Genomic DNA, 55,216 nt, shown 5'->3' with positions numbered 1-55,216 from the left:
TCCGCGTACGCCCAGTGGCCCTCGGGACCGTGGGCGTACAGCGGGAAGGGCAGCTCGGGGAGGCGCAGCTCCGCGGTGGTCACTTGGTCTGCCGTCCGTTCTCCAGGCGGCCGTTGAAGCGGCGCGGCAGACCCAGCGGGTTGTCGTCGCGCAGCTCCGGTGGGAGCAGCGCCTCGGGCGTCGTCTGGTACGAGACCGGGCGCAGCCAACGCTCGATCGCGGTGCCGCCGACCGAGGTGGAGGTGGAGGTCGTCGCCGGGTACGGGCCGCCGTGGTGCTGGGCGGGGGCGACGGCGACGCCGGTCGGCCAGCCGTTGACCAGGACGCGGCCCGCGAGGGGCGTCAGCTCGGCGAGGATCTCGGTGCCGCGGCCCTCGCCGGCGGCCTCCTCGGCGGAGAGCTGGACGGTCGCGGTGAGGTTGCCGGGCAGCCGGTTGAGGACGGCGGTGATCTCGTCGGCGCTCTCGTAGCGGGCGACGACGGTGACCGGCCCGAAGCACTCCTCCAGGAGCAGGTCGTGCTCCGAGCCCTCGACGGCGAGCCTCGTCGCCGGGACGGTGAGGAAGCCGGGGCTGACGGTGTGCTCGCCGCCCGCGCCGGGCGTCACCGGCGCCTCGACGTCCGGGAGCTGCGCGCGCTCGGCGACGCCCGCGACGAAGTTGTCCCGCATCCGGTGGTCGAGGAGCACGCCCCCGGCGGTGTCGCTGACGGCGGCGGTGAGGGACTTGACGAGGCTGTCGCCCGCCTCGCCGCTCGGCGCGAACACCAGGCCCGGCTTGACGCAGAACTGGCCGACGCCGAGCGTCATGGAGCCCGCGAGCCCCGTACCGATCTGCTCGGGGCGCTCGGCGGCGGCCGCCTCGGTGATCACGACCGGGTTGAGGGAGCCCAGCTCGCCGTGGAACGGGATCGGCACCGGGCGCGCCGCCGCCGCGTCGAAGAGGGCGCGGCCGCCGCGTACGGAACCGGTGAACCCGGCGGCCGCGATCAGCGGGTGCTTGACCAGCTCGACGCCCGCGTCGAAGCCGTGCACGAGACCGAGGACGCCCTCGGGGATGTCGTGCCGTGCGGCGGCGCGGCGGAGGACGGAGGCGACCAGCTCGGAGGTGGCCGGGTGGTCCGGGTGCGCCTTGACGACGACGGGGCAGCCCGCGGCGAGCGCGCTCGCGGTGTCGCCGCCGGGCACGGAGAAGGCGAAGGGGAAGTTGGAGGCCGAGTAGACGGCGACGACGCCCAGCGGGATCTTGTAGCGGCGGAGGTCCGGGATGGGCGGGGTGGCGGTGTCGTCCGGGTGGTCGATGACGACGCCGAGGAAGGCGCCCTCGTCGACGATGTCCGCGAACGCGCGCAACTGGAAGCTCGTACGGGCCAGTTCACCGCCGAGCCGGACCGGGCCGAGCGCGGTCTCCGCGTCGGCGGCCTCGACCAGATGGTCCTTGGACTCGTCGAGCAGGTCGGCGGCGGTGCGCAGGAACGCGGAGCGCACGGCGCGGTCGGCGAGAGCGGAACGGGCGTCGTGGGCGGCGCGGACCGCCTCGTCCACCTCCTGGGCCGTGGCCTCGACCGCGACCTGCTCCCGCTGCTTCCCGGTTCGGGGGTCGACACTCCAGACTGGTGCTGCTGCCACGGCGAATCCTCCAGCTTTTCCCGCGGCTCGGCGGACGAGCCAGGGGAGTCGTTCGATATACTGAACGCTGTCTCTGTTGATGAACCCTACGGAGACTATTTCTCGTCGAACGAAGGGGTCAAGGGCGATGTCGGCAGACGAGACGGGGGCCGTCGCGAGTACCGCGACGGGGGCCGCGCAGGGTGGCGCGCAGGTCAAGTCGGCGGTGCGCACGGTCGAACTGCTCGAATACTTCGCCGGGCGCCCCGGCATGCACTCCCTGGCCGCCGTCCAGGAAGCCGTCGGCTACCCGAAGTCCAGCCTCTACATGCTGCTGCGCACGCTCGTCGAGCTGGGCTGGGTGGAGACCGACGCGACCGGCACGCGGTACGGGATCGGGGTGCGGGCGCTGCTCGTCGGCACCTCCTACATCGACGGCGACGAGGTCGTGGCCGCCGCCCGGCCCACGCTCGACCGGCTCTCCGACGACACCACCGAGACCATCCACCTCGCGCGCCTCGACGGCACCAACGTCGTCTACCTCGCCACCCGCCAGTCCCAGCACTACCTGCGGCCCTTCACGCGCGTCGGGCGCCGCCTGCCCGCGCACTCCACCTCGCTCGGCAAGGCGCTGCTCGCCACCTACAGCGACGAGCAGGTCCGCAAGATGCTCCCCGAGACGCTGCCCGCGCTGACCGAGCACACGATCACCGACCGCGAGAAGCTCATCGAGGAGCTGCACGCGGTGCGCGAGCAGGGCTTCGCGGTCGACCGCGAGGAGAACACGCTCGGCCTGCGCTGCTTCGGCGTCGCCATCCCCTACCGGACCCCGGCGCGGGACGCGATCTCCTGCTCGGTGCCGGTCGCGCGGCTCACCCCCGCGCACGAGCAGATGGTCAAGGACGCGCTGTTCGACGCGCGGGACCGGCTGACGCTGGCGACGCGCCGGCTCTGACGTCCGCTCCGCCGGGTCGATGAGAGCTTCCTGAGAAAACCGGCCTTTTCGGAACGATCCGCTCACGGCCGCTCGTCCTCTGTGTGGGATGAACAAGACGATCAGGCGCGCCTCCGTCTTCAGTCTGCTGCTCGTGCTCGCTCTGCTGGTCAGGGCGACATGGGTGCAGTTCTACGACGGCAAGGCCCTCGCGGACAACGACGACAACCGGCGGAAGACGATAGCGCGGTACGCGTACCCGCTCGGCGACATCATCGTGGGCGGAAAGGCGGTGACCGGTTCGGCGCCGACGGGCGGCGGGAGCGACCTCGGGTACAAGCGGACGTACCCGGGCGGCTCCCTGTACACGGCGGTCACCGGGTACACCTCGCAGGTGTACGGATCCACACAACTGGAGGCCCTGTACCAGGACGTGCTCGACGGCACGGCGACACGGCTGACGAACCCGCTCGACACGCTCACCGGCAAGCGCCCCGCCCCCGGTGACGTGATCACGACGATCGACCCGGCCGTGCAGAAGGCGGCGGCGAAGGCGCTCGGCTCCACCAAGGGCGCCGCCGTCGCGATCGACCCCAGGACCGGGCGGATCCTCGGCATGGTGTCGTCGCCGTCGTACGACGCGTCGACGATCAGCGGCTCCGGCGCGGCCGACGCGAAGGCGTGGAAGAAGCTGTCCGACGACAAGGACGTGCCGACCCTGAACCGGGCGCTGAAGCAGGCGCTGCCGCCGGGCTCGACGTTCAAGCTGGTCGTGGCCGCCGCCGCCCTGGAGAACGGCCTGTACGGGTCGGTGGACGAGCGCACGGACTCCCCCAACCCGTATCTCCTCCCCGGCACCAGGACCTACCTGCGGAACGAGAGCGCGAGCGCGCCCTGCGAGAACGCCTCCCTGCGCACGGCGCTCCAGTACTCCTGCAACAACGTCTTCGGCAAGATCGCCGTCGAGCTGGGGCAGGACAAGGTGCGGGCGATGGCCGAGAAGTTCGGCTTCGACGACAAGAAGCGGGACGTGCCGGTGCGGGCCGCCGAGAGCGTCTACCCGTCCGGCATGGACAAGGCGCAGACCGCGCTCTCCGGCATCGGCCAGTTCGACGTGACCGCCACGCCGCTCCAGATGGCGATGGTCTCCGCGACGCTCGCCAACGGCGGCCGACAGGCGTCCCCCCACATGGTCTCCGAGGTGACGAACGCGGACGGTGACGCGATCAGGACCTACCCGGACTCCGACACCACCCGGGTCGTCAGCGCCTCCACCGCGTCCCAGCTCCAGTCCGCGATGGAGACCGTGGTGACGAAGGGCACGGGCACGAACGCGCAGATCGCGGGCGCGACGGTCGGCGGCAAGACGGGCACGGCCCAGCACGGCGAGAACAACAGCAAGACGCCGTACGCCTGGTTCACCTCGTACGCCAAGGACAACACGACCGGCAAGCAGATCGCCGTGGCGGTGGTGGTGGAACAGTCGGACGCGGCCCGCTCCGAGGTAAGCGGCAACGGCCTGGCCGCACCGATCGCCAGGGCGATGATGTCGGCGGGGCTGAAGGGTTAGCCCCGGGCGCGGACCGGGCCTCCGAGGTGGCGCACGCGATGCGCCACCTCAGGGGCGCGGGGAGCTGCGCGCCCCGCCGCGACGGCGCCGCATCTGCCAGGCCACCACCGCCCAGCCCGCCAGCAGCGGTACCGCCGCACCGGCCAAGGCGCCCGTCACGAAGCCCGCCCCCGTGCTCGGCTCGCCGTCCCGCACGGCCAGGGCGATCGCCGCGGCGACCAGCGCCACGGTCGCCGTCGCCAGCGTCGCGTAGAAGCGGCGGCTGAAGAACGTGGTGCGGGTGGGGGTGGCCGGGGGCGGGGCCGCCATCCGGGCCGCCGGGCCCAGCGTCGCCGCCTTCGGCCGCTTGTACCAGCCGTACACGACCCACGTGCCGCACGGCTCCCAGCCCTCGACGGCCAGTTCGCGGTCCAGGGCGGCACGGCCCCGGGTCACCAGTTCGCGGCGGTACTCCCAGCGCTGGGGGTGTTCCGGGTCGCGGTGGCTGACGAAGCGGCCCAGGGCGTCGATGCGTTCCACCTCCCAGCCCTCGTCGCCGAAGCGGTCGAGGAGCGCCTCGTCGGCGTAGGTGTCGGCGGTCCAGCGCCAGGTCTCGACGTGCTCGTCGGGGGCGACGGCGTCCGCCGCCGCGCCCTCCGGCGCCAGTTGCCGCGCGAACTCCGCCACGGGGCCGAACTCGTCCTCGGGGTCGACCGGCCCGGACTCCGCCAGGTGCGCCGCCAGGTCGTCGACGGTCGCGGTGACATGGGCCGGGGGCAGGCCGTGGTCGCGGAGCAGGCGGCTCAGCTCGGCCAGGTAGTCGTCGGCCGTCATCGCACTCCGCCCTTCGCCAGCATCGCCCGTACCGACGCGTCGAACTCCCGCCACAATGCCCCCTGTTCGGCGAGCGTGGCCCGCCCCGCGTCCGTGAGTGTGTAGTACCGGCGGCCCGGCCCCTTCTCGGTGGCCCGGAACTCGGCCGCGACGAGACCGGCCTCCTCGAGCCGGTTGAGCACGGGGTAGAGCGTGCCGCCCTTGATCTGCCCGAACCCGGCGCCGTCCAGCCTCTTGCCGATCTCGTAGCCGTAGCTCTCGCCGTCGGTGAGGGCGGCGAGGACGAGCAGGTCGAGCACGCCCTTGAACCAGCTGGCGCGACGGTCGCCGCTCATGCGGTCCTGCCCTTCATGACGGCGCCCGGCAGGACGACCAGGTCGCGGAGCGACAGCAGCGCGTGCACGGCCACCGGCAGGAGCAGGCTCCCGGTGAGGAGGTACAGCGCGGTGCACAGGCCGCCGAAGAGGGCGAAGGCGCGGACACCGGAGCGGCCCTGGTAGAGCCCGGCGCCCGCGTACACCAGCACGGCGAGGGCGGCGGCCACGTACACGTGCAGACCGAGCGCGCCGACACCGAAGGCGATGAGGAGGCCCCGGTACAGGAGTTCGGAGCCGATCGCGTCCACGAGGGCGACGGCCACCGCGTACCCCCGCTCCCGCCGCGTGCGGGGCAGCATCGCCGAGACCGCGTCGAGGCCGCGGACATGCTTGCCGTCGCCGGCCGGCGCCCGCATCCGGCGCTTGCCCAGCGCGACGGCGGCGAGCAGCGCCCCGGTGAACCCGGTCGCCGCGACCGGCCCGTCCCCGGCGACGAGCCCGAGGTCGGCGGCCGTGAGCCCGGGCGACAGCGCGTACACCGCGCCGCACAGGGCCACGAGGACCGCCCAGAACCCCAGCGTCGCCCGGAAGTACCGCACCAGCGCCGCCGGTTCGCTGTCGCGGCGCCGCGCGAGCGAGGCGTACATGCGCCGCCCCACGAACGGCTCCCCGGCCGCGAGGTAGAGCGTGACGGCGGCGGCCGTCACGACGGACGCGGTGGTGAGGTGCGGCGAGATGTACGGAGCGGCGTTCATGACATAGACCGTATGACTACCTAGTCAGTTACGCAACCTAGCTCGGATACCGATCCCCCCGATCCGATCATGTCCGAAATCTCGCACGTCCTTCGAAGCGCTGTACGCAACGCTGGTACGCTCTCGCATCCCGTCGAGCCGTATCGAGCCGCACAGTGAGGGGAGGGATCCGTGTGAGCGCTGTCGTGGACGACGACAACTCCGCCGAGTTCCATGCCTTCTTCGAACGGCACCACGCTGAACTCGCCCGTCTCGCCCACCTCCTGACGGGTGAGGCGGACGCCGCCGACGACCTCGCGGCGGACGCGCTGCTCGCGCTCTGGCACCGCTGGGACCGGGTCAGGCAGGCGGAGCATCCGGTGGCGTACGCGCGGGGCGTCGTCGCCAATCTCGCCCGTACCCGGATCCGCAGCGCGGTCCGTGAGCGGCGGCGCGTGGCCCTGTTCTGGTCGGGCCGGCAGGAGCGCGCCGAGGACCCGGACGTGCCCGCCGTGGTCGACGTGCAGGGCGCGCTGCGCGAACTCCCCTTCCGCAAGCGGGCCTGCGTGGTGCTGCGGCACGCGTTCGACCTGTCGGAGAAGGACACCGCGCTCGCCCTCGGCATCTCGGTGGGTACGGTGAAGAGCCAGACGTCCAAGGGCATGGCCGAGCTGGAGAAGCGGCTCGGGTCCGGCGAGCGGGAGGACCCGGCCCCGCGCCGCGTGCGGGCCGTCGGGGCGACGGCGGAGGGGTGGCGGCGGTGAGCGAGGAAGTGCGGCGGCGGCTGCGCGAGTCCGCCGACGCGCACCACCCGGACCGGGAGCGGATGCTCGCCCGGATCGAGCGCGGCATGGCACGGCCGCACCCGGCGGCGGCCGGGCGGCGCCGTCCGGCGGCCGGATGGGTGCGGATCGCGGGCGCGGTGGCGGGGGTCGCGGGCGTCCTCGTCGTGGGCGCGTTCGCGGTGGGCCCCGCACTGCGCCAGGACGACGACGGCCCGCGCGGGACGGTGGCCGTGACGCCGATGCCGACGGCGACACCGACACCCACGCGCACGGCCGCGCCCCCGGCCCTGTGGTCGGAAGGGACCGTCGACCCCGGCTCGAACAGGTACTGGGCGCAGAGCGACATCACGTTCAAGGCGCGGCGGCAGCTCACCGCGCTCACGCTGGAGCTGCGGATCGCGCAGACCGGCGGGGTCGCCGACACCGGCAACTGGCGCTCGCTGCCCGCCGAGGACTTCACGGTGTCCGTCGGCGAGCGCGGCGGCTTCCTGGTGTACCGGTGGGTCCTGAAGAACGGCCGTACGGTGCCGGCCGGGCAGTACGTGTTCGCCGGGCAGTACAACCACGCCGATGGCGACCGGGACGCGGGCGGTGACTCGTACTCGGTGTGGGGCCGCACCGCGGACGGCGAGCAAGTGGCCGTGAGCGGGGACTTCGCATGACCTGAACGTCCGGGGACGAGGCGGCAACCTTTCCCCGCGGCCCGGCGACCAAGGGGCATGACCAAGACAGGCACCCTCTCCCCGCAGCGCCACCGGCGCCGCGTCACCCGGCGCCGGGCCACCCTCGGCGGGCTCCTCGCGCTGACCCTGACCGGCGCCGCCCTCGCCACCGCCGGCATGCTCGGCTCCGCCGGGGCCGCGACCGCCTGGCCGACCGCCACCGGCAAGCAGGCGGTGAGCAGCACCATCTCCGTCTCGGGCACCTACGACGGCTCCTACAAGCGGTTCTACGGCTCAGGCGACCTCGGAGGCGACGGCCAGGACGAGGGCCAGGACCCGATCTTCAATCTGAAGGACGGCGCCACCCTGAAGAACGTCATCATCGGCTCCCCCGCCGCCGACGGCGTGCACTGCGCGGGCACCTGCACGCTGCAGAACGTCTGGTGGGAGGATGTCGGCGAGGACGCCGCGACCTTCAAGGGCAAGTCCACGTCGTCCGTCTACACGGTGTACGGGGGCGGCGCGAGGAAGGCGTCGGACAAGGTGTTCCAGTTCAACGGCGCGGGCAAGCTCGTCGTCACCAAGTTCCAGGTGTCGGACTTCGGCAAGCTGGTCCGCTCGTGCGGCAACTGCTCGACGCAGTACAAGAACCGCAACATCACCGTCAACGACGTCGATGTGACCGCCCCGGGCAAGTCGATCGTCGGCATCAACTCCAACTACGGCGACACGGCCGCGCTGCGCAACGTCCGCATCCACGGCGACAGCGGCAGGAAGATCAAGCCGTGCGTCCGCTACAACGGCAACAGCACCGGCGCGGAGCCGACGGAGGCCGGCAGCGGGCCCGACGGCACGTACTGCAGGTACACGGCGTCGGACCTCACCTACGACTGATCCGCCGTACCGGCCGCGTCTCAGCCGACGAAGTACGTCGGGTTGGGGAACTTGTACGTCTTGTCCGCGTAGCCGCCGTCGAGGTCGGACTGCTGGTCGCCGAAGTCGCCGACGATGTCGTAGCCGAGCGACTCGATGTGCTTGCGGGTGCCCGACTTGTACTGCACGGTCGTGCACTTCCAGGCCCCGGCGGTGGCGCAGCCGCTGAGGTAGGCGGGCGGGTCGTCGGCGTTCTTCAGGTAGAGATGGCGCGCGTCGAAGTCCGTGTTGATCCCGACCTTCTTCAGGTTCGCGACGGCCGCGTCGCGCTGCGCCTCGGTGAGCCCGGAGTTGTAGAAGACCTCGACGCCCTTGCTCCGTGCGTACGTGATGAGGTCGGGGGTGCCGAAGACGGCGGGGCGGTCGGCCTCCGCCACGTAGGCCGCCCAGGTGGCGCCGTTGTAGACGTAGTTGGTGCGCACCTCGTAGTCGAGGCTGAGCAGCAGCGTGTCGTCGATGTCGAAGACGACCGCGGGCTTGGCGCGGTGGTGGCGGGCCTGCTCGGCCGCCTTGGCGATGTCCTTCTTGGCGCGCGCCTCGATGCGCGCCAGGTCGTCGGCGTAGGCGCTGTGGGGGTCGGCGCGCCAGGTGCCGTCGGCGTCCTGCGTGGCGCCGTAGTACGACTTGATGTCGCCGACGAGCTTGCCGATGTTGTAGGGCTCCGCCGTGACCTTGGCGGTGGGAGCGTCGGCGCCGGCCGTGCCGGTGCCGTAGAGGGCGCCGCCCGCGAGGGCGCACGCGGCGGCGATACCCGCGACTGTGATGGACTTCCGCATGGCCCGATGTCTACGCGCATCACACGGGGCGGCGCGAGAGGGGTTACTGGATCGATACACGTATCGGTCGATCCATTGCTCAGGGATGGCGGCGGCTTGACCCGGCCTTTGGGCGGCTCGTCCTACGCTCACTCAGTGCAGTCGCAGTTCGCCGTCGCCTCCTCCGCGCACGGGCAGTCGCCCGTATTGCTCACCGTGTTCGCCGTGGGCGGTGTCGTGGCGCTGTGGGCCGGTCTGAGCTGGGCGTTCGACATGCGCGGTCTGCCCGTGCGGCGCACGAACACCGCCGGGCAGCTCCGTCTGCTCGGTGCTCTCCTCGCTCTCGCCGGCCTTGTTCTCCTCGGCATCGTGTACGCACTGTGGCAACTGGGCTGACCTGTTTCACACGCGCGGACGCCAGTCCCCGAGGTATCTCGCCGGGGTGTGCCGGGCGGCTTCGGCGCGGGTGAGCCGCGGCCGGTTCTCCGGCACGGTGACGACCGCGCCCGGCCCGGAGTTGCGGTACTCGGCGAACCGCTGCTCCTGCCACGGATGGGCGTCGGACATGGCGGCGTAGGGCGCGACGGCGTCGATGCCGGGCCCCAGGTGCGTGTCGCGGACGACGAGCATCGGCCGGGCGGTGGTGTCGGAGCTGGGCACCCATGGCCGGGCCAGCTTGTAGTAGCCGTCGGGCGCCGCCGAGCTGATCCGGGACCGGGTGACCAGGTAGCCGAGCGGGTTGGCCGCGGCGGTGGACGGCGCGAGGACGAAGCCGTACGGGGCGCCCGCCAGATCGGTACGGGCGAGCGTGCGGAAGTGGCAGTCCTCGAAGACGGCGGTGGCGCGCCCGAAGACGAAGTCCACGTCGCCCTCGACGTAGCAGCCGTGGAAGTACTGCCGCGCGAACGTGGTGAGGGCGGGCGAGTCCGCGTACAGGGTGTCCTGGTGCCCGAGGAAGCGGCAGTCGAAGAAGGCGGAACGGTCGCCCGTGACCTTGAGCGCGACGGCCTGCGTCCCGGTGACGCCGGGATGGTCGGCGCGCAGCCAGTCGTTGGCGAAGGTGATCCCGCGCGCGGTGAACCCGTCGGGCCGCAAGGTGACGGTGGCGGACCCGCTGGTGCCGTACGTACCGGACCCGTCGGGCCTGGGCGTGCCCGCCGCGTTGCCGAACACGACGACCGTACGACGCGGATCGCGTGCGGCGCCGAGCCAGGTCATGCCGGTGGCGGTGGCGGGCACGGAGACGGTCTCGCGGTAGACACCGGGCGCGAGGACGAGGGTCCATCCGTCCCCGCTGACGGCGTCGACGGCGGCCTGAACGGTGGTGTGGTCACCACCGCCGCGCGGATCGATGTGGAGGGTACGGGGGGCGCCCCGCCGAGGGGGCGCCCCATAGGCCCCACCACTCCTGAGAGCGAGTCCGACACCGACACCTGCCGACACGAACGCCCGGCGGCTGAAGCCGAGTTGACGTTGCTGAGGAAACATGCGTGCACTCCAGGTATCCAGGGGCGCGGGGAACTGCGCGAGCAACCACGACGCTCCCGCACCCGGCGAACAACAGAACCTCAACGAAGCCGATCCGCCCCGGCCCCCCGACCGACAACCCGGGCCACGACCTCCGCCGGGTCCACCCGCATACGCAGGACCGGCGTCCACCCGGCCCCCGAGGCCAGCGGGGCCGACGGATTGGCCGCGTTGTAGGCGGCGATCAGATCGGTCTCCGTGCCGTTCACGACATTGCCCTCGGCGGTGAGCGGCGAGTCGCTCCACCGGTGCAGCACCGCCGAGGCCCCGACCCCGGGCGGCAGCGTGAACGCGTTCTTCTCGGCGTGGAGCCGCGACTTGAACCCGATGCCGAACGAGTAGCCGTAGTCGTCGCCCGCGACATAGGAGTTGTTGTACGCGTCGACCTGCCCGAACCGGACGCGCGGGGCGCGTTCGACGAGGTTCCTGAAGAGGTTGTGGTGCAGGGTGACCCGGAGCTTGCCCTCGTCGGTGGCGCCCGCGCTGTCGCTGTTGCCGATCATGAAGGTCTTGTCGTGGTCCTCGAAGACGTTCCAGGACGCGGTGACGTGGTCGGCGCCCCGGACGACGTCGAGCTCGCCGTCGTGCTGCTGGAAGAGGCGGCCGTAGTGGCTGGGCAGCGTGGAGTCGGGGTGGTCGCCGTCGGTGAACGTGTTGTGGTCGAGCCAGACGTGGGTGGCGTTGTGGACTACGGCGGCGTCGTACTCGGAGTTCCAGTTGCCGGTGGAACCGTCGGTCGGGTCCCACTGCGGGAAGCAGTCGAGCGGGGACTCCAGGGTGAGGCCGCGCACGATGACGTTGTCGACGCCGTTGATCTGGAGGCTGCCGCCGACGATACCCGCGCCGTGGCCGACGCCGATGATGGTGGTGTTGGCGGGAACGGCCGCCTTGATGGCCTTGGCCTGGGCAGCGGCGGACTGGTCGCGCAGGTACTCCTGGGTGCCGGGGGTCGCCTTCTCGCCCTCCAGGTCCGTGTCGTAGCCCCAGACGGCGGGGTCGTAGTCGGCGAGGTACCGGTCGAAGTCGTAGCCGGGGACGGCGAAGTCGGAGCAGTCCGCGCCGTCGGCGTCGAGCGTGCCCTTGACCTTGACGATGCGCGGGGCGGTGCCCTCGACGGCGAGGGCCGCCTTGAACTCGGCCCAGGTGGTGACGGTGAAGACGCGGTCACGGGTGGCGGCGGCGCCGCCCGTGGTGCCGGTCGTCGCGGCCGCCCAGCCGTCGCGGGCGGGCAGCGTCTGCCGCGCGAGGTCGCGGCCGTGGGCCTGGGCGGCGCCTGTGGTGGTGGCAGCGAGGAAGAGGGCGGTGCACCCGACGATCCCGGCTATGACGCGAGCATGACATATGACGGTGTTCACTGTGCGGCTCCTCGATTCGAAACTGCGAAGGGTACGGATGGGTGGGCCCGACGGCGGGGGTATGGCGGGGCTGCCCGGTGCGCCCCGCCGCCGGACCGGTCTCGTATGGGCGCGTGGCGGCCTACTTCGCCTGCGCCTTCCATTCGTCCTGCGCCTTGTTGAGCTGCTCGGCGAGGTGGTCGAGGAACTGCTTCGCGGACTGCTTGCCGAGCAGGACCTTCTGCAGGTCGTCCTCGTTGTCGGCCTTGGAGACGGTGTTCCAGTCGGGCAGGTAGTACGGCAGGTCCACGATCTTGGTGGAGCCGGAGGAGAGCGCCTCGGCGGCGAGCCGGGTCGGCTCCGACTTCCGCACCCAGGCGTCCTTGGCGGCGTCGGTGTTGGCCGGGATCTGCCTGGCCTGCTCGTTCCACTTGCTGTTCGAGGCGTGCGAGGCGGCGAACTCGATGAACTTCCAGGCGGCCTGCTTGTTCTTGCTCGCCTTGAACAGGCCCAGGCCGTCGACGGGGTTGGAGACCTGGACGCGCGTGCCGTCCTCCGCGGTCGGGCTCGGCAGGCCGCGGAACTTGTCGCCGAACGCCTTCACGTGGTCGCCGTAGGAGCCCAGGTTGTGGCTGAGCATGCCGATCTGGCCGCTGTCGAACTGGGCGACCATCTTGGTGAAGTCGTTGTTGACGTCGGCGGACGGCGTGGCCTTCTTGTAGAGGCCGACGTACTTCTCCAGCGCGGCCACGTTCTTCGGGTCGTTGACCGTGGTCCTGGTGTTGTCCGCGTCCCAGAACGACGTGATGCCGCTCTGCCCGTACATCGCGTCGAGGGCCTGCGCGATGGAGCCCTCGCCGCCGCGGATGGTGTAGCCGAATCTGTTCTTGCTCGTGTCGGTGAGCTTGGCGGCGGCCTCGTAGAACTTGCTCCACGTCGTCGGCGCGTCCAGGCCGGCCGCCTTGAACAGGTCGGTGCGGTAGTACAGGACGCCGTTGTTGGCCGAGGTGGGGACGGTGAACAGTGTGGAGTTCGAGCCGCCCGCGGACTTCACGGACCGCAGGAAGGCGTCGTTCAGCTTGCCGTTGAGGGAGCTGGTGGCGAGCCGGTCGTCGAGGGGTTCGAGGGCGTTCTGCGCGGCGATCCCGGCGAGCATGGCGGTGCCGACGCCGCCGACGTCGGGCAGGCCGCCGCCCTGGATCGCGGTGTCGTACTTGGACTGCACGTTCTCGGCGGGGATGCCGACGTACTTGACCTTGATGTCCGGGTTGGCCTTCTCGAAGTCCTTGATGATCTCCATCCAGACGTCGCGGCGCACCGCCGTGTTGTTGTCCCAGAAGGTGATCTCCCCCTTGCCGGAACCCTCGTCGCCCTTGTCGCCGCCCGCACCGCTGCCGTCGTCGCCGCAGGCGGTCGCGGTGAGCGCGAGGACGGTGGTCAGGGCGAGGGCGGTGCCGGTGCGGAGCGCGCCTTTGCGCATGCGGATGTTCATGGTCGGCTCATCTCTTCTGCTGGATCCAACGGGTTGTCGCGGGGGGTGATGCCGAAGTGCGTGAACAGGGCGGTGCCGGCCGGGCCCGTGCCGGGCGGTGCCGCCGCGAACAGGGCGAGGAGCGCGCCGACCCAGCGCCAGGGCGTCGCGGCGAAGACCTGCCCCGAGGGCCGGAACCCGGCGCCGTCGCCCGTGTCGAGGGCGAAGCGGCAGCGCGCCCCGTCGGTGATGTCGATCCGCAGCCGGGCCGTGCCGTGCGGCACGGGGCGCTCGCCGGCGGCGTCGCGTTCGGCGTCGGCGACGGTCTCGGCGAACCGGTGCACGGCGCGGGCGGTGCCGTCCTCGCCGCGCTCCAGGCCGATCCAGGGGTAGGCGTCACCGAGGACGACGAGACCGGCCCGTGCGCCGGGCGCGGTGCTGGTGAGGGAGAGGCCGACCTCGACGCGGGAGGGCCGGAGCGGCAGCCGCTGGGTGAGCAGGTGCGGGGTGCGGCGCAGGTCGCGCACCCCGTCCGCCGACCGGACGCAGGTCAGCCGCAGCCCGTCCCCGGCGTGCGAGACGGCCCAGCCGTCGCGGGGGTTGGCGGTCCACTGCCACTGCCGCCCGAACCGGCCGCCGGGGAAGTCGTCGTCGGTGGCGGGCGCGGCCACGGGCTGCGCGGGCAGATCGGGCTTGCGGTGTACGAGAACGGGGGCGCCGGGGGCGGCTTCGTCACCGAGCACGGGCCAGCCGTCGGCACCCCAGCGCATCGGTTGCAGATGCACGACACGCCCGTACGGGCCGCGCTGCTGGAAGTGCAGGAACCAGTCCTCGCCCGCGCCGGTCCGCACCCAGCCGCCCTGGTGGGGGCCGTTGATCGCGGTCGTCCCCTGTTCCAGGACGACGCGCTCCTCGTACGGGCCGAAGAAGGAGCGGGAGCGGAACGCGCCCTGCCAGCCGGTCTCCACGCCGCCTGCCGGAGCGAAGATCCAGTACCAGCCGTCGTGGCGGTAGACCTTCGGGCCCTCGATGGTGAACCAGCCGGGGAGCGCGTCCCCGTCGATGATCACCTGCCCCTCGTCGAGGAGTGCGCGGCCGTCGGGGCTCATGCGGTGGCCGGTGAGCCGGTTCTTGACGCCGGCCCGCGAGCGGGCGTAGGCGTGCACGAGGAACGCCTCACCGCTCTCCTCGTCCCAGAGCGGGCACGCGTCGATGAGCCCTTTGCCCGCCTTGAGGAGGTGGGGTGTCGTCCATGGGCCCCTGATTGACGGCGAGTTGATCTGGTGGATGCCGTGGTCGGGGTCGCCCCAGAAGATCCAGAAGCGGCCGTCGTGGTGGCGCAGGGACGGGGCCCAGACACCGCAGTCGTGGTGGGGCGTCGTGAACGCCTCGGCGGGTTCGAGCCGGTCCAGGGCGTGGCCGACGAGCGTCCAGTTGACGAGGTCACGGGAGTGCAGGAGCGGCAGGCCGGGGACGCGGCCGAAGCTGGAGGCGGTCAGGTAGAAGTCGTCGCCGACGCGGACGACGTCGGGGTCGGACCAGTCGGCCGCGAGGACCGGGTTGCGGTACGTGCCGTCGCCCAGGTCGCCGGTGCGGGCTGCCGCGCTCACGCGGTCACCGCCTTGCGGACGAGGGCGGCGGCGCGGGCCCGGTCGAGACGGCCGTCGGCGACGACCGTGACGACGCGGCGCACGGCGGTCTCCCCCGCCCCGATCCGCAGCCGCGCTCGCGAGGCCAGCGAGGAGCCGACGCCCGGGTACTCCCCCGTACGCACGAACCACGGGTCGCGGCGGGTCTCGGCGGTGGCCCCCGCGAAGACGAGGGTCCAGCCGTCGCCCGCCATGGCCAGCCAGTCGGCGGTACGGCCGTGCACGGCGGACTCGCCCTCGGCGGCGGCGGTGAGGACGGCGGGCGGGGCCGCCTCCTTGGGCGCGCGCCAGAAGAAGCCGCCGTACGCGGCGCCGGGGCGGCCGTTGGTGGCCGGGCTGCCGATGCTGATCTCCTCGGCGCCGGGGTTGGTGAGGGAGAAGGTGAGGTCCAGCGCCCAGGCGTCGGGGGCGAGCCGTGTCGTGGCGACCGTGCGGCGCTCGCGCAGGACGAGGCAGCCGCCCGCCGTCCACTCCAGGTCCTCGACGAAGCCGTCCGGGTCGCACAGCTTGAACTCGATGTGGCGTTGCTCGCCGTGGTTGTCCAGTTCGGTGGGGCCCTGGTCGCGGACGTAGGTGCGGCCGCCCCAGAAGTTGAACCCGGCGACGTCGGGCACGGCGACGCTCACGCCGAGGTGGTGGCGGTGGTCGGCGGGCGCGAACTCGGTGACGGGGACGCCGCCGAGGGTGGTGACCGGGTGCAGGCAGGGGCGCGGCGAAAGGCGGTGCCCGACGTCGGGGCGCGGGTCGTAGCGGGCGACGGGGCGGCCCGCGCAGCTCAGCGTCAGCGGGGCGGTGGCGAGTGGGCTCATGATGCTGCCTCCAGTCCTGACCGGGGCCCGGCCCATCGCGCGCCGAGCCCGGCGTAGCCGGTGAGGGAGTCCGCGCTGGCGGCGACGAGCGCGTCGATGCCGTGCACGACACGGCGGGGGGCGGCGCCCTCGCCCGCGCCGGGGAGCGTCGTCCAGGCGTCGGCGGGCAGGGCGCGCGGGTCCGGGGCGCGCCGGATCTCCTCGACGACGCGCATGAAGGCGCCGGTCGCTGCGGGCGGTACGAGGAGGTCGGCGCCGGACGTCAGATGGTCGAGGAGGTTCTCCAGGAGGTCCGTGCGGCCGAAGACGGTCTCCTCGGGGCCGTGCCCCGCGCGCTGGACGAGGACGCGGTCCTGCTTGTACCAGAAGGTGATCCGGCCCCGGCTGCCGTGCACGACGACGTACGGCTCCTCGGCGCGCTCGGCGCAGAGCGTGGCGGCGACGGTGACGCGCGCGCCGTCGCGCGGGGTGATCTCGACGAAGGAGGTGTCGTCGGCCTCGATGGCGTTGGCGCGGAAGAGTTCGGTGCGGACGGCGGCGAGGTCGTCGCCGCCGGTCGCGCCGGAGAGGGCGAGGGCGGTGGAGACGGCGTGGGCGAGGGGGTTGGTGAGGACGCCGTCGACGACGTCGATGTATCCGGCGCCGGGGCCCGTGCCGGTGGGGGCGGGGGCGGGGAGGCGGCGGCGACCGGCCCACGGGGCGCGCCGGAAGTACGCCTCGTCGCGGACCCAGGCCCCGGCGGCGCCGAAGCCGAGGGGTTCGCCGATGTGGCCGTCGCGCACGAGATCTCGTATATGAGACATCGCGTGCGAGCCGAGCGACTGGAACCCGATCTGGCAGGCGACCCCCGCCTCCTCCACGCCCCGCACCATCCGCTCGTATTCCGTATATGACGGGGCGGGCGGCTTCTCCAGGAGGAGGTGGACGCCCCGGCGCGCGGCGGTCAGCGCCAGGTCCGTGTGGGTCGGGATCGGGGTGCAGACGATGGCCACGCGGGCGCCGGTCGCGTCGAGGAGAGCGCCGAGGTCGTCGCCCTGCGCGACGCCGCCGCCCTTCCCGTCCGCCCCGAACCCCTCCAGCTCCGGTCCCTCCAGCGGCTTCAGTTCGCAGACCCCGGCGAGTGTGACCCGTCCGGCGTCGGTGAGGCGCCGCAGGTTGTTCAGGTGCCAGCGGCCGTGCCCGCGCGCGCCCGCGAGGACGACGGGGACCGGCTCAGCGATCCGCGCCCCGCTCATCCCTTCACCGCCCCGGCGCTGAACCCCGTGACCAGCCACTTCTGGATGAACGCGAAGACGATGACGACCGGCACCGCCGCGACGACACCGCCCGCCGCGAGCGCCCCCAGGTCCACCGAGTCGGCGCCCATCAGCGTCGCGAGCCCGACCGGGATCGTCTGCTTGTCCTGGTCCGAGAGGAACATCAGGGCGAACAGGAAGTGGTTCCAGCTGTGCACGAAGGCGAAGGAGCCGACCGCGATCAGGCCCGGCCGCAGCAGGGGAAGCACGACCGCGCAGAAGGCGCGGAAGCGTCCGCAGCCGTCGACCCAGGCCGCCTCCTCCAGGGAGTACGGCACGTTCTTGATGAACCCGCTGATCAGGATCATGGTCAGCGGCAGTTGGAAGACGGTCTCGGCGATGATGACGGAGCCGAGCGAGTTGATCATCTTCAGGTTGGCGAAGATCTGGAACAGCGGGACCAGCATCAGCGCGCCCGGGATGAACTGCGAGCACAGCAGCGCCAGCATGAAGCTCTGCTTGATCCGGAAGTTGAAGCGGGCGAGAGCGTAGCCGCCGGCCAGGGCGACCACCGTCGTCATCAGCATCGAGGCGACGCCGACGAGCAGGCTGTTCTGGAAGAAGATCCCGAAGGACCGCTCGTTCCAGACCTTGTCGAAGTGGTCGAAGGTCAGCGGCCACGGCACGAGCGAGGTGGACCCGGCGGGCCGGAACGCGAAGAGCAGCATCCAGTAGAACGGGACCAGCGTGAAGAGGAGGTAGACGCCGAGCGGCACATAGATCTGCCAGCGCGGCACGTCGTCGTAGGAGCGGCCCTTCCTCGGGGGTGCGGGGGCGATCCGGTGGCGGCCGCCGGACGTCGTGGCGGCGGGTGCGGTGACGGTGGTCGACTGGGCTTCCTTGACGTTCACTTCTCTCCGCCCCCGAACTTGCTCAGCCGCAGATAGACCATCGAGCAGAACAGGAGGATCACGAAGGCGATGGAGGTCAGCGCGGACGCGTAGCCGAAGTCGTGGCTGTCGACGGCGATGGAGGCGATGCGCAGCGGCAGGGTGGTCGTCTCGCCCGCGGGCCCGCCGCCGGTGAGGGTGTAGAGCAGGTCGACGTTGTTGAACTCCCACACCGCGCGCAGCAGCGTGGACAGGATGATCGCGTCCTTCAGGTGCGGCAGCGTGATGTGCAGGAACTGCCGCCAGCGGCTCGCGCCGTCGACCTCGGCGGCCTCGTACAGGTCCTTCGGGACGGACTGGAGGTCGGCGAGGATGAGGATCGCGAAGAAGGGGACGCCGCGCCAGAGTTCGGCGGTGACGACGGCCGGGAAGACGGTCGCGGTGTCCGACAGCCACGAGGTGCCGTAACTGCCCACGCCCACGTCGGCGAGGTAACGGGTGATGCCGGTCTGGGAGTTGTAGAGCAGCATCCAGACGGCGGAGGTCAGCACGCCGGAGACGGCCCACGGGGAAAAGACGAGGGCGCGGGCCATCGCGCGGCCGACGAAGGTCTGGTTGACGACGAGCGCGAGGCCGAGCCCGAGCAGCAGTTGGAGCACCACCTGTACGACGACCCACTGGAGGCTGAAGCCGAGCGTGTGCCAGAAGTCGGGGTCGTCGGTGAACGCGGTGACGAAGTTGTCGAACCCGGCGAAGCCGTTCCGCCATGGCTTGGTGGGGTTGTAGTGCTGGAGGCTGTAGTAGAAGACGCTGATCACGGGGTACGCGATGAAGCCCAGCATCAGCAGCCCGGCGGGGGCGATCAGCAGGTACGGCAGCCTGCGCGGGGTGGCCGACGTGCGGCGCCGGCCGGGCGGGGCTTTCGCCACGGCGGTGGCTTGGGCCATGACTGGACTCCGTTCTCGAAAGCGCTTTCCAAACGGGGTGCGCGGTGTCTGGGCGCAGGGCGGGCGGTGGCGGGTGCCGGGAGGGGCGACGGGCGCGGGTCAGCCCGCGTAGGGGTCGGGGACCTCGCCCGGCCTGGCCAGGAAGGCGAAGTCGCAGCCGGTGTCGGCCTGGGTGATCTGCTCGTTGTAGAGCGCGCCGTAACCGCGCTCGTAGCGCTCGGGCGGCGCGGCCCATGCGGCGCGGCGCCGGGCCAACTCGTCGTCGGACACGTTGAGTTGCAGAGTGCGGGCGGCGACGTCGAGGGTGATGCTGTCCCCGGTCCGTACGAGTGCCAGCGGTCCGCCGACGTACGACTCGGGGGCGATGTGCAGCACGCACGCCCCGTAGCTGGTGCCGCTCATGCGGGCGTCGGAGATCCGCACCATGTCCCGTACGCCCTGCTTGAGCAGGTGGTCGGGGATCGGCAGCATCCCGTACTCGGGCATGCCGGGACCGCCCTTGGGTCCTGAGTTGCGCAGGACGAGGACGCTGTCGGCGGTGATGCCGAGGTCCGGGTCGTCGATGGTGCGCTGCATCGTCTTGTAGTCGTCGAAGACGACGGCGGGCCCGGTGTGCTTGAGCAGGTGCGGCTCGGCGGAGATGTGCTTGATGACCGCGCCGTCGGGGCAGAGGTTGCCGCGCAGGACGGCGACTCCGCCCTCGGTGGCGACGGGGTTGTCGCGGGTGCGGATGACGTCGTCGTGGTGGACGGTGGCGCCCGCGAGCTGGTCGCCGAGGCGGCCGTTGACGGTCGGGCGGTCCAGGTGGAGCAGATCCGTGATGCGGGAGAGGAAGGCGGGCAGGCCGCCCGCGAAGTAGAAGTCCTCCATCAGGTACGTCTGTCCGCCCGGCCGTACGTTGGCGAGGACCGGCACGCTGCGGGCGATGCGGTCGAAGTCGTCGAGTGTCAGCCGGACGCCCGCGCGGCCCGCCATGGCGATCAGGTGGATCACGGCGTTGGTCGAGCCACCGAGACCGAGGACCGTGGTGACGGCGTCCTCGAAGGCGTTCGCCGTGAGGATCTCGGACGGCTTGAGGGCGGCCCAGGCCAGCTCGACGGCGCGGCGTCCGGAGGCCGCGGCCATCCGCTCGTGCGCCGAGTCGACCGCGGGGATCGAGGAGGCGCCGGGCAGCGTCATGCCGAGCGCTTCCGCGGCGGCGGTCATCGTGGAGGCGGTGCCCATGGTCATGCAGTGACCGGGCGAGCGCGCCAATCCGCCTTGCAACTCCCGCAGTTCGCAGTCGGTGAGGTTCCCGGCGCGGTGCTCGTCCCAGTACTTCCACATGTCGGTGCCGGAGCCGAGCGTCTCGCCGCGCCAGTGTCCGGGCAGCATCGGCCCGGCGGGCACGAAGAGGGACGGCACGTCGGCGGAGGTCGCACCCATGAGCAGGGCCGGGGTCGACTTGTCGCAGCCGCCGAGCAGGACCGCCGCGTCGACCGGGTAGGAGCGCAGCAGCTCCTCGGTCTCCATCGCGAGGAGGTTGCGGTAGAGCATCGGGGTCGGCTTCTGGTACGTCTCCGAGAGCGTGGAGACGGGGAACTCCAGGGGGAAGCCGCCCGCCTGCCAAACACCCCGCTTGACCGCCTCGGCGCGTTCGCGCAGGTGGACGTGGCAGGGGTTGATGTCCGACCAGGTGTTGAGGACGGCGATCACCGGTCGGCCCCGGTACTCCTCGGCCTCGTAGCCGAGCTGGCGCATCCGCGCGTTGTGCGACCAGGTGCGCAGGGCGCCCTCGGTGCCGTACCACTGGTGGGAGCGGAGCGCTTCCGGGGCCAGTCTCGGGCGGCCGTCGGTCATATGGACCACCCCGCGGCGATCGCGGCGACCTCGGCGCGCTCCGCCTCCGGCAGCTCCTGGCTGGGCGGGCGCACCTCGCGGCGGCACAGGCCGAGCGAGGCGAGGGCCTCCTTGACGACGGTGACGTTGTTGGCGGAGGCGTCGGCGCCGCGCAGCTCCTCGAAGCGGCGGATCTGCTCCCACACCTTCATGGCCTTCGGATAGTCGCCGGATCGAAGCGCTTCGATCATGGACAGGGAGATGCCCGGCGCGACGTTCACGAGCCCCGACGTGAAGCCGCTGGCCCCCGCCGAGAAGTACGAGGGGGCGTACGGCTCGGCGAGCCCGGCGACCCAGACGAACCGGTCCAGGCCCGCGTCCCGGGCGAACGCGGCGAACCGCGCGGCGTCCGGCACCGCGTACTTCACACCGATCACGTTCGGGCAGTCCGCGCCAAGCTCGGCGAGGCGGGCGCCGGGCAGCGCCGCGTTCTTCAGGTACGGGACGACGCCGATCTCGGGGACGGCCCGCGCGATGGCCCGGTGGTAGTCGACCCAGCCGCCGTCGGAGACGTACGGGTGCACGGGCTGGTGCACCATCACCATGTCGGCGCCGAGGTCACGGGCGTGGCGGGCGGCCTCGACGGCCGTCGGGACGTCGTGCCCGACGCCGACCAGGACCGAGGCGCCGGGCCGCTCCCCCGCCTCGGTGAGGGTCAGCTCGGTGACGAGCCGCCGCTCCCGCGGGGTCAGGGCGTAGAACTCGCCGGTGTTCCCGTTCGGCGTGAGCGTGCGCACCCCGGCGTCGAGCAGCCGCCGCAGCAGGGCCTTGTACGCGGCCTCGTCGACCGACCCGTCCTCGGCGAACGGGGTCACGGGGATCGCCACCACGTCGGCCAGCGCGGTCCGCTGGGCCTGGAACGCGTACGACGCTATCGGCGTGCCGGTCATGAGCGCGGCCCGCCCTTCCGGTTCGGCTGCTGCTTCGGCTGGTCCGGGCCGAGGATCTCGATCTCGGGGAACGCCCGGCGCACGAACGAGGCGATGTGGTCGCGCAGCGCCCGGGAGGCGCCCTGCGCGTCACCGGCGAGCGCCAGCTCCAGGATCTCCTGGTGCTCGGCGGCCTCCCGGTCCCAGGAGGGGTGCGCGGCCCAGGCGACGGCGGAGACGAGCGCGGCCTGGTCGCGGACCTCGTCGAGCATCTTGCCGAGCAGCGGGTTGCCGCAGGGGACGTAGAGCGCGCGGTGGAACTCCCGGTTGGCGAGGGAGCGCTGAGCCGTGTCGTTCGCCGTGGCGGCGCGCTCCAGGGCCTCGCGGGCGGCGTCGAGGGAGGCGCGGCGGTGCACCGTGCGGCGCAGCGCCTCGGGTTCGAGGAGGAGGCGCACGTCGTAGACCTCGCGGGCCATGTCCGCGTCCACCATGCGCACCGTGACGCCCTTGTACTGGCTCATCACGACGAGTCCGGTCCCCGCCAGGGTCTTGAGCGCCTCGCGCACCGGTGTCTTGGAGACGCCGAACTGCGCGGCGAGATCGGTCTCCACCAGTGGCTGGCCCGGCCGCAACTGCCCGGTCAGGATGCGGTGCTTGATCTCGTCCTGCACGTACTGCGTACGGGAGGAGGGGATCGGGGTGGGCACTGAGGTCATGCGCGCCTCTCGCGTGTGGGTGCGGCGGTACGGGGTCGTTCGTGCATCCCGTATCGCGTATCGCGTCTCATATATGACGTACGAAGTACGACGCGTTGAAGCTAGAAGCACGGCGATGTTTCGTCAACGCTTCCGACGAAAGAAGTTCGGCCGCCCCGGTCACGCCGTCCAGGCCGGGTCGCGGCCGCTCAGGCCGATGACCCGGTCGAGCAGCGGGGCCCCGTCGGGCACGGGTACGACCGGCCCGAACAGGCCGTCGGGACCGTCGCCCCCGTCGCCGTCCGTCGGCGCGAGGAGGTCGCGGGCGGCGCGCACCGCCGCCTCGTCGGGCACGTACTCCTGGCCGGTGGCGCGGGCCAGGTCCCAGCCGTGCACGACCAGCTCGTCGGCGGTGATCAGGCCCGCGACCGCGCCGGGCAGGTCGAGGCCGCCCGCCCGCGTCATGCCCTCCCAGGCGGCGGGGTCGTTCCAGGTGTCGACCAGTTCGTCCAGCGCCACGGGCAGGAGGGCGCGCCAGTCGGGCGGGAGCTGGGGCAGCCCCGGGCCGGGGTTCGTGCCCTCGTTCTCCTTGCGTCCGGCGGCGCGCAGGCCCGCGGCCAGGCCGACGAGGTGGCCGAGCAGCTCGCGCACGGCGTAGTCGGGGCACGGTGTGGGCAGGCAGAGTTGGTCGTCGCGGACGCCGTGGGCGAGGCGCGCGACGACGCGGGCCTGCGGGCCGAGGTCCACTGGGGTGTCACTCATGGCGGAGGCTGACCTTCCGGTGGGTACGGCGTCCTGGTCGGACGCCTCGCCGGGGTGGACCCGCCGGCGGCCCGGAAATCATCGGTGCCCGCGCTCTCAGATCCGCGTGAGCGCCTCCGTGACGGCGGCCAGGTCCGCGTCGGAGGCGAGCCCGGCGTGGTAGAGCCGCAGCTCGTGCGCGCCCAGGTCACGGGCGGCGCGGGCGTCCTCGGCGAGGGTGCCGGGGCTGCCGCCCATGCCGCGTACGACGGTGAGGTTCGCGGCGACGACGCCCCTGCCCTGCGCGGCGAACGGGCGCACCAGGTCCGCGCCGCCCGTGCAGGGCACGACGACGCCGTCCGCGACGGAGAGGACGTGCGCCGGGTCGACCCCGGCGTTGGCGCCGCAGTGGTACGGGACCGGGTCGGCGTGGAGCAGCACGTGGAAGCCCGGCGGGGCCGCTTCCCGTACCGCCGCCACCGCGGCTTCCTGCAGGGAACGGGCGGTCGCGTCGCGGTGGGCGCGGGTGGCGGCGGCGGTGTCGGCGCCGAGGAGCTTCTCGACGGTGGGCCAGCCGTCGTCCACCTCGTGGCCGCGCCAGAGGGGTTCGAGGGCGGCGCGGACGGCCGCCGCGAGATCGGCGTTCGCCACGCCCTGCTGCTCGTACCCCTGTGCGCAGGCCGGGCAGAAGCAGAGGGACATCAGGTACTGCCCGGCCTCGCCGAGGCCGACGCCGGCCGTCTTGTCGTGGGCGTGCAGATGGGCGAGGCCGTACCAGCCGAGGGACTCCAGTTCGGTGCCGGAGGCGCCGGGGCGGGTGGCGGCCTCGGCGGCGAGGTCGGTCAGGTAGGCGCGGGTGGCGGGCTGCGCGATGCAGGGGGCCCAGGGGTAGCGGTCGCCGTAGGCGTTGCGGACGGAGGTGTCCGGGTGGTCGGCGCCGAGGCGGCTGTTGTGGGCGAGGACGACCCAGGTGTGGACGTCGAGCCCGGCGTCGGCGAGGGCGGCGGCGGCTTCCCCGTAGGCGTCGCCGGGGGCCCAGTCCCCGGCGGCGTAGGGCCTCAACCGCCGCCCCCGCCAGCGTCGTTCGTCGGCCGGGTACAGCACCGAGGCGTGTTCGGCGGTGACGACGCGGTGGCGCGGGTGGCGGGGGGTGAGGGCGCGGGTGGAGTGGTAGGCGGCGGCGAGGGTGACCTGCTGGACACCGAGGCGGGCGATGCGGCGGGCGGCGTCCGGGTCACCGTTGACGTCCCAGGGGTAGACGAACGCGGAGACCTTCACGCGTCGCTCCCTTCCGCGCCCGAGGGTCCTTCGAGGAGCGCCTGGCCGCGCTCGATGAGTTCGGCGAGCTGCTTGACGTGTTCGCCGGTCGGCTCCTGGAGCGGCGGGCGGACCTCGCCGACGTCGAGGCCGCGCAGCCGTACCCCCGCCTTGACCAGGGAGACCGCGTATCCCTTGCCCTGGTTGCGGAGTTCGACGAGCGGCCGGTAGAAGCCGTCGAGCAGCTTGTGCACCGTCGCGTCGTCACCCGTGTTCAGCGCCTTGTGGAACGCCTGCGCGATCTCGGGCGCGAAGCAGAAGACGGCGGAGGAGTAGAGGGTGATGCCGATGCCGCGGTAGGCGAGGCCGGTCAGTTCGGCGGTGGGCAGCCCGTTGAAGTAGAGGAAGTCCTCGCCGGGGGCCTCGGCGCGTACGGCGCTGACGGTGCGCTGCATCAGGTCGAGGTCGCCGAGCCCGTCCTTCAGGCCGAGGATCTTGGGGTGGCGGGCGAGGCCGACGACGGCCTCCGGGGTGAAGACGGCGTTGTCGCGCTGGTAGACGATGACGTCGAGGGAGGTTGCCTCCGCGAGCTGTGTGTAGTGCCGCAGCAAGCCTTCCTGCCCGGCGACGACAAGATAGGGCGGCATGGCCAACAGGCCGTCGGCGCCCGCCCGTTCGGCGAGCCGCGCGTACTGGACGGCGAGCGCCGTGCCGTACCCGGCGCCCGCGACGACGGGCACCCGGCCCTCGGCCGCCTCGACCGCGGCGGCGACGCACGCCTCGAACTCCTCCGGGGCGAGCGCGTGGAACTCGCCGGTGCCGCAGCAGGCGAAGACGGCGGCGGCACCGGCCTCGACGCCGCGCCGTACGTGGGCGCGGTAGGTGTCGAGGTCGACAGCGGCGCCGTCGCCGCCGGGCCCGTACGCGGTGACGGGGAAGAACAGCGGACCGCTGGGGACGCTGAGTCGGGCGGCGAGGGCGGCTGAGGTCACGGGCTCTCCCTGGACATGAACGCGAGCGTGTGCACGTTCCTGGACACAAGCATGTGCACGTTTCTGATCCGCGTCTATATTTCTGAACGCACTCACGGTAAGCCGCCGCAAAGGGGACGGTCAAGCACTCGAACTCATCGCGGCAGCACCACCCTTGACGGGCTCGGACGGCGCTCCCTACCGTGTCCACGCATGTGAATGAGGCGCTTTGCGAGCCCCCGCACCCGGAACAGACACGGAGACCACGCGCATGTCAGAGTCCTCCCCGCCGGCCGGACCCCGCACCATCCTCCTGACCGGCGCCGCCGGCGGGCTCGGCACCCTGATGCGGGAGCTGCTGCCCGCGCACGGTCACGAGCTGCGCCTGTTCGACGTGCGCCCCATCGCGGACGCGCCGGACGCGATCGTCGCCGACCTCAACGACACGGAGGCGCTGCGCGAGGCGGTCCGCGGCGTCGACGGCGTGCTGCACCTGGCGGGCATCTCCCTGGAATCCACCTTCGACAAGATCCTCGACTCGAACATCAGGGGCACCTACCACCTCTACGAGGCCGTGCGCGCCGAGGCCGGGGCCCGCGCGGACGGCAAGGCCCCGCGTGTCGTCTTCGCCTCCTCCAACCACGCCATCGGCTTCACCCCCCGCCCGCACACGGACGAGGGCGACCCGCTCGTCCCCGTCTCGACGCCGCGCCGCCCCGACACGTACTACGGCCTGTCGAAGTCCTTCGGCGAGGACCTGGCCCAGCTCTACTGGGACAAGTTCGGCGTGGAGACGGTCTCGGTCCGCATCGGCTCCTGCTTCAAGGAGCCCACCGACGTCCGCATGATGTCGGTGTGGCTGAGCCCCGCCGACGGCGCCCGCCTCTTCCACGCGGCCCTGACCGCCCCGGACGTCGGCCACACCGTCGTCTACGGCTCCTCCGCCAACACCCGCCTGTGGTGGGACCTCACCAGCGCCCGCGCCCTCGGCTACGACCCCCAGGACGACTCGGAGGAGTACGCGGAGACCCTCCTCGCCGAGTTCGGCCCGCTGACGGACGAGGACCCGGCGCACCAGCACATGGGCGGCCGCTTCGTCAACGACCCGCCGATCTGGCCGCACTAGGCACTGAGTTCCGTCTGCGAGGCAGCTTCGGACCGCACATGCGTAGTCGATCAACAGGTTCCGGTAGGTGGTGTTCGCGAGTTCCGGTGCCAGGGCGATCAGGGGGTTCGTGTTCCAGTCCCTGTTCGAACAGGGCGCATTCGTTCGACCGGCAGGCGCGACAGTCGGTTGATGCCGAGCATGACGACTGCACGTAGGCTGCCCCCTGGCTCGGCCTAGTCACTGGGGCAGGCTCGCCTGGGGGTGATTTACCTGATAGCTCGTGATCGGTCCGTGGCTGCAGCATCAGTGGCTCGCAGGGCGGGCAGAGCTCTGGGGCTGGTCGCCGCTGCGGCGGCCGTGCTGGCGGCGCTGCTGTTGTCACCTTTCGTACTGGAGGACGTCTCCGGCTCCAAGGGAGTCGACTGGAACAGGCTGAGCCAGGTCGGCGCGGCCTACGGTTTCACGTCGGCGATCGTCTCGGCGCTCGCGTTGGCCGGCGTCGCTGCCTCGCTGGTCGTGCAGAACCGCCAGGCCAGGGCGGAGCAGGTCCAGGGAATTCGTAATTACTACCTTGAGCTGGTCCGCCTGGAACTTGATGACATGGCGCTCTACCAGCCTGTGTGGGGCGCCACGGACATTGCCGATCCCCATGAGCGTAAGCGGCATGTCTATGCCGACCTCATGATGAACTACGCGTGGATGGGCTTCGAGATCGGGACCATACGCGAGCCTCTCCTGCGGGACATGCTGGGCGGGATGTTCACCGGAGAAGCTGGGCGGTCCTACTGGAGCAGGGCCCACATCTCATGGACCGCCAGTTCGTCCGGAAGCCGTATCGGTCGTCGGTTCCTGGCCATCGTGGGCGAGGAGCACGCTCGCGCTGTCGCTGCCGGACCACCAACGCCGTCGGCCGTCGCACCCCGCCCACCTGACGTGCCCGCCGCCGGAGCAGCGCCCGCATGGCGGACGTCAGCCGGTGCCCTGATCGGCCTGGGCGCCGGCCTGGCGCTCGGATCGTTCCTGCGCAGCCGACGCTGAAGGTTGCCGGCTGTGCTGAGCGCGGCCTACTGGCGTAAGAACCTGACAATGTGCCAGCCGGCCCTGCCGTTCGGCATCAAGGACGCCCGTGATCGACGCCGACAGCCGACTCGTCGTCGTGGTCGGTCGACCGCTGCCCGGCAACCGCAACGACTGCACGGCGTGGCAGTTGTCCGGAGCCGAGGACGCCGTCGGCAGGACCACGGCGATCGCGGACGGCGGCTACCGGGGCACCGGTCTGGTCCTTCCGCATCGCCGCGAGCGCGGTCAGACCGAACTGCCGGCATGGAAAGAGGAACACAACGCCTCCGGGTCTGGGGTGCGTGGCTCACCGTCCGCAGCACGCATACCGAGCCCTGCGCGACCCTGGGCACCGCCGTCGTCCTGGGCCTCGACGACGGGCCGCCCCTGCGCGTGCAGGCCACCGATCCGTTGTCCGTACAGCGCTGAGAGCGGCGCCGAAAGTTGACGCGGGCACCGAACGGGCCCGTCCGCCCTCCGGTTCGGGCATTCAGGGTGCCCGAATGAACACGCCGCACCGCTTCCCCGCAGGTCCGCGCCGGACGGCCCCTTTTCCGAACGGACCGATTCGGGCAGCATCAAGTCCGCAACAGACCTGGTCACCGCCGCCCCGCGCCGGTAGAACTTCCGGTGCGGGCCCTTCCGGGCCCGAACGGGCAACGGAGCTGCGCCAGGGAGGCGGGTCGGCATGAGCGCGGAGGAACGTCAGCGGGAGATCGTGCGCACCGCGCGCCGCACCGGCTCCGTCGACGTCACGGAACTCGCGATCGAGCTGGGCGTCGCCAAGGAGACCGTCCGCCGCGACCTGCGCGCCCTGGAGGAGCACGGTCTGGTCCGGCGCACGCACGGCGGGGCGTACCCGGTGGAGAGCGCCGGGTTCGAGACGACGCTCGCGTTCCGTACGACGATGCACGTGCCGGAGAAGCGGCGGATCGCCTCCGCCGCCGCCGATCTGCTCGGCGACGCCGAGACCGTCTTCATCGACGAGGGGTTCACCCCGCAGCTGATCGCCGAGGCCCTGCCGCGCGACCGGCCGCTGACCGTCGTCACCGCGTCCCTCGCCACCGCCGGCGCGCTCGCCGAGGCCGACAACACCACGGTGCTGCTGCTCGGCGGCCGGGTCCGCGCGGGCACGCTCGCCACCGTCGACCACTGGACGACGAAGATGCTGGCCGGGTTCGTCATCGACCTCGCCTACATCGGCGCCAACGGCATCTCCCGCGACCACGGCCTCACCACCCCCGACCCCGCCGTGAGCGAGGTCAAGGCACAGGCGATCCGGGCCGCCCGGCGCACGGTCTTCGTCGGCGTCCACACCAAGTTCGGCGCGGTCAGCTTCTGCCGGTTCGCACCGGTGGGCGCGCTTGAGGCGATCGTCACCGGCAGCCAGTTGCCCACGTCCGAAGCACACCGGTACTCACTGATGGGCCCGCAGGTCATCCGGGTCTGAGTCCGATCCCGCCCACGTCACCGCAGACCGCACCACCGCTCGGGCACCCCCATGCCCGCACCTCCCCCTTCATCCCCATAAGTGACATAAGTCCAGGAGCATCCATGCGAACCCAGAGCCGACGGAGGCCGCCGGGCGCCCTGCTCGCCACGGCCGCCGCAGGGACGCTGCTCATCCCCCTCCTGTCCGGCTGCTGGGCCGGCGCCGGCGGGCTCGGTACGGGCGGCGACGCCATCAACGTACTGATGGTGAACAACCCGCAGATGACCCAGTTGCAGAAGCTGACCTCCCGCTACTTCACGCGCGAGACCGGCATCAAGGTCAACTTCACCGTGCTGCCCGAGAACGACGTCCGCGACAAGATCAGCCAGGACTTCGCCAACCAGGCGGGCCAGTACGACGTGGCGACGCTCTCCAACTACGAGATCCCCATCTACGCCCGCAACGGCTGGCTGCACGACCTCGACCCGTACGTGCAGAAGGACACCGGCTTCGACCAGCAGGACATCCTCAAGCCCATGCGCGAGTCGCTCACCGGCGACGACGGCAAGCTCTACGGTGAGCCCTTCTACGGCGAGTCGTCCTTCCTCATGTACCGCAAGGACGTCTTCGCGAAGAAGGGGCTGAAGATGCCCGCGCGCCCCACCTGGCAGCAGGTCGCCGACCTCGCCGCGAAGGTGGACGGCGCCCAGTCCGGCATGAAGGGCATCTGTCTGCGCGGGCTTCCCGGCTGGGGCGAGCTGATGGCGCCGCTGACCACCGTCGTCAACACCTTCGGCGGCACCTGGTTCGACAAGGACTGGACCGCGCGCCTGGACGACAAGGGCTTCAAGGACGCCACCAAGTTCTATGTCGATCTTGTGCGCGAGCACGGTGAGTCCGGTGCCGCGCAGGCCGGGTTCGCCGAGTGCCTCAACAACCTCACCCAGTCCAAGACGGCCATGTGGTACGACGCGACCTCCGCCGCCGGTTCGCTGGAGTCCGCGAACTCGCCGGTCAAGGGGAAGATCGGGTACGTGCCCGCGCCCGTCGTGAAGACCGAGGGCAGCGGCTGGCTCTACACCTGGGCGTGGGGCTTGCAGAAGGCGTCCCACAACCCCGACAACGCCTGGAAGTTCATCTCCTGGGCCTCCGGCAAGGGCTACGAGAAGCTCGTCGGCGAGAAGGTCGGCTGGTCCGACGTCCCGGCCGGCAAGCGCGCCTCGACGTACGAGATCCCGGAGTACCGGCGCGAGGCCGCCGCCTTCGTCGACGTCACCCGCACCGCCATCGAGGGCGCACGGCCGCGCGACCCGGGCGTGCAGAAGCGGCCCGCGCCCGGCATCCAGTTCGTCGGCATCCCCGAGTTCACCGACCTCGGCACCAAGGTCTCCCAGGAGATCAGCGCGGCCATCGCCGGGCGCCAGTCCGTCGACTCGGCCCTGAACAAGTCCCAGGACCTCGCCGCCGAGATCGCGAAGGAGTACGAGGGCCGATGACCAGCACATCGACAACACCGCCGGTGCCCGCGGCCCCCGCCACCCGCACCCGCGTCTCCGACGCCCGCCCCGACGCGCCCAACAAGCTCCGCGCCTGGGCCACCCGCGCGCCCCTCCTGCCCGCCCTGATCTTCATGATCGTCGTGACCCAGCTGCCGTTCGTGGCGACGCTGGTCATCTCCCTGTTCGACTGGAACGCGCTCTACCCGGACGCCCGCCACTTCACCTGGTTCGGCAACTACTCGGAGGTCCTCTCCGACGCCGACCTGCGCAAATCCGTCCTGACGACGATCGTCCTGACTGTCACCGTCGTGCTCGTCAGCCTCGTCGCCGGACTCGGGCTCGCCCTGCTCCTCGACCGCAGGTTCCGGGGGCGCGGGCTCGTCCGTACGCTGCTCATCGCGCCGTTCCTCGTGGTGCCGGTGGCGGCCGCGCTGCTGTGGAAGCACGTGCTCTACAACCCCGAGTACGGGCTCCTCAACGGCCTGCTGCACTACGTCGGAGGGCCGCAGCCGGACTGGATCTCCAACACCCCGCTGATCGCGGTGGAGGTGGCGCTGATCTGGCAGTGGACCCCGTTCATGATGCTGATCCTGCTCGCGGGCCTCCAGTCGCGCTCCCCCGAGCAGATCGAGGCCGCCCGGATGGACGGCGCGAGCCCCTGGCAGATCTTCCGCCACCTCACCCTGCCGCACCTGCGCCGCTACCTGGAGCTGGGCGCGCTGCTCGGTTCGATCTACATCGTGCAGAACTTCGACGCCGTCTTCACCCTCACCTCCGGCGGCCTGGGCACGGCCAACCTGCCCTACACCGTCTACCAGAGCTTCTACCAGGCCCACGAGAACGGCCTCGCGTCGGCCGCCGGCGTCCTGGTCGTCATCGGTTCGATCATCATCGCGACGTTCGCGCTGCGCGTCGTGTCGTCCCTGTTCCGCGAGGAGGTGTCACGCGGATGACCTCCACCGCCATCAGCCCGAACCAGCCCCCGAAGAAGGGCTTCCTCAAGAGCAAGGGCCTCGGTCTCGCCGCCTGGCTGCTCGGCATCGTCTTCTTCCTGCCCATCGCCTGGATGGTCCTCACCTCCTTCCACTCCGAGGAGGACGCGGCGACCAACCCGCCGTCCTTCGCGGCCTCCCTCACCCTCGACGGCTACCGCGACTTCTTCGGCGCGGGCGGCGGCGCGAGCCCCTGGCCCGCGCTGATCAACTCGACCGTCGCCTCGCTCGCGTCCACCCTCCTCGTCCTGGTCCTGGCCCTCCCGGCGGCGTACGCGCTGTCGATCCGGCCGGTGAAGAAGTGGACCGATGTCCTCTTCTTCTTCCTTTCGACGAAGATGCTGCCGGTCGTCGCGGGGCTCCTCCCCCTCTACCTCTTCGCGAAGAACACCGACTTCCTCGACAACATCTGGCTGCTCGTCATCCTCTACACCTCGATGAACCTGCCGATCGCGGTGTGGATGATGCACTCCTTCCTGTCGGAGGTGCCGGTCGCGGTCATCGAGGCCGCGCAGATCGACGGCGCGCGGCTGCCCACCGTCCTGACCCGGGTGGTGGCCCCGATCGCGCTGCCCGGTATCGCGGCGACGGCGCTGATCTGCTTCATCTTCAGCTGGAACGAACTCCTCTTCGCACGGGTGCTGACCGGCGTCGTCGCCGAGACCGCCCCCGTCTTCCTGACCGGCTTCATCACCAGCCAGGGCCTGTTCCTGGCGAAGGTGTGCGCCGCGTCGCTCGTCATCTCCCTGCCGGTGCTCGCCGCGGGGTTCGCCGCCCAGGACAAGCTGGTCCAGGGCCTGTCGTTGGGAGCTGTGAAATGAAGGCCGCGATCGTCGAGTCCGTCGGCAAGGTCGTCGTCGGGGAGGTGCCCGACCCCACGCCGGGCCCCCGCGACGTCGTCGTGGAGGTGGCGGCCTGCGGCCTGTGCGGGACCGATCTGCACATCCGGCAGGGCGAGTTCGCGCCCACGCTTCCGGTCGTGCCGGGCCATGAGTTCGCGGGCACGGTGGCCGAGGTCGGCAGCGCCGTCACCGAGGTCCGGGTCGGCGACCGGGTCGCCGTCGACCCCTCGCTGCACTGTCACGAGTGCCGCTTCTGCCGCGCCGGCCGCGGCAACCTGTGCGAGCGCTGGGCCGCCATCGGCGTCACCACGGCGGGCGGCGCCGCCCAGTACGCCCTCGCCCCCGTCGCCAACTGCGTCCGCCTCCCCGACCACGTACGCACCCAGGACGCGGCCCTCATCGAACCGCTGTCCTGCGCGGTGCGCGGCTACGACGTGCTCCAGTCCCGGCTCGCCTCGCACGTCCTGATCTACGGGTCCGGGACCATGGGGCTGATGATGCTGGAGCTGGCCAAGCGGACCGGCGCGGCGAGCGTCGACGTCGTCGACCTCAACCCGGAGCGGCTCGCCACCGCCAAGCAGCTCGGCGTCTCGGCCTCCGCCGCGACACCGGACGAGCTGGACCGGCCCGAGGGCTGGGACGTGGTCATCGACGCGACGGGCAACGCGGCGGCGATCCAGGACGGTCTCGGCCGCGTCGCCAAGGCGGGCACGTTCCTCCAGTTCGGCGTCGCCGACTACGCGACGCGGGTGGAGATCGACCCGTACCGGATCTACAACCAGGAGATCACCATCACCGGCTCGATGGCCGTCCTGCACAGCTACGAGCGGGCCGCCGAACTGTTCGCGGGCGGGGTCCTCGACCCGGAGGTCTTCATCAGCGACCGGCTGCCGCTCGACCAGTACCCGCAGGCGCTCGACCAGTTCGCGTCCGGGGTGGGCCGCAAGATCGTCGTCGTGCCGTAATCCGCTGGAACGCGAGGCACGGCCGGGACTAGTCTCCCGGCCGTGCCGAGACCCCACGGATTCACCTACACCGAACGCGCCGACGGCAGCGTCACGATCACCCACTCCGGGCGCGCCGCGGGCGTGCTGCGCGGTGCGCGGGCCGAGCGGTTCCTGGCCGAGGTGACCGCGGGCGACGCCCAGTCGGTCATGGCCCGGTGGACCGGGAACTACCGCCGGGGGAACGAGCGGCAGGCCCGCTCCCACCCGCGCAACCAGCGGTGACCAGCGCCCGTCAGAGGGCCTGGGCGGCGGGCTTGACCATCCCGCGCACCGTGCGCGACTTCACGAAGTCGCCCATCGCCGTCATCTCCCACTCGCCGGAGAACTGCCGGATGAGCTTCGCCATCATGACGCCGGTCTGCGCCTCCGCGTTCGTCAGGTCGAAGCGGACCAGCTCCTCGCCCGTCGCCGCGTCGAGCAGGCGGCAGTACGCCTTGGCGACGTCGGTGAACTTCTGGCCCGAGAACGAGTTCACCGTGAAGACCAGGCCCGTGACCTCCTGCGGGAGGCGGCCGAGGTCCACGACGATCACCTCGTCGTCGCCCGCGCCCTCGCCCGTCAGGTTGTCACCGGAGTGCTTGATCGCGCCGTTCAGGATCGACAGCTTGCCGAAGTAGCAGCTGTCGATGTGGTTGCGCTGCGGCCCGTACGCGATGACCGACGCGTCGAGGTCGATGTCCTTGCCGCGGAACGCGGGCTCCCAGCCGAGGCCCATCTTGACCTGGCTGAGGAGCGGCTTGCCGCCCTTGACCAGGGACACCGTCTGGTTCTTCTGGAGGGAGACGCGGCCCTTGTCGAGGTTGATCTTCCCCGAGCCGGGCGCGGGCGCGGCCGGTGCGGCGGCCGGGGGCGCGGCGGGCGGCGGGGGCGGCGCGATGCGCGGGTCGACCGGCGGGGTGGTCGGCGCGGGCATGGCGGCGGCCGGGGACGCGGCGGGCGCCGCGACCGGCGGGGCGGCGGGCTGGGCGGCGGGGGCCGCCGGTTCCTCCACCGAGACGCCGAAGTCGGTGGCGATCCCCGCGAGCCCGTTGGCGTAGCCCTGGCCGACCGCGCGGGCCTTCCACGCGCCATTGCGCAGGTAGACCTCCATGACGATCAGCGCCGTCTCGCTGCCGAGCTGCGGCGGCGTGAACGTGGCCAGGACCGAGCCGTCGTCCGCGCTGCGGATCGTGGCGGTCGGCTCGATGCCCTGGAACGTCTGGCCCGCCGCGTCGGGGCTCGCGGTGACGACGATCTTCTCGATGCCCGGCGGCACCGCGGCCGTGTCCACGGTGATCGAGTCGGGGCTCGTGCCCCCGCCCGAGGTGTAGGTGACACCGGGGCCGGACGGCTGGTTGTAGAAGATGAAGTCGTCGTCCGAGCGCACCTTGCCGTCGGCGGTGAGCAGCAGGCCCGACACGTCGAGCCGCACGGGGGCCGAGACGTCCACCGCGACACGCTGCGCCGTGAGCGGGATGTTCGAACCTGGGGTCATTGCTGTCATGCCGGGGATAACGAGCGACTCCGCTTTACCGTTCCCTTACCGAAGACCTTTTTGCCCGGCCCCTCCCCCGTACGGAGCGCGCCCTCCCCCGTACGGACGACACGGCGCGGGGCCCCTTGCAGAAGCCAAGGATCGGCGCCGGGCAGTGCGAGAGTTCCCGGCGTGAACCTGCGCAAAGACGACCATCACCACCGACACGGACATTCGCCGGACGCTCCCACGACCGCCGAGGGGGTCGCCGACGCGGGCGACCTCGGCTACGCCAAGGCCCTCAGACCCCGGCACATCAGCATGATCGCGATCGGCGGCGCGATCGGCACGGGGCTCTTCCTCGGCGCGGGCGGCAACCTCGCCAAGGCGGGCCCCGCGCTGGCCTTCGCGTACGCGGTGAGCGGTGTGTTCGCGTTCTTCGTCGTGCGGGCCCTCGGCGAACTCGTCGTGCACCGGCCGTCGTCGGGCTCGTTCGTGAGCTACGCGCGCGAGTTCCTGGGCGAGCAGGGCGCCTACATCGCGGGCTGGATGTACGTCCTGAACTGGTCGACCACCGGCATGGCCGACATCACGGCCATCGCCCTGTACGTGCACTACTGGTCGATGTTCACCGCCGTGCCGCAGTGGGTGCTCGCGGCCGTCGCCCTCGCCGTCGTGCTCACGGTGAACCTGATCTCGGTCAAGAGCTTCGGCGAGATGGAGTTCTGGTTCGCCATCGTCAAGGTCGTGGCGATCGTCGTGTTCCTGCTGATCGGCGTCTTCTTCCTCGCCTCGCGCCAGGAGATCGCGGACCACGCGGCGGGGCTCTCGCTCATCGGCGACCACGGCGGCTGGTTCCCGATGGGCGTGCTGCCCGTCGTCCTCATCACACAGACAGTGATCTTCGCGTACGCGGCGGTCGAGATGGTCGGCGTGACGGCGGGCGAGACGGCCGATCCGGGGACGGTGGTGCCGAAGGCGGTGAACTCGATCATGTGGCGCGTGGCGATCTTCTACGTCGGCTCGGTCGTGATGCTGACGCTGCTGCTGCCGTGGACGGCGTACTCGGCGGACGAGAGCCCGTTCGTGACGGTCCTGTCGAAGGTCGGGGTCCCGGCGGCGGGCGGCATCATGAACCTGGTCGTGCTGACCGCCGCGATGTCGTCGCTCAACTCCGGGCTCTACACGACGGGGCGCATCCTGCGCTCGATGGCGATGGCCGGTTCCGCGCCCTCCTTCACCGCGCGGATGAGCCGCAGCCACGTCCCGTACGCGGGCATCCTGCTGACGGCGACCGTGGCGCTGTTCGGGGTCGCGCTCAACGCGTGGCTGCCCGAGGACGCGTTCGGGATCGTCACCAACGTGGCGTCGCTCGGCGTCATCTCCACCTGGTGCATGATCATGCTCTGCCATCTGGTCTTCGTACGCCGCGCCCGGCAGGGGCTCGTGCGGCGGCCCGCGTTCCGGCTGTGGGGCTCGCCCTGGACCGAGCTGGTGACGCTCGCGTTCCTGCTCGCCGTGCTCGTGATGATGTGGTTCGACACGGAAGGACCGGGCCGCGACACGATCCTGCTGCTCGTCCCCATCGCTCTCGCGCTCGTGGCGGGCTGGTTCGCGGTACGGCGCAGGGTCCACCGGATCGCCGCCGAACGGGAGGCGCCTCCGGTGGACCCGCTGGGCTGAGAACCGTCCGTCAGCGCTGGCGCTTCCACGGGCCGGTGATCGCCAGCATGATGCCCGGCGTCTGGATGTTGGCGTACAGGGTCCGCCCGTCGGGCGAGAAGGTGACGCCGGTGAACTCGCTGTACTCCGGCTCCTCCGCGGTGCCGATGTTCAGCTCGTTGCGCGCGATCGGGTAGGTGTTGCCGCGCTCGGTCGCGCCGAACAGGTGCTGGACGCCGTCGCCGTCCTCGGCGATGACCAGACCGCCGTACGGGGAGACGGTGATGTTGTCCGGACCGTCGAAGGCGCCGTCGACGGACGGGTCCGGGTTGACGCCGAGCAGCACCTTCAGCGTCAGCGTGCGGCGCTTCGGGTCGTAGAACCAGACCTGGCCGTCGTGCGCGACCGGGCTCTCGGAGCGGGCGAAGGAGGAGACGACGTAGGCGCCGCCGTCCGCCCACCACATGCCCTCCAGCTTGCGGGCGCGGGTGACCTCGCCGTCCTTGAACTGCTTGCGGGTGGAGACCGTCCTGGCGTCGCGGTCGGGGACGTCCACCCAGTCCACGCCGTAGACCGTGCCGGTCTTGGTGGCGCGGGACAGGTCGTCGACGAACCGGCCGCCCGAGTCGAAGCACTTGAACGCCTGGAGGACACCCGCGTCGTCGGCGAGCGTACGGAGCTTGCCGCGGCCGTGGTGGAAGCCGTGCGGCGGAACCCAGCGGTACAGCAGGCCGTTGGGGCCCGAGGCGTCCTCGGTGAGGTAGGCGTGGCCGCGCTTGGGGTCGATGACGACCGCCTCGTGCGCGTACCGGCCGAACGCCTTGATCGGCTTCGGGGAGCGGTTGGCGCGGCGGTCGGCGGGGTCGACCTCGAAGACGTAGCCGTGGTCCTTGGTGAAGCCGTTCTTCCCGGCCTTGTCCTCGGTCTCCTCGCAGGTCAGCCAGGTGTGCCAGGGGGTGGAGCCGCCCGCGCAGTTGGTGGCGGTGCCCGCGATGCCGACCCACTCGGCGACCTCGCCGCCGCGCCGCACCTCGACGACCGTGCAGCCGCCGGCCGCCATCGGGTCGTAGACCAGGCCCTCGGTCAGCGGCACCGGGTGCGGCCAGTCGGCGCGGGCGCCCGCCAGCTCGTGGTTGTTGACGAGGAGGGTCGCGCCGCGCGGGCCCTCGAAGGTGGCGGTGCCGTCGTGGTTGGACGGCGTGAACTCGCCGGACTCCAGCTTCGTCTTCCCGCAGTAGGTGACGATCTTGTACGAGAACCCGGCGGGCAGCGCGAGGATGCCCTTGGGGTCGGAGCGCAGCGGACCGTACCCGGCACCGTGGTGGCCGTGACCGTGACCGTGGCCCTTGCCCGCGAGAGCGGCGTCGTCGAGGTCGTCCGTGGCCGCGAGCGCGCCCGGCGCCGTGGCGAGGGCGCCGACGGACCCGGCCAGGGCGACGCCCGCACCGGTGGCCGCCGAGCGTACGGCGAAGTCCCTGCGAGTGAGTGACATGTGGCTGTCTCCTGCTGAGGATGAACGGGGGCGGGGCCGGGTGGGGTCACGGACCCTGTTTCCGGCCACACGTTCCCGTCCGCTCCTGAACGGCGGTTGAACGCGGCCCTACGTCCAGGAGCCCGCTTCGCCGACTTCCGTGAACGCCCGGGGCGCACGCGGACACCGCACGGACGACCGGAAGAATCTTCGTAAAGAAGGTCGACGGGGGCAGTTCCGGAGGGAACCCAAGATTTCACGCGAAACGCCTTGACCCCCTTCCCGGACGGCAATAGACAGGCCCTACCTGCACCACCGCATCACCGCATCACCCGTCTAGGGGGTGGCGAGCCCAGTGGACGCACGCCAGGCACGCGACCTCCATGCCGACCGGCTGTTGCAGCTGGCCAATGTCAACGGGGTCGCCACCGGGAAGGACGAGCACTCGGGCGCGGACGTCATCGTCGTCTTCGTCGTCCGGAAAGTGCCCCGCGACCGGCTCCGCGCGCACGACGTGATCCCCGACGAGCTCGAAGGCGTACCGGTCCGCGTGCTCGCGGTCGGCGGGCTCAGCGCCCAGGACGGAGCGGGCGACGAGCCGTAGGGACCACGTACTCAGGCGAAAGTCAGGGGAAGAGGTGGTCTGGCGTGAACCAGCCCGAATTGATGCGAGGACCCGCAGGCGGTCAGCTCAGCGACAGCTCCCGCCAGCAGGCGACCAGTGACTTCCTGCGGCGCGAGGCGCCGCTCGCCAACGTCGTCGGCTTCGGCCACGGCGTGAAGTGGATCGATGGGCAGCCCACCGGCGAACCGGCCGTCCTCGTCTTCGTGACCCAGAAGGTGCCCGAGTCGCTGCTGCCCGAGCGCGACGTGATCCCGCGCCAGATGGACGACGGCACCCCCACCGACATCGTGGCCGTCGGCCAGATCTCCGCCCAGCGGCGCCAGTCCAGGCCGTCCGGCGCCCGCTCCGAGGAAGGCATCTCCTACGGGCCCGACGGCGGCGTCTCCCAGCAGCTCGGCCAGTACGGGCAGACGCTGCGCGAGGAGTACGGCTCCATGGCGACGTTCGAGCCGCAGCTCCTCGTCCGCCGGATGCGGCCCGCGCCCTCCGGCTTCTCCGTCGGCAACGTGGCCGTCACCGCCGGCACCCTCGGCAGCGTCGTCTACGACTTCCTGCCGGGCGCCACCGTCGACCCGCCCGGCGCCGGGCTCGGCACCCCGTCCAAGTTCTACATCCTCTCCAACAACCACGTCCTCGCCGACTCCAACCGGGCCCAGCTCGGCAGCGCCATCGTGCAGCCCGGCACCTTCGACGGCGGCACGAACCCCGCCGACCGGATCGCGACCCTGTCCCGGTTCATCACCATCCAGTTCGCCCCGCAGACCCCGCTCGACCAGCAGAACAACGTGGTCGACTGCGCGCTCGGCGAGGTCGCCTTCCAGGACGCGACCCGCGAGCAGTACTTCAGCGGGGCACCGCGCGCCTGGCGCCGCAAGGCGAACGTCGCCGTCGGCGATCTCGTCAAGAAGTCCGGCCGCACGACCAACATCTCCTTCGGCCGCATCATCGCCACCGACGCGACCGTCGACGTCAACTACGGCACGGCCGGCACCGCCCGCTTCAAGGACCAGATCATGACGACGAACATGTCGGCGGGCGGCGACTCCGGCTCCCTGGTGACCTCCCTCGACAACGTGGCGGTCGGCCTGCTGTACGCCGGTTCCTCGCAGGTCACCATCGCCAACCACATCGAGAACGTACGCGCGCTGCTGCGCGTCGAGATCGCCGAACTGCTCGCCTGACCCCACACCCCCCGAAAGGAGGCCGGTCCATGACCACTCAGGCACGCAAGCAGAAGGGCCAGACCCGCGGCGAGCACCGCTTCCACAATCCGCAGGGCGCGGAGGTCAAGACGCGTGACGAGGCGTTCGCCGCGCAGCAGGACGTGTCCACGGAGGCCGTGTCGGTCGACTGCAAGCTGGAGCTCAACAACGGTGCGGTCACCTTCGCCATCACCGCGAAGGTCGACCCCAACACGCACCCCTACGTGGTGACCGGCGGCCAGATCACGTCCGGCATCTGCGGGGCCCCGTGGGACATCACCGGTGGCTTCATCGGCGACTCCCTGCGGCTCGACGCCAAGCGCTCCGGGCAGGGGTCCTGCGCCAACACGATCACCGTGGTCGGCGAGTACCAGAACCCTCCGGCGTACCGGGGGACGTATGGGTTCGACGGGGCGACGTCGAGCTTCAAACACACGACGAGGTATCTCTGCTAGCAGGTGTGAGGCTGACCGGTGAGGATCCTGCGGGCCTCACCGGTCGGCCCCGCCCCTGGGGCGCACGGAGTGCGCCTTCCAGGGGCGCGGGGAACTGCGCGACCAGCCACGACGAAGGCCGCAGACGCGTCTGCCTCGCGAGATGCTATGGCGGGTGCGGCCTGTACGTGGCTGAGCGCGCAGTTCCCCGCGCCCCTAGGGGGCCGATGCCGACCTCGCTTTGAAGGCGGCTTTGCGGGCCTCCTTCGCCACCTTCTTGTCCGGGTGGAGGCGGCCCATCGCCTCCAGGACGTCGGCCGTGGCGGGGTGGTCGACGCGCCAGGCCGTCGAGAAGAAGCCGCTGTGCTGCGCGGCGAGCCCCTCGACCAGGGACTGGAGTTCGTCGGAGTTGCCCTCAAGGGAGAGCTGCGCGGCGATCGTGTCGATGGTCAGCCAGAAGATGAGGGCCTCGGAGGGCGGGGGCACGTCCGTCGCGCCGTGCTCGGCGAGCCAGACGCGGGCGAGGCCGCCGAGTTCCGCGTCGTCGAGGACCTCGCGGAGCGCGGGCTCGGCCTCGGCCCCGACGAGGGACAGCGCCTGCTGGCACCGCAGCCGGCGCAGGGGCGCCCCCAGGTCCGCACCCCGCGCCGCCGCGAGCAACTCCCGTGCCGCGCCCAGCGGTTCGCGCCGGGCGAGCCACTGCTCGATCTCGGCCTGCGCGGCGGCCTGGGGGAAGGAGGACGTGCTGTCGAGGAGCGTGTCCGCGCCCTTGTCCACGAGGTCACCGACCGCGGGCGCGACCACGCCCGCCTCCAGCATCCGGGAGCGGATGCCGAACAGGCCCAGCGGGGTGAGCCGCACCATCCCGTACCGGGCGACGTCCGCCTCGTCGACCGGCTCGGCGACCGGCTCCTCCGCGTCGATCTCCGCCATCAGCGCCTCGTCGACCGGCTGGAACTCCACGAGCCCGACCGGTTCGAGGAGCCGGAACTGGTCGTCGAGCCGCATCATCGCGTCCGACACCTGCTCCAGGACGTCGTCGGTGGGCTCCCCCATGTCGTCGGGGACGATCATCGACGCGGCGAGCGCGGGCAGCGGCACGGGCCCGTCGCCCGCGCCCTCGGAGACGGTCAGCACGTACAGATTGCCGAGCACGCCTTCGAGGAACTCGGCCTCCGCCTCGGGGTCCCAGTCGAGCTGCGAGAAGTCGATCTCGCCGCCGCCCTCCTCCAGGGCGCCCATGATGTCGTCGAGGTCGGGCACGCTCGCGTCGGCGAGCACCGTGTCGAGCGCCCCGAGCCAGAGCGCGAGCACGTCGGCGGGCCCGCCGGAGGTGAGCGTCGCCAGCTCCGCGCCCGCGGTGACGGTGCCTTCCTCCTCGTCGACGATCTCGACGAGCCCGGTGTCGACGGCCGCGTTCCACGCCTCGCTCGCGTGGGCGACGCCCTCGTCGTCACCGCCGAGACCCAGCTCGGCCGCGGCGGCGGGCAGCTGCTCCTCGACGAGTTCACCGCCCGCGCCGACGCGGGTCTCCGGCCCGGCCCAGCGGGCGAGCCGCACGGCGCGGGAGAGCAGGGGGGTGGCGAGGGCGTCCCGCGCCAGCTCCGCTTCGGCGGGCAGCCGGACCGGCGGCAGGGGGGAGCTGTCTGACATCGGCTTGGTTCTCCTTGGAGGCGTACGGTGCGACCGCTCAGCCTAGACGGATTTGACCCTTTGCTGTCGGGTTCATGTACTCGTCGGGTCCCGGCCGCCCGGTATCCATCCGCGAAACCTTGACAACTGCCAGTCACAGGCCAGAGATTGACGCGCGTAGAGCCGCTGCCGTCGGCCACCGTCGACCGGCAGCCGTCCTCGTCCCGGCGCTCGCCACTCGCACGTCCCCGGAGGATCCCCTTGCCGAGCAAGACCGCGCACCCGCTGCTCTCTGTGTTCTCCCGCTCCCGCCTCGCCGCCCTCGCCGTCACGACCGCCTGCTGCGCGTCGTACGCCGTGGTCACGGCGGGCCCGGCGGACGCGGCGACCACGGCCGCCATCCACGACATCCAGGGCTCGACCCGGATGTCCCCGCTCGCCGGTCAGCAGGTGACGGGCGTGACCGGTGTGGTGACCGGGGTCAGAACGTACGGCTCGTCCCGCGGCTTCTGGTTCCAGGACACCAAGCCCGACAACGACCCGGCCACCAGCGAGGGCGTCTTCGTCTTCACCGGCTCCGCGCCGACCGTGAAGGCGGGCGACGCCGTGACCGTCTCGGGCACGGTGACCGAGTACGTGCCCGGCGGCGCCTCGTCCGGCAACCAGTCGCTCACCGAGATCACCAAGCCGACGGTGACCGTGAACTCGTCCGGCAACCCGGTGCCGGTGACGACGATCAGTGCCAAGTCGGTCCCGGCCGCGTACACCCCGGCCGGCGACCCGGCGGCGAACGGCTCGATCAACGGCCTGACCCTGCGCCCGACCGCGTACGCCCTGGACTACTACGAGTCCCTTGAGGGCCAGAACGTACGGATCGGGTCCTCCCGCGTCGTCACCGCCTCCGACCCGTACGCGGAGCTGTGGGTCACGGTGAAGCCGCACGAGAACCCGACCGAGCGCGGCGGCGCCCGCTACGGCTCGTACACCTCGCAGAACACCGGCCGCCTCCAGATCCAGTCGCTCGGCGCCGCCGCCGGCTTCCCCGTCGCGAACGTCGGCGACGTCCTTACCGGCACCACCGAGGGTCCGCTCGACTTCAGCCAGTACGGCGGATACACGCTGGTCGCACGGGAGCTGGGCGCGCTGAAGCAGGGTGGTCTCCAGCGCGAGACGACGCGGGCGCAGGCGTCGAACGAGCTGGCCGTGGCCACGTACAACGTCGAGAACCTGGACCCGACCGACGCCACCTTCGAGGAGCACGCGGCGGCGATCGTCACGAACCTGAAGTCGCCCGACATCGTGTCCCTGGAGGAGATCCAGGACAACAACGGCGCGAAGGACGACGGCACGGTCGCCGCCGATGTGACGGTGAACAAGCTGATCGACGCGATCGTCGCGGCGGGCGGCCCCCGCTACGACTGGCGTTCGATCGACCCGCTCGACAAGCAGGACGGCGGCGAGCCGGGCGGCAACATACGCCAGGTCTTCCTCTTCAACCCGGAGCGCGTGTCGTTCACGGACCGCCCGGGCGGCGACGCCACCACCGCCGTCGGTGTCGTCCGCAGCCACGGCAAGGCGGCGCTCACCGCGTCGCCCGGCCGGATCGACCCGGCGAACGCGGCGTGGAAGAACAGCCGCAAGCCGCTCGCGGGCGAGTTCACCTTCCGCGGCAAGCCCGTCGTCGTCATCGCCAACCACTTCGCGTCGAAGGGCGGCGACCAGCCCCTGACCTCGCAGTTCCAGCCGCCGGCCCGCAGCTCGGAGACGCAGCGCCACGCGCAGGCGGAGTCCGTGAACGCGTTCGTGAAGGAGGTGCTCAAGGTCCAGCGCAACGCCGACGTCATCGCGCTCGGCGACATCAACGACTTCGAGTTCTCCGGCACGGCCCAGCGCCTGGAGGACGGTGGGGCGCTCTGGTCGGCGATCAAGTCGCTGCCGCGCGACGAGCGGTACACGTACGACTACCAGGGCAACAGCCAGGTCCTCGACCAGATCCTGGTCAGCCCGTCGATCCGGAAGAAGGGCGCGTTCCGGTACGACAGCGTGCACATCAACAGCGAGTTCCACGACCAGATCAGCGACCACGACCCGCAGGTCCTGCGCGTCCGCCCCTAACCGCTCGTGCCTGACGGCCCGTCTCCGCCGCCCCTCGCGCGGCCGAGGCGGGCCAGCTGGTTCTGGAACCAGTCGAGGCGGGCCTGCAACAGCGCCGCTTCGGCGGCCAGTTCCGGGACCCCGGCGGCCGAAGGGCTCACCTCCTCGGTGCCGGGCGCGGCGCGTACGGTGAGCCCGTCCCCGCCCAGCCGCGCGAAGGCGTCGAGGGTCCACCGCTGCCGCCCGCCGACGCATCCGGCGCAGGCCGCCTCGAGGACCCGCCGCCCGTCGCGCCCCCACCCGGCGTCGGCGAGCACGGACGCGGTGGCGCCGCAGGGGCACGGCCCGACGGTGGCGGCCCGCACCCGCTGGCGCGCGTACCGGAAACCGCGCTCGAACCGGATGTAGGCGCCGAGGACCGACACTTCGAGCAGGACGGCCCTGCGGTGCTCGGTGTGGACCAGCAGGGCCTCGGCCGTGCCCCGCTCGTGCACGCAGTGGAACCCGCAGTCGCAGCGCCGGTGCGGGGCGCGGTGCCTGCGCCCGTAGACGCAGCGCGCCTCGTCGAGCACGCGGTAGGGCGCCGCCGCGCCGAGGGAGACCCCCAGGAATCCGGCGCGCCCGCCGTCCGCGTCGAGCACGGGGTGGGCGATCTTCCAACCGGTGGGCGGCTCCGTCGGACGTTCCTCGGGGAGCCGCGCCCTCACCGGACGGCCGGGGCCTCGGCGGGTTCCGGCAGCGGCTCGACGACGTCCGCCCGGAGTTCCGTGCGAACGTCCTCGGTCTCCGTCGTCTCCTGCGGGGCTTCTTCGGCGATCCCGGTGGCGAGTGCTTTGCCGAGCCTCATGGTGCCTCCCCTGAACGGCTGTGGGCTCATGGTGGCGCAGGCGGGATCACCGAGAAAGGCCGGATCGAGCCGTTCGCCCGGCCCATTCTTCAGCGCTGCTCCGCTCGATCTCGTAGCAGATTTAAGTGGAGCTTCACGGTGGGTGCGGCCGAGACTGCCCTCATGAGCGACACGAGTACCGTCCCGCCCTTCGGCCGCGCCCTGTGCGCCATGGTCACGCCCTTCACCGCCTCCGGCGACGCCCTCGACCTGGGCGCCGCCCAGAAGCTCGCGGACCGCCTGGTCAGTGAGGGCTGCGAGGGCCTCGTCCTGTCCGGCACGAGCGGCGAGTCCCCGACGACGACGGACGCCGAGAAGGCGGATCTGGTCCGCGCGGTGCGCGAGGCGGTCGGCGGCCGGGCGAGCGTCGTCACGGGCGTGAGCACGGCGGACACGGGCCACACCGTGCGCCTGGCCCGCGAGGCCGAACGCGCGGGCGCCGACGGCCTCCTCGCCACGCCCCCGTACTACAGCCGCCCGCCCCAGGCCGCCGTCGAGGCCCACTTCCGCGCGCTCGCGGACGCGACGGACCTGCCCGTGATGCTGTACGACATCCCGGCCCGCACCGGCACCCGGATCGAGCCGGACACCTTGCTGCGCCTCGCGGAGCACCCGCGCGTCGTCGCCGTGAAGGACTGCGCCTACGACCTCCTGGCCACCCAGAAGGTGATGGCCGCGACGGATCTCGCCTACTACGCCGGCTGCGACGAGTACGTCCTCGCGCTGTACGCCCTCGGCGCCACCGGCTACGTCTCGACGGTCGCGAACGTGGTCCCCGCCGCGTTCCGCGCGATCCTCGACGCCCACGACAAGGGCGACACCTCCGAGGCGGCCCGCCTCCAGCGCCGCACGATCCCGCTGACGGGCTCGATGATGAACGCCGGCCTCCCCGGCGCGGTCACGGCGAAGGCCCTGCTGACCGAACTCGCCCTACCCGGCGGCGGCCCGGTCCGCGCACCGCTGCAGCCCGCCGACCGGGAGGCGGTCGACGGGCTGCGGGTGGCGTACGAGAGTGTGGTGCGCGCTTAGTTGTGGCTGTGCAGGACCTCGTTGAGGCCGCCCCACACGGCGTTGTTGGGGCGGGCCTCGACCGTGCCCGTCACCGAGTTGCGGCGGAAGAGGATGTTCGAGGCGCCGGAGAGTTCGCGGGCCTTGACGATCTGGCCGTCGGGCATGGTCACGCGGGTGCCCGCCGTGACGTAGAGGCCCGCCTCGACCACGCACTCGTCGCCGAGCGCGATGCCGACGCCCGCCTCGGCGCCGATCAGGCAGCGCTCGCCGATGACGATGCGGACATTGCCGCCGCCGGAGAGGGTGCCCATCGTGGAGGCGCCGCCGCCGATGTCGGAGCCGTCGCCGACGACGACGCCCGCGGAGATGCGGCCCTCGACCATCGACGTGCCGAGCGTGCCCGCGTTGAAGTTGACGAAGCCCTCGTGCATGACCGTGGTGCCCTCGGCGAGGTGCGCACCCAGCCGGACCCGGTCGGCGTCGGCGATGCGGACGCCCTTCGGGACGACGTAGTCGGTCATGCGCGGGAACTTGTCGACCGACGTCACCTGGAGGTGCAGGCCCTCGGCGCGCGCGTTGAGCCGCGCCTTCTCGATGTCGTCGACGGCGACCGGGCCGAGCGAGGTCCAGGCCACGTTGGCGAGGAAGCCGAACTGGCCGTCCAGGTTGACGCCGTGCGGCTTGACCAAGCGGTGCGAGAGGAGGTGCAGGCGCAGGTAGACGTCGTGGGCGTCCAGCGGCTTGTCGTCCACGGAGGCGATGACCGTACGGACGGCGATGATCTCCACGCCGCGCCGGGCGTCCGGGCCGATGGCCTTCGCGGCGCCTTCGCCGAGCAGCTCGACGGCCTTGTCGGCGGCGAGCTTCTCCGTACCCGCCGGGCCGGGCTCGGCGACGAGCTCGGGCGCGGGGAACCAGGTGTCGAGAACGGTGCCGTCGGCGGCCACGGTGGCGAGGCCCGCGGCGACGGCGCCGGTGGAACGAGTAGCAGTCGTGTCGGTCATGAGGGCAACCTAACCGGCCCGGGGTTGTCGAGGCCAACCCGCCCCGGCCCCGTCTCGGGCTACGGGATGAGCCGGACCAGCATCTCGCGCGCGTACGCGGCGTCGTACTCCTCGCCGGTCAGCAGGGTTTGCAGACAGATGCCGTCCATCAGGGCGACGAGCGCGCGGGCCGTCGCCGGGTCCGTGCGCTCGGCCAGAGGGCCCATGAGGTCCTGGCACCATGCGACGGCGACGGGGCGCAGCGCGGGGCGGCGCAGGGCGGCCAGGTACAGCTCGTACTCCAGCTCCACGCCTGTGCGCTCGCCGCCCAGCCACTCGCCCAGCAGGCCCGCCAGCTCGTCGGCGAGGTCGCGCGCCGGGTCCTGCCACGCGCCGCGCGCCGCGACGATCTTGGCGAACCCCTCGTTGGCCTGTCGCAGCGCGGCCACCAGCAGCTCATCCAGCGTCGCGAAGTGGTACGTGGTCGAGCCGAGCGGCACATCGGCCTCGGCGGCGACGGTGCGGTGGCTGAGCCCGGCTATGCCCTTCTTCCCCACCACGCGGATCGCCGCGTCGATGATCCGCTGGCGCCGATCGGGGTCGTAGCGGCGCGGCATCAGTGGGCCCCGCCCAGATTGAGCAGCGCGACACCGCCGATGACGAGGACGATCCCGCCGACCTTGGCGAGGCTCAGCCCCTCCCCCAGGAAGATCATGCCGATCGCGGCGATGACGGCGGTGCCGGCGCCCGACCAGATCGCGTACGCGGTCCCGATCTGGACGGTCTTCAGCGTCTGCGCGAGCAGCGCGAACGCGATCACGTACCCGGTGACGGTGATCAGCGAGGGCCAGAGCCTGCTGAACCCCTCGCTGTACTTCATGGCGGTCGTGGCGGCCACCTCCGCGGCGATGGCCCCCGCAAGCAGCGCGTATCCCATGCGTACAAGTGTACATAACGATGCGTACGCCCGTACACAAAACCCCGCCAGGGGCGCGGGGAACTGCGCGACCAGCCACAGAAAAGCCGCGGACGCGTCTGCTCGGTACATGAGCAGACGCGACTGCGGCTTTTTCCGTGGCTGAGCGCGCAGTTCCCCGCGCCCCTGAGCGTCTGCCCCCATCGCGTCGATGTTGCCTGCGGACACGTCGTGGTTGCTCGCGCAGTTCCCCGCGCCCCTGAGATGCGCACTTCGTGCGCCATCTCAGCGGGCGCGGGCCCGGGGGGAGGCGCGGCGAAGCCGTAGCCTCCAGGGGCGCGGGGAACTGCGCGACCAGCCACGACGTGACGGATGGTCGGCCGGCGAGGGCAAGGCGTCGCGGCGGGGCGTCAACCCCGGCCCACCACGTTTCCGGCGCGGTCGATGCAGAGGACGTCCACCTCGACCGGCGCCCCGCGGAGCACAAGCAGCGCCTGCCCCCGCGCCTCCGCCGCGACAAGGTCACCGAGCGGCACCCCGGCCCCGGCACACATCTGAAGCGCCGCCAACCCGGTATTGGCCGCGGCGACCCGCGCAACGAGTTCGGGCCCGGCCCCGCCCCGCCCCGCCAGCTCCGCCAGGAACCCCTTGTCGACCTGGGAGCGGCCCGAGTGCAGGTCGAGATGGCCCGCCGCCAGTTTGGAGAGCTTCGCGAACCCCCCGCAGATGGTGAGCCGGTCCACGGGGTGCCGCCGGACGTACTTCAGGACGGCCCCGGCGAAGTCCCCCATGTCGAGCAGCGCGTCCTCCGGCAGCCCGTACTCCCGTACGACCGTCTTCTCGGACGTGGACCCGGTGCACCCGGCGAGATGCGTACGCCCGGCCGCCCGCGCCACATCCACCCCGCGCCGGATGGAGTCGATCCAGGCCGAGCAGGAGTAGGGCACGACGATCCCCGTGGTGCCGAGGACGGAGAGCCCGCCGAGGATGCCGAGCCGGGGGTTCCAGGTGGAGCGGGCGATCTCCTCGCCGTGGTCGATGGAGACGGTGACCTCGACGTCGCCGCTCCCCCCGTACGCCTCCGCGACCCGCGCGACGTGGTCCCGGATCATCTGCCGCGGCACGGGGTTGATCGCGGGCTCCCCGACGTCGAGCGGCAGCCCGGGCCGGGTGACGGTCCCGACGCCCGGCCCGGCCCGGAAGACGGCCCCGGACCCGGCGGGCAGCACCCGCACCGTGGCCCGTACGAGCGCCCCGTGCGTGACGTCGGGGTCGTCCCCGGCGTCCTTCACGACCCCGGCGGTGGCCGACCCCGTACCCCTGTCGAGCTCCTCGACCGCCAGCGCGAACGCCGGTGTCTGCCCCCGTGGCAACGTGATCGTCACCGGGTCGGGGAACTCCCCGCCGAGCAGCGCGGTGTACGCCGCGGTCGTCGCGGCGGTCGCGCAGGCCCCGGTCGTCCAGCCGGACCGCAGACCGGTGTGCTTGAGTTGGGCGCCGCGCCCGCCCTTCGCCTCGGGCATGTCACCCATGGAGCCCCTCGATGCATGTACTGGTACTCGGCGGCACGACGGAGGCCCGACGCCTGGCCGAACTGCTGCATCCGCGCCCGGACCTGCGGGTCACCAGCTCACTCGCGGGCCGCGTGAGCGCTCCCCGCCTGCCTCCGGGCGAGGTCCGGATCGGCGGTTTCGGCGGAGCCGACGGCATGGCGCGCTGGCTGCGCGAGCACGCCGTGGACGCGGTCATCGACGCCACGCACCCTTTCGCCGAGCGGATCAGTTTCAACGCGGCCGGGGCGGCCGCCACCACCCATGTTCCCCTGCTGGCGCTGCGGCGGCCCGGCTGGGTCCCGGGCGAGGGCGACGACTGGCGGACGGTGGACGACCTCCGGGAAGCGGCCGAGGCCGTACGCACGGTCGGGGGAGGGGGCCGCCGCGTCTTCCTGACCACGGGCCGCATGGGTCTGGCCGCGTTCGCCCACATCGACGACGCCCACTTCCTCGTACGCTCCGTCGACGCCCCCGAGCCGCCCACGCCGCCGCACATGGAGCTGCTCCTGGACCGGGGCCCGTTCACGCTCGACGGCGAACGCGCGCTCCTCGCCCGCCACCGCGTCGACGTCCTGGTCACGAAGGACAGCGGCGGCGCGGCGACCGCCCCGAAGCTGACGGCGGCCAGGGAGGCGGGCATCCCGGTGATCGTGGTCCGGCGCCCGCCGACCCCGGCGGGGGTGCCGGTGGCGGCCACCGTCGAGGAGGCCGCCGCCTGGGTTCAGGCCCGGTCCGCCGCCGTCTCCGGGTAGCGGCGCGGCGTCCATGTCACCGTGGAGCCGTCGCCCCGTACGACCGCCTGCGTCTGCGACGAGCCCACGATGAGCAGCGTGCGCATGTCGACGACGGCCGGGTCGAGATCGGCGAGCCGGACGGTCCGGACGCTCTCCTCGGGCCCGCCCACATCACGGGCGAGGACGACGGGCGTGTCGGGCAGCCGGAGTTCGAGCAGCAGCTCGCGGGCCTTGCCCACCTGCCAGTTCCGGGACCGCGAGCCCGGGTTGTAGAGCGCGAGCACCAGATCGGCCGCCGCCGCCGTGCGCAGGCGCTCCGCGATGACCTCCCACGGCTTGAGCCGGTCGGAGAGGGAGATCGTGGCGTAGTCGTGGCCGAGCGGGGCGCCGGCCTTCGCGGCGGCGGCGTTGGCGGCGGTCACCCCGGGCAGCACCCGTACGGGCACGTCCGCGTACGCCTCCTGCGACGCGACTTCGAGAACGGCCGTCGCCATGGCGAAGACGCCCGGGTCGCCGCCCGAGACGACGGCGACGCGCCGCCCGCGCCGGGCGAGGTCGAGCGCGAACTCGGCGCGCTCGGACTCCACCTTGTTGTCGGAACCGTGCCGCCGCTGACCGGGCCGGACCGGCACCCGGTCGAGGTAGGTGGTGTAGCCGACCAGGTCGTCGGCGCCCGCGAGCGCCCCGCGCGACTCGGGCGTCAGCCAGGGCGCCCCGGCGGGCCCGGTCCCCACGACGACGACCTCGCCCCGCTCCCGCCCCTCGACGGGGGTGGCGTCGATCCGGGACGGCAGCACGGCGACCGAGAAGTACGGCACCGAGTCCGGGTCGATGTCGGCGAGGCGGCCGGTGCGCTCGCCCGCCATGAAGGCCCGCTCCACGTACCGCGCGTCGTCGAGCCGCCCGGCGCTCTCCATCGCGCCGCGCACCTTGGTGAAGGTGCGGCCCAGCTTCATCACGACCGCCGAGTCGGCCGCCGCGATCCGCGCCGCCAGCTCGTCCTCGGGGAGCGTCCCCGGGATGATCGTCAGCGTCTCCTTGTCCTCGCACAGCGGCTCCCCGAGCCGCGCCGCCGCCGCGCTGATGGACGTCACACCCGGGATGACCGTCGTGTCGTACCGGTCCGCGAGCCGCTTGTGCATGTGCTGGTAGGAGCCGTAGAAGAGCGGGTCGCCCTCCGCGAGCACGGCGACCGTACGCCCCGCGTCGAGGTGCGCGGCGAGCGTCGCCGCGGCCTCGGCGTAGAAGTCGTCGAGCGCCCCGCGGTACCCGCCGGGGTGGTCGGTCGTCTCGACCGTGAGCGGATACATCAGCCGCTCCTCGATCTGGTCGTCGCGGATGTGCTCCGCGGCGATCGAACGGGCGATGGAACGCCCGTGCCGCGCGCAGTGGTACGCGATGACGTCCGCCCCGGCGATGGCCCGGACGGCGGCGACGGTCATCAGCTCGGGGTCACCGGGCCCGAGCCCGACCCCGTACAACTTGCCCTTGTTGGCCTGGGGCTCGCTCATGCCTGGATCTCCACCTCGGTCGCGACGGCGTTGAGCGCGGCGGCGGTGATGGCGCTGCCGCCCCGGCGCCCACGGACGATCAGGTACTCCAGACCCAGCTCGTTCGCGGCCAGCGCGTCCTTGGACTCGGCCGCCCCGACGAACCCCACGGGTATGCCGAGCACGGCCGCCGGCCTGGGCGCGCCCTTCTCGATCATCTCCAGGAGGTGGAAGAGGGCGGTGGGGGCGTTGCCGATGGCGACGACGGCACCGTCGAGCCGGTCCCGCCACAGTTCGAGCGCGGCGGCGCTGCGGGTGGTCCCCAACTCGGCGGCCAGCTCCGGCACTTCCGGCTCGTTCAGGGTGCAGATCACGTCGTTGTCGGCGGGCAGCCGCTTGCGCGTGACGCCACTCGCGACCATCCGCGCGTCGCAGAGGATCGGCGCGCCCGCGCGCAGGGCGGCGCGCGCCTTCGCCACGACCCCGGCCGAGTAGCCGATGTCCTGCACGAGATCCACCTGGCCGCAGGCGTGGATCATGCGGACCGCCGCCTGGGCGACGTCGGCGGGCAACGCCGCGAGGCCGGTCGCCGCCTCGGCGCGGATGGTGGCGAAGGACTCGCGGTAGATCGCGGCGCCGTCCTTCTCGTAGTCATACACGGGGTTCGGCTCTTTCGGTCGTGAGGGTCGTGACGTCATACGTTCCGTCGGGGCGGGCCACGACGTCCACGTACGGCCCGACGGGGTGCCCGCATCGGCGCTCGCAGCCGGACCAGTAGGTGGGCAGGGTGGGGTGCGGGGTGTACTGGGCGGTGGCGTCCGCGCGGACGTCCGTACGGGACTTGGCGCATCCCGGGCGGCCGATGCAGGCGCCCAGGCGGGACCAGGGGGAGTCCGGGTCGGTGATCAGCCCGGCGGGGGCCTGGCGGCTGGTGGCGCCGGGTACGACGACCCGCCGCCAGGGGGTCAACCGGAGTTCCCGTGCGGGAAGTTCGGCGGCGAGGTCGGTGAGGGCGGTCCATTGATCGCCGGTGAGGGATCCGAACCGGGGGATGACCTGCAGGGCGGGCCCGCCCCCGGCCGGGTTCCCCGCCGAAGCGGACGGCCCGTACATTCCAGCCCCTCCGGGTGCCGGAGCGGACGGTCCGGAAAATTCAGCCCCTCCGGGTGTCGGAGCGGACGGTCCGGAGAATTCAGTCCCGCCTTTGTACGAGAGGCAGCGGGGTCCGGGGCGGAGCCCCGTGGCCTTGGCGTCAGCGCCGGTTGCGGTCTCATCGGCCCGCACGGACGCGTCGTGGCCGGGCGCGCAGTTCCCCGCGCCCCTGGCGGGGCCCGCCTCGATCCCCGACGCGGACAGCCGCTCGGCGATCCAGGCACCCAACTCCGCGCCGGACGCACCCAGTTCAGAGACCCTCCACACCCGCCGGTCGGAGACCACGCGCGCGGCCCCGACGAAGACCTCCGCCGCGATCACCGCCGCCCGCGCCGCGTCCTCGTACCGCACGACGAACTCCGCGCCGCCGACGACGAGCAGGGCCGAACCGTCGGCCCGCCCGCGCAGCAGCACGTCGGGCCGGAGCCCGGCGACGTCCCCGCGCCCGTCGTCGAGCCCGAAGAGGAACCGCCCGGACAGCTCGGGTGTGACAGAGCTGGCCAGCACCGCCGCATCGAGCCCGGTCAACCAGGCCCGTACATCCACGCACCCGAGCCCGTCGAGCCCGGACATCGGCGAGGCCACGACGTTGCGGACCCGCTCGTGCGCGGCGGACGGCAACAGCCCGGCCGCGCCCAGCACAGCCGCGAGTTCCCCACCGCACCCGTCCCGCAACCCGCGCAGCTGCACGTTCCCCCGCGACGTGAGGTGCAGCGCCCCGTCCCCGAGCCGCCGGGCGGCGTCGCCGAGGGCCCGCGCCCGATCCACGTCGAGCACACCACCCGGGACGCGGACCCGCGCCAGGAACCCGTCGTCGGCGGCGTGCAGCCGCAGCGCGCCGGGGCAGGCGTCGCCGGGAAACGTCGCGGACGTTCCGGGCACACCGGACGCACCGGGGCGGACGGGTATGGGGGAGGCGGGCATGCGTCGGAGCATACCCACCGCCTGTGACGGGCATCCCGTAGCTTCCCGTACCAGGTCACACCCCCGCCCCGTACGATGAACCGCGGCGGACCCGTCCGGCCCGCCGCCATCGCCAGCGACGGCGACAGGGGAGGAAGCCCGGTGGAATTCCGGCGCGGTCCCGCCACTGTGAGCCCTCTCATACGGGAGAGGGTGAGCCAGGAACTCCCGCCGTCCAACGACCACCCGGGGCGCGGACACCCCGAGGAAGGCCCGACGACGCATGCCCCAGCAGCCCCAGCAGCTCTCGCAGCCGGCTCAGCTCCTGCTCCTGTCGACGTCCGACACCGACCTGCTCAGCGCCCGCGCGGCCAACGCCGCGAGCCCTGACGAGGGTGCGGTCACCTACCGCTTCGCGAACCCCTCCCGCCTCGACGTCGACACCGAACTCCCGGCGCTGCTCGACGGCGTCGCGCTCGTCGTCGTACGTCTCCTCGGCGGGGTCCGCGCCTGGCAGGACGGCATCGACCGGCTGACCGCCGCCGGGGTCCCGCTGGTGGTGCTGAGCGGTGAGCAGGCCCCGGACGCCCAGCTCATGGCGGCGTCGACCGTCCCGGTCGGCATCGCGGCGGAGGCCCACGCCTACCTGGCGCACGGCGGCCCGGCCAACCTCGCCCAGCTCGCGCGCTTCCTCTCCGACACGGTCCTCCTGACCGGCCACGGCTTCGAACCCCCGGCCCCGGCCCCCACCTGGGGCCCGCTGGAGCGCACGCCGTCGCAGCAGGACGGCCCGACCGTCGCGGTGCTCTACTACCGCGCCCACCACATGAGCGGCAACACCGCGTTCGTCCACGCCCTGTGCGACGAGATCGAGCGCGCCGGCGCCCGCCCCCTCCCCCTCTACGTGGCCTCGCTCCGCGCCCCGGAGCCGGAGCTGATCGACGCCCTGCGCCCCGCCGACGCCATCGTCACGACGGTCCTCGCCGCGGGCGGCACCCGCCCCGCCGAGGCGAGCGCGGGCGGCGACGACGAGGCGTGGGACGCGGGCGCCCTCACCCACCTCGACGTCCCGATCCTCCAGGCCCTGTGCCTCACCTCGTCCCGCGCGGACTGGGAGGAGAACGACGAGGGCGTCTCGCCGCTCGACGCCGCGAGCCAGATCGCGGTGCCGGAGTTCGACGGCCGCCTGATCACCGTCCCGTTCTCGTTCAAGGAGATCGACGAGGACGGGCTCCCGGCGTACGTGGCCGACCCCGAGCGCGCCGCCCGCGTGGCCGGGATCGCCGTCCGCCACGCCCGCCTCCGCCACATCCCGGCGGGGGAGAAGAAGCTGGCGCTCGTCCTCTCCGCGTACCCCACCAAGCACTCCCGCATCGGCAACGCGGTCGGCCTCGACACCCCCGCCTCCGCGATCGTCCTGCTCAAGCGCCTCATCGCCGAGGGCTACGACTTCGGGGACGAGGCCGCACTCCCCGGTCTCGCCTCCGGCGACGGCGACGAGCTGATCCGCGCGCTCATCGACGCGGGCGGCCACGACCAGGACTGGCTGACCGAGGAACAGCTCGCCAAGAACCCCGTCCGCATCCCGGCCGCCGACTACAAGCGCTGGTTCGCGACGCTGCCGCAGGAGCTGCGCGAGTCCGTCGAGCGGCACTGGGGCCCGCCGCCCGGCGAGATGTTCGTCGACCGCTCCC

Annotated in this window: 55 protein-coding genes, 1 pseudogene and 1 riboswitch (2 of these 57 running past the window's edge); of the genes and pseudogenes, 24 read left to right on the top strand and 32 right to left on the bottom strand. The window is 72.1% G+C overall.

The genetic code is table 11. The annotated features are described in order from the left end of the window. Positions 1-68, bottom strand: the 5' end (the start) of a protein-coding gene (locus ABZ877_RS11235) for a DUF1349 domain-containing protein (protein WP_361068376.1). It extends 538 nt beyond the left edge of the window; 68 of the gene's 606 nt are visible here — the first part of the coding sequence; its start codon is at positions 66-68; its stop codon lies beyond the left edge, outside the window. A gap of 11 nt (positions 69-79) precedes the next feature. Continuing rightward, entirely contained in the window at positions 80-1,627 is a 1,548-nt protein-coding gene (locus ABZ877_RS11230) for an aldehyde dehydrogenase (NADP(+)) (protein WP_361067938.1), read from the bottom strand. Positions 1,628-1,754: 127 nt separating this feature from the next. Here ABZ877_RS11230 and ABZ877_RS11225 point away from each other — a divergent pair, with 127 nt between their 5' ends. Further along, positions 1,755-2,561 (top strand): IclR family transcriptional regulator, encoded by an 807-nt coding sequence (locus ABZ877_RS11225; RefSeq protein WP_361067935.1) that lies wholly within the window; start codon positions 1,755-1,757, stop codon positions 2,559-2,561. An 88-nt stretch (positions 2,562-2,649) separates the two neighbouring features. Then, the gene (locus ABZ877_RS11220) at positions 2,650-4,110 is read left to right on the top strand and encodes a penicillin-binding protein 2 (RefSeq protein ID WP_361067932.1); all 1,461 of its coding nucleotides are present in this window, start codon (positions 2,650-2,652) and stop codon (positions 4,108-4,110) included. Positions 4,111-4,158: 48 nt separating this feature from the next. Here ABZ877_RS11220 and ABZ877_RS11215 read toward each other — a convergent pair whose 3' ends face one another. From ABZ877_RS11215 to ABZ877_RS11205, 3 genes are read right to left on the bottom strand one after another with little or no spacing between them, the layout of a single operon-like run. Continuing rightward, the gene (locus ABZ877_RS11215; RefSeq protein WP_361067929.1) at positions 4,159-4,923 is read right to left on the bottom strand and encodes a hypothetical protein; all 765 of its coding nucleotides are present in this window, start codon (positions 4,921-4,923) and stop codon (positions 4,159-4,161) included. Further along, positions 4,920-5,258 (bottom strand): PadR family transcriptional regulator, encoded by a 339-nt coding sequence (locus ABZ877_RS11210; RefSeq protein ID WP_361067925.1) that lies wholly within the window; start codon positions 5,256-5,258, stop codon positions 4,920-4,922. The genes ABZ877_RS11215 and ABZ877_RS11210 overlap by 4 nt, the downstream gene beginning before the upstream one ends. Beyond that, on the bottom strand, positions 5,255-5,995 hold the full coding sequence (locus ABZ877_RS11205; RefSeq protein ID WP_361067922.1) for a CPBP family glutamic-type intramembrane protease: 741 nt from the start codon (positions 5,993-5,995) through the stop codon (positions 5,255-5,257). The genes ABZ877_RS11210 and ABZ877_RS11205 overlap by 4 nt, the downstream gene beginning before the upstream one ends. A 173-nt stretch (positions 5,996-6,168) precedes the next feature. On the opposite strand from ABZ877_RS11205, the gene ABZ877_RS11200 reads away from it, so the two are divergent. The 3 genes from ABZ877_RS11200 to ABZ877_RS11190 are packed head-to-tail and all read left to right on the top strand — an operon-like array spanning position 6,169 to position 8,315. Next, positions 6,169-6,738 (top strand): SigE family RNA polymerase sigma factor, encoded by a 570-nt coding sequence (locus ABZ877_RS11200; RefSeq protein ID WP_361067919.1) that lies wholly within the window; start codon positions 6,169-6,171, stop codon positions 6,736-6,738. After that, positions 6,735-7,421 (top strand): hypothetical protein, encoded by a 687-nt coding sequence (locus ABZ877_RS11195; protein ID WP_361067916.1) that lies wholly within the window; start codon positions 6,735-6,737, stop codon positions 7,419-7,421. The genes ABZ877_RS11200 and ABZ877_RS11195 overlap by 4 nt, the downstream gene beginning before the upstream one ends. 57 nt (positions 7,422-7,478) lie before the next feature. Further along, positions 7,479-8,315 carry a pectate lyase gene (locus ABZ877_RS11190; protein WP_361067913.1) on the top strand — a complete coding sequence of 279 codons (837 nt, stop codon included), beginning with the start codon at positions 7,479-7,481 and terminating at the stop codon, positions 8,313-8,315. 20 nt (positions 8,316-8,335) lie between these two features. Here the strand turns inward: ABZ877_RS11190 and ABZ877_RS11185 are convergent, their stop codons facing one another. Further along, positions 8,336-9,130, bottom strand: coding sequence for an HAD family acid phosphatase (locus tag ABZ877_RS11185; protein ID WP_361067910.1), 795 nt, complete (start codon positions 9,128-9,130; stop codon positions 8,336-8,338). Between the two features lie 135 nt (positions 9,131-9,265). Between ABZ877_RS11185 and ABZ877_RS11180 the strand changes: the two genes are divergently transcribed. Next, the gene (locus ABZ877_RS11180) at positions 9,266-9,505 is read left to right on the top strand and encodes a hypothetical protein (RefSeq protein ID WP_361067907.1); all 240 of its coding nucleotides are present in this window, start codon (positions 9,266-9,268) and stop codon (positions 9,503-9,505) included. A 6-nt stretch (positions 9,506-9,511) separates the two neighbouring features. On the opposite strand, the gene ABZ877_RS11175 is transcribed toward ABZ877_RS11180, so the two are convergent. The 14 genes from ABZ877_RS11175 to ABZ877_RS11110 all read right to left on the bottom strand — a co-directional run bounded on the left by ABZ877_RS11175 (position 9,512) and on the right by ABZ877_RS11110 (position 25,403). Beyond that, positions 9,512-10,597, bottom strand: coding sequence for a pectinesterase family protein (locus tag ABZ877_RS11175; RefSeq protein ID WP_361067904.1), 1,086 nt, complete (start codon positions 10,595-10,597; stop codon positions 9,512-9,514). Positions 10,598-10,677: 80 nt separating this feature from the next. Further along, positions 10,678-11,991, bottom strand: a complete 1,314-nt coding sequence (locus tag ABZ877_RS11170; protein WP_361067901.1) for a pectate lyase — start codon at positions 11,989-11,991, stop codon at positions 10,678-10,680. 121 nt (positions 11,992-12,112) lie between these two features. Then, the gene (locus ABZ877_RS11165) at positions 12,113-13,462 is read right to left on the bottom strand and encodes a sugar ABC transporter substrate-binding protein (protein WP_361067898.1); all 1,350 of its coding nucleotides are present in this window, start codon (positions 13,460-13,462) and stop codon (positions 12,113-12,115) included. Then, positions 13,459-15,051, bottom strand: a complete 1,593-nt coding sequence (locus ABZ877_RS11160) for a family 43 glycosylhydrolase (RefSeq protein ID WP_361067895.1) — start codon at positions 15,049-15,051, stop codon at positions 13,459-13,461. The genes ABZ877_RS11165 and ABZ877_RS11160 overlap by 4 nt, the downstream gene beginning before the upstream one ends. Continuing rightward, the gene (locus ABZ877_RS11155) at positions 15,048-15,899 is read right to left on the bottom strand and encodes a PmoA family protein (RefSeq protein ID WP_361067892.1); all 852 of its coding nucleotides are present in this window, start codon (positions 15,897-15,899) and stop codon (positions 15,048-15,050) included. Before ABZ877_RS11155 ends, ABZ877_RS11160 begins: the two co-directional genes overlap by 4 nt. Beyond that, positions 15,896-17,134 (bottom strand): Gfo/Idh/MocA family oxidoreductase, encoded by a 1,239-nt coding sequence (locus ABZ877_RS11150; protein WP_361067890.1) that lies wholly within the window; start codon positions 17,132-17,134, stop codon positions 15,896-15,898. Before ABZ877_RS11150 ends, ABZ877_RS11155 begins: the two co-directional genes overlap by 4 nt. After that, positions 17,131-17,973, bottom strand: a complete 843-nt coding sequence (locus tag ABZ877_RS11145; RefSeq protein ID WP_361068373.1) for a carbohydrate ABC transporter permease — start codon at positions 17,971-17,973, stop codon at positions 17,131-17,133. Before ABZ877_RS11145 ends, ABZ877_RS11150 begins: the two co-directional genes overlap by 4 nt. A 68-nt stretch (positions 17,974-18,041) precedes the next feature. Beyond that, positions 18,042-18,971 carry a sugar ABC transporter permease gene (locus ABZ877_RS11140; RefSeq protein ID WP_361067887.1) on the bottom strand — a complete coding sequence of 310 codons (930 nt, stop codon included), beginning with the start codon at positions 18,969-18,971 and terminating at the stop codon, positions 18,042-18,044. A 99-nt stretch (positions 18,972-19,070) separates the two neighbouring features. Further along, a complete protein-coding gene (gene araD / locus ABZ877_RS11135; protein ID WP_361067884.1) occupies positions 19,071-20,810 on the bottom strand; it encodes an L-arabinonate dehydratase in 1,740 nt (579 codons plus the stop codon). Further along, the gene (locus tag ABZ877_RS11130) at positions 20,807-21,739 is read right to left on the bottom strand and encodes a dihydrodipicolinate synthase family protein (protein WP_361067881.1); all 933 of its coding nucleotides are present in this window, start codon (positions 21,737-21,739) and stop codon (positions 20,807-20,809) included. Before ABZ877_RS11130 ends, araD begins: the two co-directional genes overlap by 4 nt. Next, positions 21,736-22,434, bottom strand: a complete 699-nt coding sequence (locus ABZ877_RS11125) for a GntR family transcriptional regulator (protein ID WP_361067878.1) — start codon at positions 22,432-22,434, stop codon at positions 21,736-21,738. The genes ABZ877_RS11130 and ABZ877_RS11125 overlap by 4 nt, the downstream gene beginning before the upstream one ends. A 159-nt stretch (positions 22,435-22,593) precedes the next feature. Continuing rightward, positions 22,594-23,175 carry a TIGR03086 family metal-binding protein gene (locus ABZ877_RS11120; protein ID WP_361067875.1) on the bottom strand — a complete coding sequence of 194 codons (582 nt, stop codon included), beginning with the start codon at positions 23,173-23,175 and terminating at the stop codon, positions 22,594-22,596. Positions 23,176-23,271: 96 nt separating this feature from the next. Continuing rightward, on the bottom strand, positions 23,272-24,432 hold the full coding sequence (locus tag ABZ877_RS11115; protein ID WP_361067872.1) for a hypothetical protein: 1,161 nt from the start codon (positions 24,430-24,432) through the stop codon (positions 23,272-23,274). Further along, positions 24,429-25,403, bottom strand: a complete 975-nt coding sequence (locus ABZ877_RS11110; protein ID WP_361067869.1) for a 5-dehydro-4-deoxyglucarate dehydratase — start codon at positions 25,401-25,403, stop codon at positions 24,429-24,431. Before ABZ877_RS11110 ends, ABZ877_RS11115 begins: the two co-directional genes overlap by 4 nt. 250 nt (positions 25,404-25,653) lie before the next feature. Between ABZ877_RS11110 and ABZ877_RS11105 the strand changes: the two genes are divergently transcribed. The 10 genes and pseudogenes from ABZ877_RS11105 (at position 25,654) to ABZ877_RS11060 (ending at position 33,543) form a co-directional block, all read left to right on the top strand. Beyond that, the gene (locus tag ABZ877_RS11105; protein ID WP_361067866.1) at positions 25,654-26,508 is read left to right on the top strand and encodes an NAD(P)-dependent oxidoreductase; all 855 of its coding nucleotides are present in this window, start codon (positions 25,654-25,656) and stop codon (positions 26,506-26,508) included. A gap of 339 nt (positions 26,509-26,847) precedes the next feature. Then, positions 26,848-27,528, top strand: a complete 681-nt coding sequence (locus ABZ877_RS11100; protein ID WP_361067863.1) for a DUF6082 family protein — start codon at positions 26,848-26,850, stop codon at positions 27,526-27,528. A gap of 88 nt (positions 27,529-27,616) precedes the next feature. Next, positions 27,617-27,838, top strand: a pseudogene (locus ABZ877_RS11095) (IS5/IS1182 family transposase); the annotation flags it as partial. Next, positions 27,814-27,978, top strand: a complete 165-nt coding sequence (locus tag ABZ877_RS11090; RefSeq protein WP_361068390.1) for a hypothetical protein — start codon at positions 27,814-27,816, stop codon at positions 27,976-27,978. The pseudogene ABZ877_RS11095 and the gene ABZ877_RS11090, both read left to right, overlap by 25 nt. Positions 27,979-28,237: 259 nt before the next feature. Continuing rightward, complete coding sequence (locus ABZ877_RS11085; protein ID WP_361067860.1) at positions 28,238-28,999, top strand: DeoR/GlpR family DNA-binding transcription regulator; 762 nt, start codon at positions 28,238-28,240, stop codon at positions 28,997-28,999. Positions 29,000-29,103: 104 nt separating this feature from the next. Next, complete coding sequence (locus tag ABZ877_RS11080; protein ID WP_361067857.1) at positions 29,104-30,477, top strand: sugar ABC transporter substrate-binding protein; 1,374 nt, start codon at positions 29,104-29,106, stop codon at positions 30,475-30,477. Then, positions 30,474-31,433 (top strand): sugar ABC transporter permease, encoded by a 960-nt coding sequence (locus ABZ877_RS11075; protein WP_361067854.1) that lies wholly within the window; start codon positions 30,474-30,476, stop codon positions 31,431-31,433. The genes ABZ877_RS11080 and ABZ877_RS11075 overlap by 4 nt, the downstream gene beginning before the upstream one ends. Continuing rightward, entirely contained in the window at positions 31,430-32,293 is an 864-nt protein-coding gene (locus ABZ877_RS11070; protein WP_361067851.1) for a carbohydrate ABC transporter permease, read from the top strand. The genes ABZ877_RS11075 and ABZ877_RS11070 overlap by 4 nt, the downstream gene beginning before the upstream one ends. Next, on the top strand, positions 32,290-33,279 hold the full coding sequence (locus tag ABZ877_RS11065) for a zinc-dependent alcohol dehydrogenase family protein (RefSeq protein ID WP_361067848.1): 990 nt from the start codon (positions 32,290-32,292) through the stop codon (positions 33,277-33,279). The genes ABZ877_RS11070 and ABZ877_RS11065 overlap by 4 nt, the downstream gene beginning before the upstream one ends. Before the next feature lie 42 nt (positions 33,280-33,321). Then, positions 33,322-33,543 (top strand): hypothetical protein, encoded by a 222-nt coding sequence (locus tag ABZ877_RS11060; RefSeq protein WP_361067845.1) that lies wholly within the window; start codon positions 33,322-33,324, stop codon positions 33,541-33,543. Positions 33,544-33,553: 10 nt separating this feature from the next. Here ABZ877_RS11060 and ABZ877_RS11055 read toward each other — a convergent pair whose 3' ends face one another. After that, the gene (locus tag ABZ877_RS11055; protein ID WP_361068370.1) at positions 33,554-34,795 is read right to left on the bottom strand and encodes a TerD family protein; all 1,242 of its coding nucleotides are present in this window, start codon (positions 34,793-34,795) and stop codon (positions 33,554-33,556) included. A 171-nt stretch (positions 34,796-34,966) separates the two neighbouring features. Between ABZ877_RS11055 and ABZ877_RS11050 the strand changes: the two genes are divergently transcribed. Next, on the top strand, positions 34,967-36,457 hold the full coding sequence (locus ABZ877_RS11050; protein ID WP_361067842.1) for an amino acid permease: 1,491 nt from the start codon (positions 34,967-34,969) through the stop codon (positions 36,455-36,457). 10 nt (positions 36,458-36,467) lie between these two features. Here the strand turns inward: ABZ877_RS11050 and ABZ877_RS11045 are convergent, their stop codons facing one another. Further along, positions 36,468-37,928, bottom strand: coding sequence for an alkaline phosphatase PhoX (locus ABZ877_RS11045; protein WP_361067839.1), 1,461 nt, complete (start codon positions 37,926-37,928; stop codon positions 36,468-36,470). Positions 37,929-38,262: 334 nt separating this feature from the next. Here ABZ877_RS11045 and ABZ877_RS11040 point away from each other — a divergent pair, with 334 nt between their 5' ends. The 3 genes from ABZ877_RS11040 to ABZ877_RS11030 are packed head-to-tail and all read left to right on the top strand — an operon-like array spanning position 38,263 to position 40,189. Continuing rightward, complete coding sequence (locus ABZ877_RS11040; RefSeq protein ID WP_361067836.1) at positions 38,263-38,511, top strand: hypothetical protein; 249 nt, start codon at positions 38,263-38,265, stop codon at positions 38,509-38,511. A 44-nt stretch (positions 38,512-38,555) separates the two neighbouring features. Beyond that, the gene (locus ABZ877_RS11035) at positions 38,556-39,713 is read left to right on the top strand and encodes a hypothetical protein (protein WP_361067833.1); all 1,158 of its coding nucleotides are present in this window, start codon (positions 38,556-38,558) and stop codon (positions 39,711-39,713) included. 29 nt (positions 39,714-39,742) lie between these two features. After that, positions 39,743-40,189, top strand: a complete 447-nt coding sequence (locus ABZ877_RS11030) for a hypothetical protein (RefSeq protein ID WP_361067830.1) — start codon at positions 39,743-39,745, stop codon at positions 40,187-40,189. 195 nt (positions 40,190-40,384) lie between these two features. Here the strand turns inward: ABZ877_RS11030 and ABZ877_RS11025 are convergent, their stop codons facing one another. Further along, positions 40,385-41,821 carry a hypothetical protein gene (locus ABZ877_RS11025; RefSeq protein ID WP_361067828.1) on the bottom strand — a complete coding sequence of 479 codons (1,437 nt, stop codon included), beginning with the start codon at positions 41,819-41,821 and terminating at the stop codon, positions 40,385-40,387. Positions 41,822-42,061: 240 nt separating this feature from the next. Here ABZ877_RS11025 and ABZ877_RS11020 point away from each other — a divergent pair, with 240 nt between their 5' ends. After that, positions 42,062-43,915, top strand: coding sequence for an endonuclease/exonuclease/phosphatase family protein (locus ABZ877_RS11020; RefSeq protein WP_361067825.1), 1,854 nt, complete (start codon positions 42,062-42,064; stop codon positions 43,913-43,915). Here ABZ877_RS11020 and ABZ877_RS11015 read toward each other — a convergent pair. Together ABZ877_RS11015 and ABZ877_RS11010 are read right to left on the bottom strand one after the other, a co-directional pair. Next, positions 43,912-44,601, bottom strand: coding sequence for a hypothetical protein (locus ABZ877_RS11015; protein WP_361067822.1), 690 nt, complete (start codon positions 44,599-44,601; stop codon positions 43,912-43,914). The two genes, ABZ877_RS11020 and ABZ877_RS11015, sit on opposite strands and share 4 nt — an antisense overlap. After that, a complete protein-coding gene (locus ABZ877_RS11010) occupies positions 44,598-44,741 on the bottom strand; it encodes a hypothetical protein (RefSeq protein ID WP_361067819.1) in 144 nt (47 codons plus the stop codon). Before ABZ877_RS11010 ends, ABZ877_RS11015 begins: the two co-directional genes overlap by 4 nt. Before the next feature lie 162 nt (positions 44,742-44,903). Between ABZ877_RS11010 and dapA the strand changes: the two genes are divergently transcribed. After that, positions 44,904-45,809, top strand: a complete 906-nt coding sequence (dapA, locus tag ABZ877_RS11005; protein ID WP_361067816.1) for a 4-hydroxy-tetrahydrodipicolinate synthase — start codon at positions 44,904-44,906, stop codon at positions 45,807-45,809. On the opposite strand, the gene dapD is transcribed toward dapA, so the two are convergent. The 4 genes from dapD to ABZ877_RS10985 form a co-directional block, all read right to left on the bottom strand. Further along, positions 45,806-46,795 carry a 2,3,4,5-tetrahydropyridine-2,6-dicarboxylate N-succinyltransferase gene (dapD, locus tag ABZ877_RS11000; RefSeq protein ID WP_361067813.1) on the bottom strand — a complete coding sequence of 330 codons (990 nt, stop codon included), beginning with the start codon at positions 46,793-46,795 and terminating at the stop codon, positions 45,806-45,808. The genes dapA and dapD overlap by 4 nt on opposite strands. 59 nt (positions 46,796-46,854) lie before the next feature. Beyond that, a complete protein-coding gene (locus tag ABZ877_RS10995) occupies positions 46,855-47,391 on the bottom strand; it encodes a TetR family transcriptional regulator (protein ID WP_361067810.1) in 537 nt (178 codons plus the stop codon). After that, positions 47,391-47,711, bottom strand: a complete 321-nt coding sequence (locus tag ABZ877_RS10990; protein WP_361067807.1) for a multidrug efflux SMR transporter — start codon at positions 47,709-47,711, stop codon at positions 47,391-47,393. The genes ABZ877_RS10995 and ABZ877_RS10990 overlap by 1 nt, the downstream gene beginning before the upstream one ends. A 389-nt stretch (positions 47,712-48,100) precedes the next feature. Next, positions 48,101-49,222, bottom strand: a complete 1,122-nt coding sequence (locus tag ABZ877_RS10985) for a cobalt-precorrin-5B (C(1))-methyltransferase (RefSeq protein ID WP_361067804.1) — start codon at positions 49,220-49,222, stop codon at positions 48,101-48,103. 11 nt (positions 49,223-49,233) lie between these two features. Between ABZ877_RS10985 and ABZ877_RS10980 the strand changes: the two genes are divergently transcribed. Beyond that, positions 49,234-49,995, top strand: a complete 762-nt coding sequence (locus tag ABZ877_RS10980; RefSeq protein ID WP_361067802.1) for a cobalt-precorrin-6A reductase — start codon at positions 49,234-49,236, stop codon at positions 49,993-49,995. Here ABZ877_RS10980 and ABZ877_RS10975 read toward each other — a convergent pair. Genes ABZ877_RS10975 through ABZ877_RS10965 form a run of 3 tightly spaced genes read right to left on the bottom strand, consistent with a single transcriptional unit; the run spans position 49,965 to position 53,543 of the window. After that, complete coding sequence (locus ABZ877_RS10975) at positions 49,965-51,488, bottom strand: precorrin-2 C(20)-methyltransferase (protein ID WP_361067799.1); 1,524 nt, start codon at positions 51,486-51,488, stop codon at positions 49,965-49,967. The two genes, ABZ877_RS10980 and ABZ877_RS10975, sit on opposite strands and share 31 nt — an antisense overlap. After that, on the bottom strand, positions 51,485-52,165 hold the full coding sequence (locus ABZ877_RS10970) for a precorrin-8X methylmutase (RefSeq protein WP_361067796.1): 681 nt from the start codon (positions 52,163-52,165) through the stop codon (positions 51,485-51,487). Before ABZ877_RS10970 ends, ABZ877_RS10975 begins: the two co-directional genes overlap by 4 nt. Continuing rightward, complete coding sequence (locus tag ABZ877_RS10965; RefSeq protein WP_361067793.1) at positions 52,119-53,543, bottom strand: cobalamin biosynthesis protein CobG; 1,425 nt, start codon at positions 53,541-53,543, stop codon at positions 52,119-52,121. The genes ABZ877_RS10970 and ABZ877_RS10965 overlap by 47 nt, the downstream gene beginning before the upstream one ends. 130 nt (positions 53,544-53,673) lie before the next feature. Beyond that, positions 53,674-53,750, top strand: a riboswitch (cobalamin riboswitch). Between the two features lie 55 nt (positions 53,751-53,805). Here ABZ877_RS10965 and cobN point away from each other — a divergent pair. Continuing rightward, positions 53,806-55,216 carry the beginning of a cobaltochelatase subunit CobN gene (gene cobN / locus ABZ877_RS10960; protein WP_361067790.1) on the top strand. It continues 2,312 nt past the right edge of the window, so the window shows 1,411 of its 3,723 coding nt (coding positions 1-1,411); the start codon lies at positions 53,806-53,808; the stop codon falls past the right edge of the window.

Source organism: Streptomyces sp. NPDC046939 (assembly GCF_040644575.1).
Lineage (GTDB): Bacteria > Actinomycetota > Actinomycetes > Streptomycetales > Streptomycetaceae > Streptomyces.
Note: the sequence above shows the minus strand (reverse complement) of the source record. Positions and strands in the feature narration are given on the sequence as shown.

Excerpts from the sequence above, each read along its gene's own strand:
- ABZ877_RS11055 (WP_361068370.1), bottom strand. The coding sequence starts at position 34,795 with ATGACCCCAGGTTCGAACATCCCGCTCACGGCGCAGCGTGTCGCGGTG.
- ABZ877_RS11155 (WP_361067892.1), bottom strand. The coding sequence starts at position 15,899 with ATGAGCCCACTCGCCACCGCCCCGCTGACGCTGAGCTGCGCGGGCCGC.
- ABZ877_RS11130 (WP_361067881.1), bottom strand. The coding sequence starts at position 21,739 with ATGACCGGCACGCCGATAGCGTCGTACGCGTTCCAGGCCCAGCGGACC.
- ABZ877_RS11125 (WP_361067878.1), bottom strand. The coding sequence starts at position 22,434 with ATGACCTCAGTGCCCACCCCGATCCCCTCCTCCCGTACGCAGTACGTG.
- ABZ877_RS11105 (WP_361067866.1), top strand. The coding sequence starts at position 25,654 with ATGTCAGAGTCCTCCCCGCCGGCCGGACCCCGCACCATCCTCCTGACC.
- ABZ877_RS10990 (WP_361067807.1), bottom strand. The coding sequence starts at position 47,711 with ATGGGATACGCGCTGCTTGCGGGGGCCATCGCCGCGGAGGTGGCCGCC.
- ABZ877_RS11080 (WP_361067857.1), top strand. The coding sequence starts at position 29,104 with ATGCGAACCCAGAGCCGACGGAGGCCGCCGGGCGCCCTGCTCGCCACG.
- ABZ877_RS11225 (WP_361067935.1), top strand. The coding sequence starts at position 1,755 with ATGTCGGCAGACGAGACGGGGGCCGTCGCGAGTACCGCGACGGGGGCC.
- ABZ877_RS11140 (WP_361067887.1), bottom strand. The coding sequence starts at position 18,971 with ATGGCCCAAGCCACCGCCGTGGCGAAAGCCCCGCCCGGCCGGCGCCGC.
- ABZ877_RS11150 (WP_361067890.1), bottom strand. The coding sequence starts at position 17,134 with ATGAGCGGGGCGCGGATCGCTGAGCCGGTCCCCGTCGTCCTCGCGGGC.
- ABZ877_RS11065 (WP_361067848.1), top strand. The coding sequence starts at position 32,290 with ATGAAGGCCGCGATCGTCGAGTCCGTCGGCAAGGTCGTCGTCGGGGAG.
- ABZ877_RS11190 (WP_361067913.1), top strand. The coding sequence starts at position 7,479 with ATGACCAAGACAGGCACCCTCTCCCCGCAGCGCCACCGGCGCCGCGTC.
- ABZ877_RS11075 (WP_361067854.1), top strand. The coding sequence starts at position 30,474 with ATGACCAGCACATCGACAACACCGCCGGTGCCCGCGGCCCCCGCCACC.
- ABZ877_RS10995 (WP_361067810.1), bottom strand. The coding sequence starts at position 47,391 with ATGCCGCGCCGCTACGACCCCGATCGGCGCCAGCGGATCATCGACGCG.
- ABZ877_RS11175 (WP_361067904.1), bottom strand. The coding sequence starts at position 10,597 with ATGTTTCCTCAGCAACGTCAACTCGGCTTCAGCCGCCGGGCGTTCGTG.
- ABZ877_RS11120 (WP_361067875.1), bottom strand. The coding sequence starts at position 23,175 with ATGAGTGACACCCCAGTGGACCTCGGCCCGCAGGCCCGCGTCGTCGCG.
- ABZ877_RS11205 (WP_361067922.1), bottom strand. The coding sequence starts at position 5,995 with ATGAACGCCGCTCCGTACATCTCGCCGCACCTCACCACCGCGTCCGTC.
- ABZ877_RS10985 (WP_361067804.1), bottom strand. The coding sequence starts at position 49,222 with ATGGGTGACATGCCCGAGGCGAAGGGCGGGCGCGGCGCCCAACTCAAG.
- dapD (WP_361067813.1), bottom strand. The coding sequence starts at position 46,795 with ATGACCGACACGACTGCTACTCGTTCCACCGGCGCCGTCGCCGCGGGC.
- ABZ877_RS11090 (WP_361068390.1), top strand. The coding sequence starts at position 27,814 with ATGGAAAGAGGAACACAACGCCTCCGGGTCTGGGGTGCGTGGCTCACC.
- dapA (WP_361067816.1), top strand. The coding sequence starts at position 44,904 with ATGAGCGACACGAGTACCGTCCCGCCCTTCGGCCGCGCCCTGTGCGCC.
- ABZ877_RS11045 (WP_361067839.1), bottom strand. The coding sequence starts at position 37,928 with ATGTCACTCACTCGCAGGGACTTCGCCGTACGCTCGGCGGCCACCGGT.
- ABZ877_RS11210 (WP_361067925.1), bottom strand. The coding sequence starts at position 5,258 with ATGAGCGGCGACCGTCGCGCCAGCTGGTTCAAGGGCGTGCTCGACCTG.
- ABZ877_RS10980 (WP_361067802.1), top strand. The coding sequence starts at position 49,234 with ATGCATGTACTGGTACTCGGCGGCACGACGGAGGCCCGACGCCTGGCC.
- ABZ877_RS11185 (WP_361067910.1), bottom strand. The coding sequence starts at position 9,130 with ATGCGGAAGTCCATCACAGTCGCGGGTATCGCCGCCGCGTGCGCCCTC.
- araD (WP_361067884.1), bottom strand. The coding sequence starts at position 20,810 with ATGACCGACGGCCGCCCGAGACTGGCCCCGGAAGCGCTCCGCTCCCAC.
- ABZ877_RS11085 (WP_361067860.1), top strand. The coding sequence starts at position 28,238 with ATGAGCGCGGAGGAACGTCAGCGGGAGATCGTGCGCACCGCGCGCCGC.
- ABZ877_RS11010 (WP_361067819.1), bottom strand. The coding sequence starts at position 44,741 with ATGAGGCTCGGCAAAGCACTCGCCACCGGGATCGCCGAAGAAGCCCCG.
- ABZ877_RS10970 (WP_361067796.1), bottom strand. The coding sequence starts at position 52,165 with ATGACGTCACGACCCTCACGACCGAAAGAGCCGAACCCCGTGTATGAC.
- ABZ877_RS11025 (WP_361067828.1), bottom strand. The coding sequence starts at position 41,821 with ATGTCAGACAGCTCCCCCCTGCCGCCGGTCCGGCTGCCCGCCGAAGCG.
- ABZ877_RS11165 (WP_361067898.1), bottom strand. The coding sequence starts at position 13,462 with ATGAACATCCGCATGCGCAAAGGCGCGCTCCGCACCGGCACCGCCCTC.
- ABZ877_RS10975 (WP_361067799.1), bottom strand. The coding sequence starts at position 51,488 with ATGAGCGAGCCCCAGGCCAACAAGGGCAAGTTGTACGGGGTCGGGCTC.
- ABZ877_RS11070 (WP_361067851.1), top strand. The coding sequence starts at position 31,430 with ATGACCTCCACCGCCATCAGCCCGAACCAGCCCCCGAAGAAGGGCTTC.
- ABZ877_RS11030 (WP_361067830.1), top strand. The coding sequence starts at position 39,743 with ATGACCACTCAGGCACGCAAGCAGAAGGGCCAGACCCGCGGCGAGCAC.
- ABZ877_RS11215 (WP_361067929.1), bottom strand. The coding sequence starts at position 4,923 with ATGACGGCCGACGACTACCTGGCCGAGCTGAGCCGCCTGCTCCGCGAC.
- ABZ877_RS11220 (WP_361067932.1), top strand. The coding sequence starts at position 2,650 with ATGAACAAGACGATCAGGCGCGCCTCCGTCTTCAGTCTGCTGCTCGTG.
- ABZ877_RS10965 (WP_361067793.1), bottom strand. The coding sequence starts at position 53,543 with ATGCCCGCCTCCCCCATACCCGTCCGCCCCGGTGCGTCCGGTGTGCCC.